General features: G+C 68.2%; 52 protein-coding genes and 1 tRNA gene (1 of these 53 only partly in view). 24 read left to right on the top strand and 29 right to left on the bottom strand.

Features of this window, described 5'->3' with window-relative positions; all coding sequences use genetic code 11:
- Window positions 1–181: the 3' portion of a MerR family transcriptional regulator gene (locus BWR60_RS08040; RefSeq protein WP_088150491.1), read on the top strand. It extends 353 nt beyond the left edge of the window; 181 of the gene's 534 nt are visible here — the last part of the coding sequence; its start codon lies off the left edge, out of view; the stop codon is at window positions 179–181.
- Between the two features lie 3 nt (window positions 182–184).
- Here BWR60_RS08040 and BWR60_RS08035 read toward each other — a convergent pair whose 3' ends face one another.
- The 3 genes from BWR60_RS08035 to betB all read right to left on the bottom strand — a co-directional run bounded on the left by BWR60_RS08035 (window position 185) and on the right by betB (window position 4,552).
- The gene (locus BWR60_RS08035; RefSeq protein ID WP_088150490.1) at window positions 185–1,606 is read right to left on the bottom strand and encodes an MFS transporter; all 1,422 of its coding nucleotides are present in this window, start codon (window positions 1,604–1,606) and stop codon (window positions 185–187) included.
- A 95-nt stretch (window positions 1,607–1,701) separates the two neighbouring features.
- The gene (rodA, locus tag BWR60_RS08030; RefSeq protein ID WP_088150489.1) at window positions 1,702–2,853 is read right to left on the bottom strand and encodes a rod shape-determining protein RodA; all 1,152 of its coding nucleotides are present in this window, start codon (window positions 2,851–2,853) and stop codon (window positions 1,702–1,704) included.
- Between the two features lie 247 nt (window positions 2,854–3,100).
- Window positions 3,101–4,552, bottom strand: a complete 1,452-nt coding sequence (gene betB / locus BWR60_RS08025) for a betaine-aldehyde dehydrogenase (protein ID WP_230982990.1) — start codon at window positions 4,550–4,552, stop codon at window positions 3,101–3,103.
- Window positions 4,553–4,691: 139 nt separating this feature from the next.
- Between betB and BWR60_RS36270 the strand changes: the two genes are divergently transcribed.
- Window positions 4,692–5,228, top strand: coding sequence for a hypothetical protein (locus BWR60_RS36270; RefSeq protein WP_144445559.1), 537 nt, complete (start codon window positions 4,692–4,694; stop codon window positions 5,226–5,228).
- Window positions 5,228–5,587 (top strand): hypothetical protein, encoded by a 360-nt coding sequence (locus BWR60_RS36265; protein WP_144445558.1) that lies wholly within the window; start codon window positions 5,228–5,230, stop codon window positions 5,585–5,587. Before BWR60_RS36270 ends, BWR60_RS36265 begins: the two co-directional genes overlap by 1 nt.
- A gap of 1 nt (window position 5,588) precedes the next feature.
- Here BWR60_RS36265 and betA read toward each other — a convergent pair whose 3' ends face one another.
- Complete coding sequence (betA, locus tag BWR60_RS08020) at window positions 5,589–7,241, bottom strand: choline dehydrogenase (protein ID WP_088150488.1); 1,653 nt, start codon at window positions 7,239–7,241, stop codon at window positions 5,589–5,591.
- A 146-nt stretch (window positions 7,242–7,387) separates the two neighbouring features.
- Between betA and BWR60_RS08015 the strand changes: the two genes are divergently transcribed.
- From BWR60_RS08015 to dacB, 5 genes are all read left to right on the top strand, one after another.
- Window positions 7,388–8,329 (top strand): choline ABC transporter substrate-binding protein, encoded by a 942-nt coding sequence (locus BWR60_RS08015; RefSeq protein ID WP_218823395.1) that lies wholly within the window; start codon window positions 7,388–7,390, stop codon window positions 8,327–8,329.
- Between the two features lie 70 nt (window positions 8,330–8,399).
- Entirely contained in the window at window positions 8,400–9,257 is an 858-nt protein-coding gene (choW, locus tag BWR60_RS08010) for a choline ABC transporter permease subunit (protein ID WP_088150487.1), read from the top strand.
- Entirely contained in the window at window positions 9,257–10,441 is a 1,185-nt protein-coding gene (gene choV / locus BWR60_RS08005; protein WP_088150486.1) for a choline ABC transporter ATP-binding protein, read from the top strand. The genes choW and choV overlap by 1 nt, the downstream gene beginning before the upstream one ends.
- A gap of 318 nt (window positions 10,442–10,759) precedes the next feature.
- Window positions 10,760–11,440, top strand: coding sequence for a sugar transferase (locus tag BWR60_RS08000; RefSeq protein ID WP_088150485.1), 681 nt, complete (start codon window positions 10,760–10,762; stop codon window positions 11,438–11,440).
- A 147-nt stretch (window positions 11,441–11,587) separates the two neighbouring features.
- Window positions 11,588–13,030: a D-alanyl-D-alanine carboxypeptidase/D-alanyl-D-alanine endopeptidase gene (gene dacB / locus BWR60_RS07995; RefSeq protein ID WP_088150484.1), complete on the top strand. Its 1,443-nt coding sequence runs from the start codon at window positions 11,588–11,590 to the stop codon at window positions 13,028–13,030.
- A gap of 6 nt (window positions 13,031–13,036) precedes the next feature.
- On the opposite strand, the gene BWR60_RS07990 is transcribed toward dacB, so the two are convergent.
- A complete protein-coding gene (locus tag BWR60_RS07990; RefSeq protein ID WP_088150483.1) occupies window positions 13,037–14,326 on the bottom strand; it encodes an NAD(P)/FAD-dependent oxidoreductase in 1,290 nt (429 codons plus the stop codon).
- Between the two features lie 207 nt (window positions 14,327–14,533).
- Here BWR60_RS07990 and BWR60_RS07985 point away from each other — a divergent pair, with 207 nt between their 5' ends.
- Complete coding sequence (locus BWR60_RS07985) at window positions 14,534–16,321, top strand: sensor domain-containing diguanylate cyclase (protein ID WP_179221678.1); 1,788 nt, start codon at window positions 14,534–14,536, stop codon at window positions 16,319–16,321.
- A 7-nt stretch (window positions 16,322–16,328) separates the two neighbouring features.
- Here the strand turns inward: BWR60_RS07985 and zigA are convergent, their stop codons facing one another.
- From zigA to BWR60_RS07970, 3 genes are all read right to left on the bottom strand, one after another.
- Window positions 16,329–17,537, bottom strand: coding sequence for a zinc metallochaperone GTPase ZigA (gene zigA, locus BWR60_RS07980; RefSeq protein ID WP_088150481.1), 1,209 nt, complete (start codon window positions 17,535–17,537; stop codon window positions 16,329–16,331).
- 2 nt (window positions 17,538–17,539) lie between these two features.
- On the bottom strand, window positions 17,540–17,824 hold the full coding sequence (locus tag BWR60_RS07975) for a hypothetical protein (protein ID WP_088150480.1): 285 nt from the start codon (window positions 17,822–17,824) through the stop codon (window positions 17,540–17,542).
- Between the two features lie 113 nt (window positions 17,825–17,937).
- Window positions 17,938–18,189, bottom strand: coding sequence for a DUF1272 domain-containing protein (locus tag BWR60_RS07970; protein WP_088150479.1), 252 nt, complete (start codon window positions 18,187–18,189; stop codon window positions 17,938–17,940).
- 257 nt (window positions 18,190–18,446) lie between these two features.
- Here BWR60_RS07970 and BWR60_RS07965 point away from each other — a divergent pair, with 257 nt between their 5' ends.
- Window positions 18,447–18,935, top strand: coding sequence for an AP2/ERF family transcription factor (locus BWR60_RS07965; protein WP_179221677.1), 489 nt, complete (start codon window positions 18,447–18,449; stop codon window positions 18,933–18,935).
- A gap of 150 nt (window positions 18,936–19,085) precedes the next feature.
- Here BWR60_RS07965 and BWR60_RS07960 read toward each other — a convergent pair whose 3' ends face one another.
- The gene (locus tag BWR60_RS07960) at window positions 19,086–20,369 is read right to left on the bottom strand and encodes a glutamine synthetase family protein (protein WP_230982989.1); all 1,284 of its coding nucleotides are present in this window, start codon (window positions 20,367–20,369) and stop codon (window positions 19,086–19,088) included.
- Between the two features lie 292 nt (window positions 20,370–20,661).
- On the opposite strand from BWR60_RS07960, the gene BWR60_RS07955 reads away from it, so the two are divergent.
- Together BWR60_RS07955 and speB are read left to right on the top strand one after the other, a co-directional pair.
- Entirely contained in the window at window positions 20,662–22,002 is a 1,341-nt protein-coding gene (locus tag BWR60_RS07955; protein ID WP_088150476.1) for a glutamine synthetase family protein, read from the top strand.
- 58 nt (window positions 22,003–22,060) lie between these two features.
- Window positions 22,061–23,026 carry an agmatinase gene (gene speB / locus BWR60_RS07950; RefSeq protein ID WP_088150475.1) on the top strand — a complete coding sequence of 322 codons (966 nt, stop codon included), beginning with the start codon at window positions 22,061–22,063 and terminating at the stop codon, window positions 23,024–23,026.
- Between the two features lie 9 nt (window positions 23,027–23,035).
- Here the strand turns inward: speB and BWR60_RS36905 are convergent, their stop codons facing one another.
- Window positions 23,036–23,182: a hypothetical protein gene (locus BWR60_RS36905; RefSeq protein WP_179221676.1), complete on the bottom strand. Its 147-nt coding sequence runs from the start codon at window positions 23,180–23,182 to the stop codon at window positions 23,036–23,038.
- 243 nt (window positions 23,183–23,425) lie between these two features.
- On the opposite strand from BWR60_RS36905, the gene BWR60_RS07945 reads away from it, so the two are divergent.
- Window positions 23,426–24,439, top strand: coding sequence for an LLM class flavin-dependent oxidoreductase (locus tag BWR60_RS07945; protein WP_088150474.1), 1,014 nt, complete (start codon window positions 23,426–23,428; stop codon window positions 24,437–24,439).
- 12 nt (window positions 24,440–24,451) lie between these two features.
- Here the strand turns inward: BWR60_RS07945 and BWR60_RS36900 are convergent, their stop codons facing one another.
- A complete protein-coding gene (locus tag BWR60_RS36900; protein ID WP_088150473.1) occupies window positions 24,452–25,552 on the bottom strand; it encodes a helix-turn-helix transcriptional regulator in 1,101 nt (366 codons plus the stop codon).
- Window positions 25,553–25,815: 263 nt separating this feature from the next.
- Between BWR60_RS36900 and BWR60_RS07935 the strand changes: the two genes are divergently transcribed.
- Window positions 25,816–27,069 carry an Hsp70 family protein gene (locus tag BWR60_RS07935; RefSeq protein WP_088150472.1) on the top strand — a complete coding sequence of 418 codons (1,254 nt, stop codon included), beginning with the start codon at window positions 25,816–25,818 and terminating at the stop codon, window positions 27,067–27,069.
- 7 nt (window positions 27,070–27,076) lie between these two features.
- Here BWR60_RS07935 and BWR60_RS07930 read toward each other — a convergent pair whose 3' ends face one another.
- The 4 genes from BWR60_RS07930 to BWR60_RS07915 form a co-directional block, all read right to left on the bottom strand.
- Window positions 27,077–27,655, bottom strand: a complete 579-nt coding sequence (locus tag BWR60_RS07930) for a cytochrome b (RefSeq protein WP_088150471.1) — start codon at window positions 27,653–27,655, stop codon at window positions 27,077–27,079.
- Complete coding sequence (locus BWR60_RS07925) at window positions 27,652–30,831, bottom strand: efflux RND transporter permease subunit (RefSeq protein ID WP_088150470.1); 3,180 nt, start codon at window positions 30,829–30,831, stop codon at window positions 27,652–27,654. Before BWR60_RS07925 ends, BWR60_RS07930 begins: the two co-directional genes overlap by 4 nt.
- Window positions 30,832–30,833: 2 nt before the next feature.
- Window positions 30,834–32,012, bottom strand: a complete 1,179-nt coding sequence (locus tag BWR60_RS07920) for an efflux RND transporter periplasmic adaptor subunit (RefSeq protein WP_088150469.1) — start codon at window positions 32,010–32,012, stop codon at window positions 30,834–30,836.
- Window positions 32,013–32,182: 170 nt separating this feature from the next.
- A complete protein-coding gene (locus BWR60_RS07915) occupies window positions 32,183–33,040 on the bottom strand; it encodes a hypothetical protein (protein WP_088150468.1) in 858 nt (285 codons plus the stop codon).
- A 114-nt stretch (window positions 33,041–33,154) separates the two neighbouring features.
- On the opposite strand from BWR60_RS07915, the gene BWR60_RS07910 reads away from it, so the two are divergent.
- The 7 genes from BWR60_RS07910 to aguA all read left to right on the top strand — a co-directional run bounded on the left by BWR60_RS07910 (window position 33,155) and on the right by aguA (window position 41,406).
- Window positions 33,155–34,012, top strand: a complete 858-nt coding sequence (locus BWR60_RS07910; RefSeq protein ID WP_218823394.1) for a phosphodiester glycosidase family protein — start codon at window positions 33,155–33,157, stop codon at window positions 34,010–34,012.
- Window positions 34,013–34,232: 220 nt separating this feature from the next.
- Window positions 34,233–35,618: an aspartate aminotransferase family protein gene (locus BWR60_RS07905; RefSeq protein WP_088150467.1), complete on the top strand. Its 1,386-nt coding sequence runs from the start codon at window positions 34,233–34,235 to the stop codon at window positions 35,616–35,618.
- A 237-nt stretch (window positions 35,619–35,855) separates the two neighbouring features.
- Window positions 35,856–36,941 carry a polyamine ABC transporter substrate-binding protein gene (locus tag BWR60_RS07900; RefSeq protein WP_343216386.1) on the top strand — a complete coding sequence of 362 codons (1,086 nt, stop codon included), beginning with the start codon at window positions 35,856–35,858 and terminating at the stop codon, window positions 36,939–36,941.
- Window positions 36,942–37,012: 71 nt separating this feature from the next.
- Window positions 37,013–38,164 carry an ABC transporter ATP-binding protein gene (locus BWR60_RS07895; protein ID WP_088150465.1) on the top strand — a complete coding sequence of 384 codons (1,152 nt, stop codon included), beginning with the start codon at window positions 37,013–37,015 and terminating at the stop codon, window positions 38,162–38,164.
- Window positions 38,161–39,129, top strand: coding sequence for an ABC transporter permease subunit (locus BWR60_RS07890; RefSeq protein WP_088150464.1), 969 nt, complete (start codon window positions 38,161–38,163; stop codon window positions 39,127–39,129). The genes BWR60_RS07895 and BWR60_RS07890 overlap by 4 nt, the downstream gene beginning before the upstream one ends.
- Complete coding sequence (locus tag BWR60_RS07885) at window positions 39,126–39,962, top strand: ABC transporter permease subunit (RefSeq protein ID WP_088150463.1); 837 nt, start codon at window positions 39,126–39,128, stop codon at window positions 39,960–39,962. Before BWR60_RS07890 ends, BWR60_RS07885 begins: the two co-directional genes overlap by 4 nt.
- A gap of 424 nt (window positions 39,963–40,386) precedes the next feature.
- Window positions 40,387–41,406: an agmatine deiminase gene (gene aguA, locus BWR60_RS07880; protein ID WP_088150462.1), complete on the top strand. Its 1,020-nt coding sequence runs from the start codon at window positions 40,387–40,389 to the stop codon at window positions 41,404–41,406.
- A gap of 128 nt (window positions 41,407–41,534) precedes the next feature.
- Here the strand turns inward: aguA and BWR60_RS07875 are convergent, their stop codons facing one another.
- The 14 genes from BWR60_RS07875 to BWR60_RS07815 form a co-directional block, all read right to left on the bottom strand.
- Window positions 41,535–41,954 carry a DoxX family protein gene (locus BWR60_RS07875; RefSeq protein ID WP_088150461.1) on the bottom strand — a complete coding sequence of 140 codons (420 nt, stop codon included), beginning with the start codon at window positions 41,952–41,954 and terminating at the stop codon, window positions 41,535–41,537.
- 184 nt (window positions 41,955–42,138) lie between these two features.
- Window positions 42,139–42,753 carry an NAD(P)-dependent oxidoreductase gene (locus BWR60_RS07870; protein WP_088150460.1) on the bottom strand — a complete coding sequence of 205 codons (615 nt, stop codon included), beginning with the start codon at window positions 42,751–42,753 and terminating at the stop codon, window positions 42,139–42,141.
- 259 nt (window positions 42,754–43,012) lie between these two features.
- On the bottom strand, window positions 43,013–43,573 hold the full coding sequence (locus BWR60_RS07865; protein WP_088150459.1) for a YcbK family protein: 561 nt from the start codon (window positions 43,571–43,573) through the stop codon (window positions 43,013–43,015).
- The gene (locus BWR60_RS07860; RefSeq protein ID WP_088150458.1) at window positions 43,563–44,198 is read right to left on the bottom strand and encodes an ATP-dependent Clp protease proteolytic subunit; all 636 of its coding nucleotides are present in this window, start codon (window positions 44,196–44,198) and stop codon (window positions 43,563–43,565) included. Before BWR60_RS07860 ends, BWR60_RS07865 begins: the two co-directional genes overlap by 11 nt.
- A 101-nt stretch (window positions 44,199–44,299) precedes the next feature.
- Window positions 44,300–44,392, bottom strand: a complete 93-nt coding sequence (locus BWR60_RS38960; RefSeq protein ID WP_429913018.1) for an MFS transporter small subunit — start codon at window positions 44,390–44,392, stop codon at window positions 44,300–44,302.
- A gap of 12 nt (window positions 44,393–44,404) precedes the next feature.
- Window positions 44,405–45,775 (bottom strand): OFA family MFS transporter, encoded by a 1,371-nt coding sequence (locus BWR60_RS07855; protein ID WP_088150457.1) that lies wholly within the window; start codon window positions 45,773–45,775, stop codon window positions 44,405–44,407.
- Window positions 45,776–46,027: 252 nt separating this feature from the next.
- On the bottom strand, window positions 46,028–47,083 hold the full coding sequence (locus BWR60_RS07850) for an extracellular solute-binding protein (RefSeq protein WP_218823393.1): 1,056 nt from the start codon (window positions 47,081–47,083) through the stop codon (window positions 46,028–46,030).
- Window positions 47,084–47,167: 84 nt separating this feature from the next.
- The gene (locus tag BWR60_RS07845; RefSeq protein ID WP_230982988.1) at window positions 47,168–48,163 is read right to left on the bottom strand and encodes an extracellular solute-binding protein; all 996 of its coding nucleotides are present in this window, start codon (window positions 48,161–48,163) and stop codon (window positions 47,168–47,170) included.
- Window positions 48,164–48,229: 66 nt separating this feature from the next.
- A complete protein-coding gene (locus BWR60_RS07840; protein ID WP_088150454.1) occupies window positions 48,230–49,006 on the bottom strand; it encodes an ABC transporter permease in 777 nt (258 codons plus the stop codon).
- Window positions 49,003–49,893, bottom strand: coding sequence for an ABC transporter permease (locus BWR60_RS07835; RefSeq protein ID WP_088150453.1), 891 nt, complete (start codon window positions 49,891–49,893; stop codon window positions 49,003–49,005). Before BWR60_RS07835 ends, BWR60_RS07840 begins: the two co-directional genes overlap by 4 nt.
- Window positions 49,894–49,901: 8 nt before the next feature.
- On the bottom strand, window positions 49,902–50,930 hold the full coding sequence (locus tag BWR60_RS07830) for an ABC transporter ATP-binding protein (RefSeq protein ID WP_088150452.1): 1,029 nt from the start codon (window positions 50,928–50,930) through the stop codon (window positions 49,902–49,904).
- A 388-nt stretch (window positions 50,931–51,318) separates the two neighbouring features.
- On the bottom strand, window positions 51,319–52,731 hold the full coding sequence (gene glnA, locus BWR60_RS07825) for a type I glutamate--ammonia ligase (RefSeq protein WP_088150451.1): 1,413 nt from the start codon (window positions 52,729–52,731) through the stop codon (window positions 51,319–51,321).
- 76 nt (window positions 52,732–52,807) lie between these two features.
- Window positions 52,808–53,146, bottom strand: a complete 339-nt coding sequence (locus BWR60_RS07820; RefSeq protein ID WP_034832554.1) for a P-II family nitrogen regulator — start codon at window positions 53,144–53,146, stop codon at window positions 52,808–52,810.
- 170 nt (window positions 53,147–53,316) lie between these two features.
- Window positions 53,317–54,483 carry a pyridoxal phosphate-dependent aminotransferase gene (locus BWR60_RS07815; protein ID WP_088150450.1) on the bottom strand — a complete coding sequence of 389 codons (1,167 nt, stop codon included), beginning with the start codon at window positions 54,481–54,483 and terminating at the stop codon, window positions 53,317–53,319.
- Between the two features lie 149 nt (window positions 54,484–54,632).
- Here BWR60_RS07815 and BWR60_RS07810 point away from each other — a divergent pair.
- The 3 genes from BWR60_RS07810 to BWR60_RS07800 form a co-directional block, all read left to right on the top strand.
- Window positions 54,633–54,708: transfer RNA gene (locus tag BWR60_RS07810), tRNA-His, on the top strand.
- A gap of 57 nt (window positions 54,709–54,765) precedes the next feature.
- The gene (locus BWR60_RS07805) at window positions 54,766–55,551 is read left to right on the top strand and encodes an HpcH/HpaI aldolase family protein (protein WP_179221675.1); all 786 of its coding nucleotides are present in this window, start codon (window positions 54,766–54,768) and stop codon (window positions 55,549–55,551) included.
- Window positions 55,551–56,364, top strand: an 814-nt coding sequence (locus tag BWR60_RS07800) for an NAD(P)H-hydrate epimerase (protein WP_088150448.1), incomplete at its 3' end; no start/stop codon positions are given. The genes BWR60_RS07805 and BWR60_RS07800, both read left to right, overlap by 1 nt.

Below are 56,364 nucleotides of genomic sequence, written 5' to 3'. Positions count from 1 at the left end.
GGTCCCGGTCACCCGGGCCAAGCCGGCCGCCAAGGCGCGGGAGGAGGTCCAGCTCTCGCTCCTGGCCGGTGCCGCGCGCGATGGCCGCGCCCAGGGCATCTCGGCCGAGCTGCGCGACGAGCTGACCGTGCTGCTGGCCGAGCTGAAGCGCCTGCAGGCCGCCTTGCGCGGCGACGCCTGAGGCTCAGTCGGCCTTCCGTTCCAGGGCATCGCGGCGGATCAGGACCCGCGCCGCGACCGCGCCGACACATTCCCCCAAGCCCCCGACCAGGAGCGCCGGCCCGAGGCCGTCGATCAGACGGTCCGGTGATGCGTTGACGTCGCCGCCATGAGCGGCGAAGACGGCGCCGAGGATCGCGACGCCCAGCGTGGCGCCGACCATCCGGGCGGTGTTCACCAGCCCGGCCGCCGTGCCCGACCGCTTCTGCGGCACGCTCGACACCGTCACCGCCATCACCGGTCCGGTGTTGAGGCCGAGCCCGATGCCGGTGACCAGCAGCGCCGCCTCGATATACAGCAGGCCGGTGCCGGCGCTGATCCAGGCCAGCAGCAGCAGACCGGCGCCGATCAGCGCCATGCCGGTGGTCATCAGCACCCGCGGCCCCAGCCGGGCCGCCAGCCGGCCGGAACCCTGCGAGACCAGGAAGAACACCACCGACATCGGCAGCAGCTCCAGCCCCGCCTGGATCGGCGTGGCGCCGCGTACGGCCTGCAGATAGACCGGGATCAGGAACAGCATGGCATACATGCCGAAGGTCATCGCCAGCGCCACGATCAGCGAGCCGGACAGCGCCGGGCTGCGGAACAGCTCCAGCGGCACCAGCGCGCCCTCGGTGCGGGCCTCGACCGCGAGGAACAGGATAATCGCCACGAGGCCGACACCAAGGCCGGCCAGCGTCGCCGCGGAGCCCCAGCCCCAGCGGTTGCCCTCGATGGCCGCGAGGGTCAGGGCGCCCAGCGCCAGCATCGCCAGCCCCTGGCCGGGCAGGTCCAGGCGCCGCCCCTCCGGATCGGCGGTCTCGGGGACAGACCGGACGGCCAGCAGGAAGGCGAGGGCGGCCACCGGCACCACCACGAAGAACAGGCTGCGCCAGCCTGCGGTTGTGACCAGGACACCGCCGAGGGTCGGCCCGATGGCGAAGGCCAGGCCGTTGCAGCTGGCCCAGACGCCGATGGCGTGAGCGCGCTCCCGCGCGTCGGGATAGGTCGCGGCCAGGATCGACAGCGAGGCCGGCAGCAGCAGCGCGGCGCCCAGCCCGGTGATCGCCCGGGCCGCGATCAGCACCGTGCCGTCCGGCGCCACGCCGCAGGCCAGGGAGCCGAGGGCGAACAGCGCCATGCCGCCGGCGAAGACGCGCCGCCGGCCGAACAGGTCGCCCAGCAGCCCGCCGGTCAGCAGCAGGGTGGCGTAGACCAGGTTGTAGACGTCCAGCACCCATTGCAGCGCGCTGACGCCCAGGCCCAGCGCATCGCCGATGGCATGGGCGCCGAGATTGACCACCGAGGTGTCGATCTGCGCCACCAGCACGCCGAGGCACATGGCGAACAGGACGAGGCCGGGCCGCGTCCGCGAGCGGGGCGTGTCGATGGTGTCGGCGGATGGCATGTCGGCTGCTCCCTTCTCCAAGGGAAACAGCCGCGGGTCGGACGGGGCTCCCGGTGAACGCTTCGGTCCCGGTCGAACCGTGCGGCCTCGGGGCCTCAGTAATCCGTGATGCCGCTGCGGGGGATCCGGACCTCGCGGTGGATCCAGACGCTGAGCAGGATGCCGCAGCCCATCAGCAGGGTCAGCATGGCGGTGCCGCCATAGGACACCAGGGGCAGGGGGATGCCCACCACCGGGATCAGCCCGGTGACCATCGCCACATTGACGAAGACGTAGAGGAAGAAGGTCGTGGTCAGGCCGACGCCGACCAGGCGGCCGAAATGGCTGCGGGCGGAGAGCGCGATCATCAGCCCGTAGACGAACAGCATGGTGTAGAGGAACAGCAGGATCAGCGCGCCGACCATGCCGAACTCCTCGGCCAGCACCACGAAGATGAAGTCGGTGTGCTTCTCGGGCAGGAACATCAGCTGGCTCTGCGTGCCGGCGGTGAAGCCCTTGCCGAACAGGGCGCCGGAGCCGAGCGCGATCTTCGACTGCATGATGTTGTAGCCGGCGCCCAGCGGGTCGCGCTCCGGCTCCAGGAAAGTGTAGACCCGGTTCTTCTGGTAGTCATGCAGGAACTCCCAGCCGATCGGGATCGCCGACAGGCCCAGCGCGATCGCCACCGCGAACTTCCAGAGGCGGACACCGGTGGAGAACAGCACCGCGCCGCCGGTCATGATCAGCAGCAGGGCGGTGCCGAGATTGGGCTGCATCAGCACCATCCCGACCGGGGCCAGGATCAGCAGCAGCGGCACGATCAGCACCAGCGGATTGCGCACCTCGACCAGCGAGAAGCCGTGGAAATAGCGGGCGAGGGCGAGGACCAGCGCGATCTTCATCAGCTCGGACGGCTGGATCACCAGCGGGCCGAGATTGATCCAGCGCTCGGCGCCCATGCCGACATGGCCCATCGCCTGGACCACGATCAGCAGGGCGAAGACGATGGCGTAGACCGGATAGGCGATCTTCATCCAGATCCGGATGTCGATCATCGCGAAGACCAGCATGACGACGAAGCCGCTGCCGAAGCGGCTGAGCTGCCGGCTGGCCCAGGGCTCCCACGACCCGCCGCCGGCGGAGTAGAGCAGCATCACCCCGACCGCGGCGATGGCGCAGACCAGGATGACCAGCCCCCAGCTCATCAGCTGCAGCTTGGTCAGCAGGGTGTAGTGCGGGGCGTCGTCGCGAATCCGGAAGCTGCTCATGAACCGGGACAATCCGCCGTCGCCGTGACGGCGGCCGGACTATGCGCCGGCAGGTTCGGCCGGGCAAGAATGGAGACGGGCGATGGAATCACGCGTTGCCTCTCCGCCAGGCGAGACCTTTTCATGATGCCCACCCCGCCGTCATTGCGAGGAGGCGAAGCCGACGAAGCAATCCAGGGGCCGGTTCACGCTGGCCCCTGGATTGCTTCGCTGCGCTCGCAATGACGGTGTTGGGGAGCCCGCGTCCTCAATACGGGCTGTCGACATCCCCGGTCTCGACATAGACGCTCTTCAGCTGGGTGTAGTGCTCCAGCGCGGCGAGGCCGTTCTCGCGGCCGATGCCGGACTGCTTGTATCCGCCGAACGGGATCTCCACCGGGGTGATGTTGTAGGTGTTGATCCAGCAGGTGCCGGCCTGCAGCCGGGCCACGACGCGATGGCCGCGGGCCAGGTCGCGGGTGAAAACGCCGGCGGCCAGCCCGTATTCGGTGGCATTGGCGCGGCGCACCGCCTCATCCTCGTCGGTGAAGGTCAGCACGGTCATCACCGGGCCGAAGATCTCCTCCCGCACGATCGACATGTCGTCGTGGCAGGCGTCGAAGATCGCCGGCTCGACGAAATAGCCGCCGGCCAGGGCCGGGTCGGCCGGGGCGCGGCCGCCGCAGACCAGGCGCGCGCCGGCCTTCACCCCGGCCTCGACATAGCCCAGCACCTTGGCCCGATGGTCGGCCGAGATCAGGGCGCCGACCTGGGTCTCGGGGTCCATCGGGTCGCCGATCCGCATCTTCTGGGTGCGGGCCACGAGGGCGTCCATGAAGCGGTTGTGCAGCGACGCCTCGACGAACACCCGGGTGCCGTTCGAGCAGATCTCGCCCTGGGTGTAGAAGTTCGCCATCATCGCCGCCTTCACCGCGTTCTCGACATCGGCGTCGGCGAAGACGATCAGCGGCGACTTGCCGCCCAGCTCCATGGTCACGTGCTTCATCGCCCCGGCGGCGGCCGCGGCGACCTTGCGGCCGGTCGGCACCGACCCGGTCAGCGACACCTTGGCGATTTCGGGATGGGTGACCAGGGCATGGCCGACATCGCCCTTGCCCTGCACCACGTTGAACACGCCGGGCGGCAGGCCGGCCTCGGCGAAGATCTCCGCCAGCGCCACGGCCGTCATCGGCGTCAGCTCGGACGGCTTGAACACCATGGTGTTGCCGCAGGCCAGCGCCGGGCCGGACTTCCAGCAGGCGATCTGGATCGGGTAGTTCCAGGCGCCGATCGCGCCGACCACGCCCAGCGGCTCGCGCCTTGTGTAGGCGAAGGCGCGGCCGAAATCGTGATGGGTGCCGTGCAGCGACGGCGCCAGCCCGGCGAAATACTCGATCGCGTCGGCGCCGGAATCGATGTCGACCGACAGCGCCTCGGCGATCGGCTTGCCGGTGTCCTCGACCTCCATCCGCGCCAGCCGGTCGCGGTTGGCGCGCAGCAGGCGCACCGCCTCGCGCAGAATCCGGCCGCGCTGGGTGCCGGTCGTGCCGGCCCAGCCGTCGAAGGCGGCCTTGGCGGCGGCCACGGCGCGGCCGACATCGGCGGGGGAGGCGGCGGCGACCCGGCCGATGACCTGCCCGGTCGCCGGGTTGACCGTGTCGAAGGGCGTGCCGCTTCCGTCGACCGCGCGCCCGCCGATATGAGATTTGATTGCTTCCACAGCTATCTCGTGCGATGGAGTTTCCGATCTGATCCAGAGTTGGAATATCACTTAACGTATTTTCGGCTACCTCAAATGCGACGCCATTCGGCTTTTTCCAAGATACAACGCATATCTAATCGGTTGGGAAAAATCGGATATGGATACTTTGCTAAATTTGATAGATCAGTTGCTTGATTGGTCAACAAAGAATCACATTGGCGACGCCTCGGGTCTGATTGGACTAGTTGTTACTGGAGTTGGCTTCTTTTTTACAATAAAGAGCTCGCGAAAAGCACGAGATGCCGCCATTGATGCCAAAAAGGCGGCGAATAAGGCCACAAAGTCCATAAATCTCCACAATGATATTGTTGATATGTCAACAGCCATCGTGAGTCTGGAGGAAATAGCGAAGAAAATTCATGATGGAGATACGGAGATAATAGATAGAATATTTGATGTAAGAAAAAGACTTATTATGATTAGTCGAGAGAATGGAAATATCGACGAAAATGGGAAATCGACTATAAAGAATACCATTGTGATATTGTCCGATTTTTCGAATTCTTTGACAATGGCAAAATTGACCGGAAACAATGTTAATTTGACAAAAGTTAACAAAAAAATTCTAAATGAAATAGACGCTCTAATTCAGATATTTTCTGAGACCCGGCGACTTCAGATGGAGAACGTGTGATGGTCACTCCTGATCAGGTTAAGATGGTGGATAAGTTGTATGAAAGAGCCGTCGGCGGCGATATTGCTTGGAAAAAGGGATTTGAGGAAGGGGCTTTTCAAGCATCTTTCTCAAGATATGTAGTTCAAATATCAACTACGTCTAGCAAAGATGGGTTGGATGTTGTAATTAAAATATATAATGATGAAGGAGATGTTATCGATTCTTTTACTGATGTCGATATAAGTCAGTCACCTCATGCCTATGAGCTATATTTTCAAAAGATGTTTGGGCTATACGAGATTGCTCGTCGGTCAGCGTTGGGCTCTGATGATGCAATAAGATCTATTCTTTCTGAGTTGGATAGCGAAGGCCTTTAGCTCAGCGCTGCGCCGTGCGCCAGTCCGGCGCTTCGTAGACCGGGGCGTTGGACGGCGGCAAGGGCGTGCGGCCCAGGATGATGTCGGCCGCCTTCTCGCCGATCATGATGGTCGGCGCGTTCAGGTTGCCGCTGACGATCGACGGCATGACCGAGGCGTCGACCACCCGCAGACCCTCCAGCCCGCGCACCCGGGTCTCGGGGTCGACCACCGCCATCTCGTCGACGCCCATCTTGCAGGTGCAGGAGGGGTGGTAGGCGCTGTCGGCCTTGGCCCGGATGAAGGCGTCGATCTCGTCATCGGTGCGCACCGCGACGCCGGGCGCCATCTCGGCGCCGCGATAGGGGTCGAAGCCGGCCTGGGCGAAGATCTCGCGGGTCAGCCTGACGCAGGCCCGCATGTCCGCGCGGTCGTCCTCGGTGGTCAGGTAGTTCGGCTGCAGGATCGGCTTGGCCCGCGGGTCGGCCGAGCGCAGCTCGACCCAGCCGCGCGAGGTGGCGCGCATGGTCCCGGCATGGGCCTGGAAGGCATGGCGGTCGCCCGGCTTGCGGCCGTGGTCGTTCACCACCGACGGCAGGAAATGGTACTGGATGTCCGGGTGCCGGATGCCGGCGCGAGAGCGGATGAAGCCGCCGGCCTCGAGATGGGCGGAGGTGCACAGGCCGCTGCGGAACATGAACCATTCCACCCCGACCTTCGCCTTGAACAGCGGATTCTCGACGCTGTAGAGGGTGATCGGCTGCTTGCACTCGTACTGGATGTACAGCTCCAGATGGTCCTGGAGGTTGCGGCCGACGCCCGGCAGGTCGTGCGTCACGGCGATGCCGTGGCGGCGCAGATGGTCGGCCGGGCCGACGCCCGACAGCATCAGGAGCTGCGGCGAGTTGATGGCGCCGCCGCACAGGATCACCTCGCGCGCCGCCCGGGCAACGCGCACCTGGCCCGCCTGGGCGTATTCGACGCCGACGGCGCGGGTGCCCTCGAACAGGATCCGGGTGCTCAGCGCCCCGGTCTCGACCGTCAGGTTGGGCCGCGACCGGACCGGCTTCAGATAGGCCTTGGCGGCGGACCAGCGCTCGCCCTGATGGATCGTCATGTCCATCTTGCCGAAGCCTTCCTGCTGGAAGCCGTTCATGTCCGCGGTGAACGGGTATCCGGCCTGCTGCCCGGCCTGGACGAAGGCGTCGAACAGCGGGTTCGGCTGGCTGCCGGTCGACACCTTCAGCGGCCCGTCGGAACCGCGGTAGTCGTCGCCGCCCTTGGCCCGGGTCTCGGCCCGGCGGAAATAGGGCAGCACCTCGGCATAGGACCAGCCGGCGGCGCCTTCCGCGGCCCAGCGGTCGTAGTCATAGGCATGGCCGCGGACATAGACCATGGCGTTGAGCGAGGAGGAGCCGCCCAGCACCCGGCCGCGCGGCCAGTACATGCGGCGGTTGTCCATCGCCGCCTGCGGCTCGGTCTCGTAGTACCAGTTGTACGTGTCGTCGCCGAGATTGTAGGTCAGCGCCGCCGGCATGTGGATCTTCCAGGTCCGGTCCTCCGGCCCGGCCTCCAGCACCAGCACCCGGGTGCCGGGCTCGGCCGACAGCCGGTTGGCCAGGACGCAGCCGGCCGAGCCGGCGCCGACGATCACATAGTCGAATTCTGCCGTCATACCTTCCGCTCCTCCGGGCTGCGGCGCATGCTAGCGGGGGCGGGCCGGGCGATGAGTCCGGGCGCCTTGCCGCTGGACCAGCGGCAAGGCGCCTCCGAAACGAAAGAAAATTGTTGGACAGGCGGGCAAAACAGGAGAGTCGCATCATGATGTCGAGGCGTTTGAGCGGGCTGGTGCTGGGCCTGGCGCTGGCGGCCGGGACGGCCCAGGCGGCCGATCCGGCGAGCTGCCAGAAGGTCCGCTTCTCGGATGTCGGCTGGACCGACATCACCGCCACCACGGCGCTGACGTCGGCGGTGCTCAAGGGGCTGGGCTACGAGCCCTCGGCCGAGCTGCTGTCGGTTCCTGTCACCTACGTCTCGATGAAGAACAAGAACATCGACGTGTTCCTCGGCAACTGGATGCCGTCGATGGCCGGCGACTCCAAGCCCTATTTCGACGACAAGTCGGTCGTGAGCCTCCGCGCCAACCTCGAAGGCGCGAAATACACCCTCGCCGTGCCCGACTACGTGTACCAGGCCGGGGTCAAGGACTTCGCCGACCTGGCCAAGAATGCCGACAAGTTCGGCGACAAGATCTACGGCATCGAGCCGGGCAATGACGGCAACCGCCTGGTCCAGAGCATGATCGACAAGGGCGCCTTCGACCTGAAGGGCTGGCAGCTGGTGGAGTCGAGCGAGCAGGGCATGCTGTCCGAGGTCGACCGCGCCATCCGCCGGAAGACCTGGATCGTGTTCCTCGGCTGGGCGCCGCATCCGATGAACAAGCAATACCCGATGCAGTACCTGACCGGCGGCGACGACTATTTCGGGCCGAATTTCGGCGGCGCCACGGTTTACACCAACGTCAGGGCCGGCTATGCCGACGAGTGCCCGAATGTCGGCAAGCTGCTGCAGAACCTGACCTTCAACCTCGACATGGAGGCCACGGTGATGGAGGCCATCACCACCGGCGGCGAGGAGAGCGGCAAGGCGGCGACCGAATATCTCAAGGCCAATCCGGGCGCGCTGACCCCCTGGCTGGCCGGGGTGACCACCTTCGACGGCAAGGACGGTCTCGCCGCGGTCAAGGCGTCGCTCGGCCTCTAAGCCCACCCGACGGGCGCGCCGCCGCACCGGCGGCGCGTCGTCCAAACGGCCAGAACAAGAAGGACGCCGCATGGACGAACTGAGCGCGCTGCTGTCCCAGAAGATTCCGCTCGGGCTGTGGATCAAGCACCTGACGGATTTCCTGACCGACAATTTCGCCAGCGTCTTCGACGCCATCTCGATCGGCCTCGGCACCGCGATCGAATGGCTGATCGACGTCTTCCTGTGGCCGCCGCCGCTGGTCTTCATCGCCATCATCGCCGTCCTCGCCTATGGGCTGCACCGGCGCTGGCAGCTGGTCGTGCTGGTCCTGGTCGGCCTGCTGCTGATCCTCAATCTCGGCTACTGGACCGAGACGATGCAGACCCTGGCGCTGGTGATCAGCGCCACGATCCTGTCTCTGGCGATCGGCATCCCGATCGGCATCCTCTGCGCCCACCGGCCGCTGGTCTATGCCGTGATCCGGCCGATCCTCGACCTGATGCAGACGCTGCCGACCTTCGTCTACCTGATCCCGACGCTGATCCTGTTCGGCCTCGGCGTGGCACCGGGCCTGATCTCGACCGTCGTCTTCGCCGTGGCCGCGCCGATCCGGCTGACCTATCTCGGCATCCATGGCGTGCCCAGCCCGCTGCTCGAGGCGGGCGAGGCCTTCGGCGCCACCAAGCGGCAGCTGCTGTTCAAGGTCGAGCTGCCGCACGCCCTGCCGACGATCATGGCCGGGTTGACCCAGTGCATCATGCTGTCGCTGTCGATGGTCGTCATCGCCGCGCTGGTCGGGGCCGACGGCCTGGGCAAGCCGGTGGTGCGCGCCCTCAACTCGGTGAATGTCCCCATGGGCTTCGAGGCCGGCCTCTGCATCGTCATCCTGGCCGTGATCCTCGACCGTCTGGTGAAAAGCGAACGGCCCGTCGGAGGGGCGCATTGATGTCCGACACCCTTCCCGCCGTCCATTTCAACGCCGTCGACGTGATCTTCGGGCCGACGCCGAAGCGGGCGCTGGGCCTGCTGGACCAGGGCCGAACCCGGGCCGAGATCCTGGCCGAGACCGGCGACACCCTGGCGGTGGCGGGCGCCGAGCTGTCCGTCCCGCATGGCGAGCTGTGCGTGCTGATGGGCCTGTCCGGCTCCGGCAAGTCGTCGCTGCTGCGCTGCGTCAACGGCCTCAACAAGGTCACCCGCGGCCGCATGGTCGTGCGCTGCGACGGGCAGGAGGTCGACGTCGCCAGCTGCGACGAGGCCACGCTGCGGAAGCTGCGGGCCGACTGGGTGTCGATGGTGTTCCAGCAATTCGCGCTGATGCCCTGGCGCACCATCCGCGAGAATGTCGGCCTGGGGCTCGAACTGCGCGGCGTGCCGAAGGCCGAGCGCGACCGGGTGGTGGACGAGAAGCTGGCCCTGGTCCATCTCGACAAATGGGCCGGGAAGTACCCGCGCGAGCTGTCGGGCGGCATGCAGCAGCGCGTCGGCCTGGCCCGCGCCTTCGCCACCGACGCCGACATCCTCTTGATGGACGAGCCGTTCAGCGCGCTGGACCCGCTGATCCGCACCCATCTGCAGGACGAGCTCCTGGAGCTGCAGCGCCGGCTGAAGAAGACCATCATCTTCGTCAGCCACGACCTCGACGAGGCGCTGAAGATCGGCAACCGGATCGTGATCATGGAATCCGGCCGCATCGTCCAGGTCGGCACGCCGGAGGAGATCGTCACCAGGCCGGCCGATGATTACGTTGCCAACTTCGTCGCCCATGTAAACCCCCTCAACGTCCTGCGCGCCGAGGCGCTGATGACGCCGCTGGACCTGCTGCCGCGGGAGGGCGATTCGATCCTGGTCGACAAGGCCCGGACCTGCCGCTGCCGGGTCGACGATCTCGGCCGGCCGGTGGCGGTCACGCAGGACGACCGGCCGCTGGAGATCGCGGACGGCATCATCAACGGCGTCGTGCCCGGCCAGATCGCCACCATGCCGGTGCATGCCTCGATGCGCCGCTTCATCGCCGCGCATGAGGCGACGCGCCAGCCGATCCTGGTGCTCGACGATGACGGCCGGCTGGTGGGCAAGGTCGGGGAGAGCGAGCTGGTGGCCCGCCTTCTTCGTGGGAAAGAGGAATAAAAACAGTGGATTGAGCGATATATCTTCTGTATTGGCTTAGCTTTTCTGTCTCCGCCGTTGATCTTGGCGCGCTCATGGTCTCGGCGGAGAGCAATAAATGGATTGTTTCGACGGGCCTCTTCCGATATACATGAGAGGCACATTCAGTGGTCATCAGACCACGTCAAAAATTGCCACTTTCAGGCAACAGTAATGTGCCAGAACCCTAGCGACTAGGGGGCGGGGAGTCAGACGAAATTCAGGTGTGGAGTGTTCTGTCGGTTGCGGCGGCAGGGCAAGTCTTTCTCCTTTGTTACAGTTTTCTGGGGGTATCGGAATATGCAGTCCGACAGCTTTGTCGACGCTGCCGCCGTTGATCTCTCCGCAGAGACGCCGATCCGGACGGCTCGCGTGGGTATGGCGGCCAAGCGGTCGATGGATATCGCATTGTCGATCTTTTTTTTGATTCTGTTTGCGCCGCTGTTCCTGGTGTGCGCTGCCATGATCCGGCGCTCCGGCCGGGGCATCTTTTACAGCGACCGCCGCGTGGGGCGTGACGGCCGGATCTTCTACTGCCACAAGTTTCGGACCATGGTTCCCAACGCAAACAAGCTGTTGGCGGATCTTCTTCAGAAAAACCCTGAGATGCGGCGCGAGTGGGAATCCGGCTTCAAGCTGAAGAAGGACCCGCGGGTGACCGCGATCGGCCGCTTTCTGCGCAAGACCAGCCTCGACGAGCTGCCGCAACTGTTCAACGTGCTGAAGGGCGACATGAGCCTGGTCGGCCCGCGGCCGATGTATGAAGAGGAGCAGGAGCGCTGGGGCGCTGCCATCCGCTACTATCACAGCACGCGGCCCGGCATGACCGGGATCTGGCAGATCTCCGGCCGCAACGACACCAGCTACGAGACCAAGATCCGGCTGAATGTCGAGTATGTGCGGACCTGGACCCTCTGGCGGGACATCGTGATCCTGTTCAAGACGCCGAAGGTGTTCCTGCCCGGCGGCGGCGCCTACTAGGCGAGCCCGGCCCGACCGGCGGCACCTCAGGACGGTGGACGGCCCCCCTCGCGGGGGCCGTGCCCGTTTCAGGGCATCGCGACCGCTTCCGACTCACTCCGCCCGGGGCTATAGGAGGGCGCGACGTGATGCGGAGGATGCCGGCCCGTGCCCCTGACGAGACTGTTCCGCCTGTTCCTGCTGCTGGCGCTGGCGGCCGCCCTGCCGGGTCAGGAGGCCCTGGCCCAGGCCGGCGCCGCGGCGACCCGCACCGGCCTGCCGGCCGGGAACGTGGCCTATATCGTGTTCGACGCCCAGAGCGGCCAGCTGATCGACAGCGCCCAGGCGGCGCGGCCGATGATCCCGGCCTCGACCATGAAGGTCGCCAGCATGCTGGCGTCGATCGAGATCCTCGGCGCCGACCATCGCTTCACCACCGCCGTGACCGCCAGCGGCTCCATCGCCGGCGGCGTGCTGAACGGCGACCTGGCGCTGATCGGCGGCGGCGACCCCACCCTCGACGTCAACGACCTGGCCGACCTGGTCAGCCAGGTCCGACAGGCCGGGATCACCCGGGTGAACGGGCGGTTCATCGTCGACGACACGGTGCTGCAGGCCCTGCCGTTCCTCGACCGGCTGCAGCCGCTCGCCGCCTCCTACAATCCGGGGCTCACCGGCCTCGCGATCAACTTCAACGCGCTGCGGGTGAGCTGGCAGACCCGGCAGGGGCAGCTCCAGGCCCGGGCCGACGCCGTCGCCGACGGGCGCAACGTCACACTGCCCTGGGTCGACATCAGCGAGGGCGCGGCCACGCCCTATCGCCCGATCGACGGGCGCGAGGGCTGGGTCCTGTCGTCGCGCCTGCCGGACAAGGGCTCCGACCTGCTGCCGATCCGCTACCCGTCGGCGACCGCGGCGGAGATCTTCCGGTCCTTCGCCCGCGACGCCGGGATCGTCCTGCCGGCCCCGGCGATCGGGCTGCGCACGACGGAAGGCACGATCATCGCCCGGCATGACAGCGAGCCGCTGCCGGCGATCGTCACCCGGGTGCTGAAATACAGCAACAACCTGTCGGCCGAGATGATCGGCATGATGGCGGCCCGCCAGCTGCTGGGCCGCGCCACCATCACCCAGGGCGAGGCGGGTCGGGCGCTGGCCGCCTGGTGGGCGCAGAAGCTGCCGCAGATCGACTGGAGCGGGCTGTCGATTCCCGGGGCCTCGGGCCTCAGCACCGCCGCCCGGATCTCCCCGGTGCAGATGGCCGCGGTGCTGATCGAAGGCAACCGCATCGGCCTGCCGGTGCTGATGCCGGAGCGGCCGGATGGCGGGGGCGAGGCCGGGGCCGGCGATCCGCCGCCGCTGCCGCCCGGCCGGCTGCGGGCCAAGACCGGCACCATGGGCTATGTCTGCGGCCTGGCCGGCTATCTCACGGCGAATAGCGGCCGGCAGCTCGGCTTCGCCATCTTCGTGGTCGACGAGCCGCAGCGCGCCGCGGCCGACGCGGCGACCGACCCCTATGTCCTGACCGTGTCGCAGCCGGCCCGGCGCTGGATCGGCCGGGCCCGGGCGGCGGAACGGGAACTCCTGCGGCAGTGGGCGGCTGCCTATTAGCGGCCGCTAGACGAGATCGCGCAGCCGGTACCAGGTCATCGCCAGCACCAGGGCCGGCATGCGCAGCAGGCGCCCGCCGGGGAAGGGCCGGTGCGGGATCCGGGCGAACACGTCGAAGCGGTCGGCCTGGCCGCGGATCGCCTCGGCCATCACCCGCCCGGCCATGCCGGTCAGCAGCACGCCGTGGCCGGAGAAGCCCTGGGCGAAGAAGATGTGCGGCGCCAGCCGGCCGAAATGCGGCGTGCGGTTGATGGTGATGCCGACATGGCCGCCCCAGCAGAACTCGATCGTCTTGCCGGCCAGGCGGGGCAGGGTGCGCACCATGGTCCGGCGCATGGCCTCGGCCAGCCGCCGCGGCTCATAGCCGGAATAGCTGACGCCGCCGCCGAACAGCATCCGGCCGTCATGGCTCAGCCGGTAGTAGTTCAGCACGAAGTTGATGTCGGCCACGGCGAAGCCGGACGGGACGGTCTGCTGCGCCAGCGATTCGCCCAGCGGCTCGGTGGCGATGATGTAGGTGCCGACCGGCATGACCCGCGAGCGGATGGTGCGGTCGACCTCGGCCGACAGCGACGGCAGATAGGCATTGCCGCACAGCGCCACGAAATCGGCGGTGATGCGCCCCTTCGGCGTCGTCGCCACCGCCGGCCTGGCCTGGTCCAGCCGGATCACCGGCGTGTCCTCGAAGATCCGCACGCCCAGCGAGCGGGCCGCGTCCGCCAGGCCGAGCGCGTAGTTCAACGGGTGCAGCTGGCCGCTGCCGCTGTCGAGCAGGCCGCCGACATAGCCCGGCGCGTCGACCAGCGCCCGGATCTCGGCCCGCGACAGCATCCGGCCCTGGTGGTAGCCGAGCCCGTCCCATTCGGCGAGATGGGCCTCCAGCTCCTCCATATGCCGCCGCTTCAGCGCACCCAGCACATAGCCCCAGCACAGGTCGCAATCGATGCCGTACTGCTCGACGCGCTGGCGCAGCAGCGTCTTGGCCTCCTCCGACATGTCCCATAGCTTGCGGGCGTCGTCGCGGCCGACCCAGCCGGCAATGGTGCCGATGTCCTTGTTGAAGCCGGTCACCGCCTGGCCGCCGTTGCGGCCCGAGGCGCCCCAGCCGACCCGCTGCGCCTCGACCAGCACGACGTCGAGGCCGCGCTCCCTCAGCTCGATCGCGGTGCTGAGACCGGTGTAGCCACCGCCGACGACCAGCACGTCGCAGCGCAGATCCCCGTCCAGCGCGGGGAAGCGGAGATCGCGGTTGGCGGTGGCGGCGTACCAGGAGCGGACATGGCCGGCTGCTTGCATGACACGGTGGATGTGGTCTCGGATGGCGCTCTCAATAGCTTGGTCGGGGTGAGGCCGGCCAGCCGGGCCGACGCCCGGTCCGTCATGTCCTGTCCGCATGACGGCCGCCAGAGCTGGGCGGATGGCTGTTCGCTTGTCCCGGCGGAAGCTACGGGCGAGAATAGGACCATATGCCGTGACCCTGGGGTGTGGCCTTTGCCGGTGCGCATGCAGCTTCGCGATGTGTTGGAGGCGACGGTCCTGACCTTCGTCCTGGCGGTGCTCGGCATCGCCACGAAGGGGCTGGAGCCGCTCGCCCTGTTCTGGCCGGCGAATGGCGCGCTGATCGGGTGGTTCCTGCGCAGCCCGACGCGGCGGCATCCGCTGTGCTGGGCCGGAGTGATCGTGGCCTTCGTCGGCGCCGATCTGAGCTATGGGCGCGGCATCGAGCTCGCCCTGGTGCTGCTGCTGTCCAACCTGGCCGAGATCGCCGCGGGCCTGCTGGTGCTGCTGCCCATGTGGCCGGAGGGACGGAATCTCGACCACCCCGCCGCCGTGCTGCGCGTCGGAATCGCATGCATCGTCTCGGCCCTGGCCGGCGGCATTGCCTCCGCGCTCGGCTTCGGCCTGCTCGGCGACACGGCGATCCTGCTGAACACCGCGACCTGGTGGATGTCGGAGATCGCCAGCCTCGCGGCGGTGCTGCCGGTCGCCCTGACCCTGCCGTCGCGGCCGTGGCCGTCGGGCTGGGTCTCGCGCCTGACCCGGCAGGAGCTGCCGGAGCTGGCGGGCCCCGTGATGCTGCTGGTGCTGATGGCGGCGCTCGGGGTCGCCACCGGCGGCATCGGCACCACCGGTTACCTGTTGCTGCCCCTGATCTGGTCGGCGATGCGGTCCGGCATCTTCGCCACCACGGTGATGGCGGCGCTGGTGGGGCTCTGGATCTTCGCGGCCCTCGGGCTCGGCCTCGACCGGCTGCCGTCGCAGACCGTGGCCGAGGATCCGCTGCGCATCCTGCTGTCGACCCGGCTGTCGGTCGCCCTGATCTCCCTGGCCGCCGTCCTGGTCGCCAGCATCATGTCGACGCGCCGTCGGGTCGAGCAGCGCCTGGCCGAAAGCGAGCGCCGGCTGGCCCTGGCCTTCGAGGGCACCACCGACGGCATCTGGGACCTCGAAGTGCCGTCCCGCGTGATGTCCGCCCTCGACTCCGTCTCGCTGGCCGAGCGTGCCGAGGCGACGCAGCGCCGGCCGCTGGAAGATTATCTGCGCCGGATCCATCCCGACGACCGTGAGCGGGCGACGGCGGTGCTGGAGGATCACCTGGCCGGCCGGTCCCCGGATTGCGTCGTCGAGTATCGCTGGCCAGCGCCGGATGGCGGCTGGCTCTGGCAGCTGGCGCGGGGCCGGACGGTCGAGCGCGACGAGGCCGGACGGCCGCTGCGCGTGGTCGGCTCGTTCATGGACGTCTCGGCGCGGAAGGCGCTGGAGCAGAAGATCGAGTACATGGCCAACCACGACGCCCTGACCGGCCTGGCCAACCGGCATGCGCTCGACGCTGCGCTGAAGGACCGGATCGGGGCCTATCGCCGGCGGTCGGCCGGGGCCGTGCTGATGGTGATCGACCTCGATGGCTTCAAGGCAGTCAATGACGGCCACGGTCACCTGGCGGGCGATACCGTGCTGCGCGCCCTGGCGCAGCGCTTGGCCGCGGCCCTGCCGGACGGCATGACGCCGGTGCGGACCGGCGGCGATGAATTCGCCGTGATCGGGGATGAACTCGGCGCCGGCGAGGTGGAGGTCCTGGCCGACCGGATCGGGGCCGCCCTGGCCGCCCCGATCCCGGTCGGCGCCGGGACGGTGTCGGTCGGCGCCAGCATCGGCTGGGCCTTCCTGCCGCGGGACGCCGAGGATGAGCACGGGCTGGCCGCGGTGGCCGATGCCCGGCTGTACGCCGCGAAGCAGCAGCTCCAGCGGCGGAGGGCCGAGCCGGAGCCGCCGTCGCGCGCCTCGGCCTGAGTCGCGGCTAGGCCGCGCGGCGCCAGGCGGGGAAGGGGTCGGGCAGGTCGGCCCAGCCGGCCGGGTCGAAGCCGGCCGTGGGGTCGACCAGACAGGCATCGAGGTCGCGCCGGATCGCCGCCTGGTCCATGCCGATGCCGATGAACACCAGCTCCTGCCGCCGGTCGCCGAACACCGGGTCCCACCGCGCCTCGATCATCCGGCGCATCTCCGGGTCCCCAGGCCAGCGGTCCTGCGGCACCGCCGCCCACCAGAAGCCGATCGCCTCGTGCCGCAGCATGGCGCCGGCCTGGCTCATCTCACCGACCCAGCTCGGCCGGGTCGCCAGCCAGAAATGGCCCTTGGAGCGGATCACGCCGGGCCAGGGCTGGTTGAAGGCGGCATGCAGCCGGGCCGGATGGAAGGGGCGGCGGGCGCGGTAGACGAAGCTCTCGACGCCGTATTCCAGCGTCTCGGGCCTGTGCTCCGCGAACTGGTAGAGCTCCTTGTACCAGAGCGGGTGCTCGCGGGCCCGGTCGAAGTCGAAGCGGCCGGTGCCGAGGATCGAGTCCAGGGCGACGGCACCGAAATTCGCCTCGACGATCGCCGCCTCCGGGTTCAGCCCGGCGATGACGCGGCGGACCATCCGGCGCTGCTCCGGCGTCGCCGCGTCGATCTTGTTGAGCACCACCACGTCGGCGAATTCGATCTGGTCGACCAGCAGGTCGACCAGGGTGCGGCCGTCCCCGTCGCCAGCGGTCTCGCCGCGGTCGCGCAGGAAGTCGGTCGAGCTGAAATCGGCCAGCAGGTTGGCGGCGTCGACCACCGTCACCATGGTGTCGATGCGGGCGACGTCGCCGAGCGAGGCGCCGTCCTCGTCGCGGAAATCGAAGGTCGCGGCCACCGGCAGCGGCTCGGAGATGCCGGTCGATTCGATCACCAGGCAGTCGAACCGGCCCTGCTCGGCCAGCAGCCGGACCTCGCGCAGCAGGTCGTCGCGCAGGGTGCAGCAGATGCAGCCATTGGTCATCTCGACCAGGGTTTCGCTGGTGCGGCTGAGATCGGCGCCGCCGTTGCGGACCAGCTCGGCGTCGATGTTGACCTCGCTCATGTCGTTGACGATGACGGCGACCCGGCGGCCCTCGCGATTGCGCAGGATGTGGTTCAGCAGCGTCGTCTTGCCGGCGCCCAGGAAGCCGGAGAGGACGGTGACGGGAAGGCGGGACTCCGGCCGCATGGTCACGACACCCACCGGGGCGACGCGGGCTCGGCCGCCATGTCGTCCAGCCGGAGGCCCAGCGCCAGCGACCCCAGCAGCTCGGCGCAGCGCGACGGGCCATGCGCGGCCACCAGGCGCGGCATGGCCTCGGTCAGCAGCGCCGAGGACAGGGCCGCCGGTGAGAGGCCGACGACCTCGAGCTCGGTCATCAGGCGGCGGATCTCGCGGGTCGCGCGGGTGAAGCCGGCGGGGGTGTGGAGGCCGGGGGCGATCTGTTCGAGGGTGTGGTGCGGCTGGTCTGGCATGGCTTTCATCCAATGAATTTAATGTTATATCATAACAGTTAAATTCCGGACGCAAGCCCTCTGTCGATCGCAGGGTGATCGACGTTGCCACAGCCCGGGGATCAATCCCCGATTCAGCCGGCCGGCGGCCGGCATCCCTCCGGCTTGAGCACCCGGACGGTCGAGGCTGGATGGCGCGCCAGCGCCGCCGCCGGCCGGATCGGGCGCGGGGCGAAGCCGCCGCCGCAATTCGGGCAGCGGCCGCCCAGCACCGTCTCGGCGCAGCGGGTGCAGAAGGTGCATTCGAAGCTGCAGATCACGGCCTCCCGGGACTCGGGCGGCAGGTCCTTGTCGCAGCATTCGCAGTTCGGGCGCAGCTCAAGCATCGAATCCTCCAGATCCGGGTCTCCGGCATCGCCCGGGCCGCCGTCGTGGGCCGGGCCGCCGGTTTTCCTGTCCTCTGCGGCGGCACGTCGCGTCGCCGGCTGAGGAGATTCATACAAATGCTTCATGTGCCTCACAATGACTGCCAAGGAGCATCACGCTGTGCCAGTATCCGCCCAGCAACCTGGAGATCTCGATGCGCGTCAGCCGAATTGACAACCCCGCGAAGCGAATGCTCGGTTGGCTTGTGCGATATTCGGTGGCCGGGAAACACACGCGCAAATTCTTCTCGGACCTGGCCCATGGCGGATCGTCGGCCAAGGCGAAGGCCGCCGCCGACGCCTTCGCGCTGGCGCATCTGCTGGAGCATCAGGAGATCCGGTCGCTGCGGACCCGGCTGCTGCCGCGCCGGAACACGCCGCACGGGGTCCCCGGCGTCGCGCGCTATGTCCGTCCCGGCGGGACCTCGGCATTCTGGACCGCCTACTGGACCCAGGAGGGCGTGCGCCGCCAGAAGAAATACTCCGTGGCCCAGCTGGGCGAGAACGAGGCGCGGGAGCTGGCCTTCGCCACCCGGGCGGAGATGACCGCCGGCAATGAGGAGCGACTCGAGGAGCTGCTGGATATCCACGTGCCGGAGCGGAAGGGCGCCACCAAGCGCCAGCGCGGCGCGGCGGACCTGCGGGAGGAGGCGCCGAAGCGGCGCTCCCGGCCGGCTGAAACCATCCAGGAGCGCCGCAGGGCCTGATCCCTCAGAGACCGTTTGGAAATGCTACTGGCGCGGCCGTCTGGCGGCGGTTTCTCCGCTTCCGGTGCTCACGGACCCAAACGTCCGCTGCGCGCCGGTTCTCGAAACCACCGCCAGCCGACTCACGCCAGCGCATTTCCAAACGGTCTTTCAGACCTTGCTCAGGTACCAGTCGTATTCGAGCTGGCTGATCTGGGAGAAGAACTTGTCCCGCTCGGCCCATTTCAGGGCCAGGTAGATGTCGAGGAAGCGGCGGCCGAAATACTCGTTGAAGAAGGCCGAGCCGTCGAGCTGCTCCAGCGCCACGATCCAGGACGAGGTCAGCGTCGGCTCGATCTTGTCATAGGCGTTGCCCGAGATCGGCGGGCCCGGATCGATCTGCCGCTTGATGCCGTGATGCGCCCCGGCCAGCACCGCCGCGACCACCAGATAGGGGTTGCTGTCGGCGCCGGCGACGCGGTGCTCGACCCGGCGGTCCTTCGGCTTGCCCGGCGGGATGCGCAGCGACACGCTGCGGTTGTTGGCGGCCCAGGTCGGCGCGTGCGGCACGTAGGAGTTCGGCTGGAAGCGGCGGAAGGCGTTCTGGTTCTGGGCGAACACCGCCATGCCCTCCGCCATGGTGGCGCCGAGGCCGCCGATGGCGTGGCGCAGCATCGGGGTGCCGTGCGGGTCGTCCGCGGCGAACAGGCTGGTGCCGGCCGCGTCCAGCAGGCTCATATGGATGTGGAAGCCGCTGCCGGCCTGGTCGGGATAGGGCTTCGCCATGAAGGTCGCCTCGACCCCGTGCTTGGCAGCGACCGACTTGACCACCCGCTTGAACAGGATGGCGTCGTCGCAGGCCTCGAGCGGGTCGGCGACATGGCGCAGATTGATCTCGTACTGCCCCGGCGCGTATTCCGAGACCAGGCTGTCGACCGGGATGCCCTGCGCCACGCAGGTGTCGTAGATCTCGTGCAGCAGGTCGTTGAAATCGTACAGCTCGTCGATGCCGTAGACCTGGGTGGTGTCCTGGCGCTTGCCGCTGATCGGCGACATCGGCGGCCGCGGCCGGCCGTCCTCGCCACGCTTGCGGTCGACCAGGTAGAACTCCAGCTCCACTGCCACCACCGGGTGCAGCCCGTCGTCGCGCAGGCGCTGGACGATATTGGCCAGGACGGTGCGCGGATCGGCGAAGAAGGGGGAGCCGTCGAGGTCCCGCATCGCCAGCAGCACCTGGCCGGTCGGGCGCGACAGCCACGGCACCGGGTCGAGGGTGTGCGGGACGGGGAAGCAGTCGCGGTCCGCGTCGCCGTCGGCGAAGCCGAGGCCGGTCGCTTCGACCGTTTCGCCGGTGATGTCGGTGGCGAAGAGGGAGCCGGGGAAGGTCAGGCCGTCGCGGAAGATCTTGTCGAGCGCGGCGACGGGGACCTTCTTGCCGCGCAGGACGCCGCACATGTCGCAGACCAGGGCGTCGATGTGCGTGATATCAGGAAATTGCGCGCGGAAATTCCTTACGATGTCGTTCGATGTGCGTTCATGCATTTGGTCACGCAATTGTTGCCACGAAGCCCTCATCCTCGCAGCCGACCCGAAACTGTCAAGCCGGGCCGAGTCGGAGCGGCCATGCCTGCGAACCACCGCGGCTTCCGTCCGTCCCCCCTTCCCAGCCCCCCGGGGGGCTCGGGTATGGTGGGGACGCAGATGAAACGAGAAGCGGGGTCCGCCTAAAGGGGCTGACCATGATTTTATGCAAAAACTCGTGGACTTCATTCACGACCATGGCGTGACCGAAGTCGAGTGCCTGGTCCCGGACATCAACGGGATCGCCCGGGGCAAGATCCTCCCCGACGACAAGTTCATCAAGGGTTTGAAGACCCGCGGGATGCGGATCCCGGAATCGATCTTCATGCAGACGGTGACCGGGGACTACCCCGACGACGACGTCACCAACGCCGCCGACATCGACATCTACATGGTGCCGGACCGCGAGACGATCCGCATCGTCCCCTGGTACGAGGAGCCGACGGCGCAGGTGATCTGCGACGCGGAATATGTCGACGGCAGCCCGTGCGAGCTGTCCTGCCGCCACGTGCTGCGACGGGTGCTGAAGCTGTACGAGGAGAAGGGCTGGAAGCCGCTGGTGGCGCCCGAGCTCGAATTCTACCTGGTCAAGAAGAACATCGACCCCGACTATCCGCTGGAGCCGCCGATCGGCCGGTCGGGCCGGCCGGAGACCGGGCGCCAGTCCTACGGCATCGACGCGGTCAACGAGTTCGACCCGATCTTCGAGGAGATCTACGACCATTGCGAGGCGATGGGCCTCGACGTCGACACCCTGGCGCATGAGGCGGGTGCCGCCCAGATCGAGATCAATTTCAACCACGGCGACCCGCTCGAGCTCGCCGACCAGGTGCTGATCTTCAAGCGCACGGTGCGCGAGACGGCGATGCGCCACGACGTCTACGCCACCTTCATGGCCAAGCCGCTGCAGAACGAGCCCGGCAGCGCGATGCATCTGCATCAGAGCGTGAACGACGCCAAGACCGGCCGGAACCTGTTCGCCACCAAGGAAGGCGGGAACAGCGACCTGTTCCTGGCCTATATCGCGGGCCTGCAGAAATTCGTGCCGGCGGCGATGCCGCTGTTCGCGCCCAACGTGAACTCCTACCGCCGCCTCGACCCCGAGAGCGACGCGCCGATCAACGTCCATTGGGGCATGGACAACCGCACCGTCGGATTCCGCGTGCCGATCGACGAGCCGCAGGCCAAGCGGGTCGAGAACCGCGTGGCGGGCGCCGACTGCAACCCCTACCTGATGTTCGCGGCCTCGCTGGCCTGCGGCTATCTCGGCATCGTCAACGAGATGCAGCCGTCGAACCCGGTCGAGGGCTCGGCCAAGCGCCTGGCCTTCACCCTGCCGCGCCACCTCTATGACAGCCTCAACAAGTTCTCCGCCTCCCGCCCGCTGCGTGAGGTGCTGGGCGAGAAGCTGGTCGACGCAGTGTGGTGGGTGAAGAACAAGGAGTACGACGCCTATCACCGCGTCATCAGCTCCTGGGAGCGCGAGAACCTGCTGCTGAACGTCTGAGCCTGGCCGCCCGCTCCGGACTTGCGCCGGGGCGGGCAGGCACGATCGGGAGGGAGCCTTGGCGGGCAAGTTCGAGCCATTGGATTCCAGCCAGGTGCCGCGCTTCGCCGGCATCCCGACCTTCATGCGGCTGCCGCTGGCGACCCCGGCGGAGGTCGACATCGCCCTGGTCGGCGTGCCCTTCGACGGCGGGGTGACCAACCGCCCCGGGACGCGGCACGGCCCGCGCGAACTGCGCAACCAGTCCAGCCTGATGCGCCGGGTGCATCACGTCACCGGCGTCTCGCCCTATGACCTGGTGCGGGTCGCGGATTGCGGCGACGCGCCGGTCGACCCGATCAGCCTGGAAAAGTCGCTGGAGTCGATCACCGGCTTCTACGCTGACCTGCACCGGGCCGGCGCGGTGCCGCTCTCGGCCGGCGGGGACCATCTGGTATCGCTGCCGATCCTGCGCGGCCTGGCGACGGGCCGGCCGGTCGGGCTGATCCAGTTCGACGCCCATTCCGACACGTATGAGGGCTTCTTCGGCAACCGCTACAACCACGGCACGCCGTTCCGCCGGGCGATCGAGGAGGGGCTGCTCGACCCGAGGCGGATGGTCCAGATCGGGCTGCGCGGTTCGATCTCCGATGCCGGCAACTATGATTTCGCCAAGGCCTCCGGCATCCGCATGATCTTCATCGAGGAGTTCGACCGCCGCGGGCCGGACGATGTGATGGACGAGGCGCTGGAGATTCTCGGCGACCAGCCCGCCTATGTCACCTTCGACATCGACGCCCTCGACCCGTCGATGGCGCCGGGCACCGGCACGCCGGAGATCGGCGGCATCACCACGCGCGAGGCCCAGCGCATGGTGCGCCGCCTGGCCGGGCTGGACCTGGTCGGCGCCGACCTGGTCGAGGTGTCGCCGCCCTTCGACCCCTCCGGCCTCACCGCCGTGACCGGGGCGACGCTGATGTTCGAGCTGCTCTGCGTCCTCGCGCCCGGCGTGGCGGCGCGCCGCGGGGCAGGGGCCTCGGCCTGAGACATCGGGTCAGGGCCGGCCGATGCGGGGCCGCAGCCAGGCCAGGATCCGGGCCGATCGGTCGCCGGCGCAGCGGAAATCATGCGATCGGACTGCCCGCACGGCGAAGGCGCTGGCCTGCTCCACCGAATGCCGCTGCTCACGGGGCAGGGCCATCCAGTCGCGGATGATGGCGCGGCGGGGGCGTGTTCGGGCTTCCTCTCTGTTGCTCCGGTTCCGGGGCGGCTGTCCTAGGCCCGCGGCCCGTAAAGAAGGAATCCGGAAATCGCCGCCGGCCCGAGTCTCGCGCCTGTCCAGACCCGTCCGGCATCCGCGGCGGATGACCGCCATGCGGCCGGCGCAGCGATATGCGATCGGGCCTGGGCTTGAACCGAAGCGGCGGCCGCCAAAGTTGAAGGAATGACTCTGCCCCTCTCGGTCCTCGACCTCGCGCCGATCGCCTCAGGCTCCCCGACGGGGCAGGCGGTCCGCAACTCGCTCGACCTCGCCCGGCTGACGGATCGGCTGGGCTTCATCCGCTACTGGGTGGCCGAGCACCATTCGATCCCCGGCGTGGCCTCGACCGCGCCCGAGATCCTGATCGGCCATGTCGCCCAGGTGACGGATCGGATCCGCGTCGGCTCCGGCGGGGTGATGCTGCCGAACCACGCACCGCTGCGGGTGGTCGAGGCCTTCAAGATGCTGGAGGCGCTGCATCCGGGCCGGATCGACCTCGGCCTCGGCCGCGCCCCGGGCTCGGACCAGCTGACGGCGCTGGCGATGCGGCGCTCGCAGGAAGCGGTCATCGCCAACGATTTCCCCGAGCAATATGCCGAGCTGCGCGCCTTCGCCGACGGCACCTTCCCGTCGGACCATGCCTTCCGCAATGTCCACGCGGTGCCGGAGGATGTGCCGCTGCCGCCGGTCTGGATGCTCGGCTCCAGCGAGTTCGGCGCCCGCTTCGCCGCCCGGATCGGCTGTGGCTTCGCCTTCGCCCATCATTTCAGCCCGCAATACACGATGCCGGCGATGCATCTGTACCGCACCAACTTCCAGCCCTCGGCGGCGATGCGGGCGCCGCATTCGATCCTGACCGTCTCGGTCTACTGCGCCGAGGATCCGGCGGAGGCGGAGCGGCTGGCGGCGCCGCACCAGCTGTCCTGGGTGCGGCTGCGCACCAACCGGCCGGGCCTGCTGCCGAGCCCGGAGGAGGCGCTGGCCTACCCCTACACGGCGGAGGAGAAGCGCGTCGCCGAGAACGCCCGCCGCAACCAGATCGTCGGCACGCCGGAGACGGTGAAGGCCGAGATCGAGCGGCTGGCCGGCGAGACCCTGGCCAGCGAGGTGATGATCACCAGCATGATCCACGACCACGCCGCCCGGCTGCGCTCCTACGAGCTGGTGGCGGAGGCGTTCGGGCTGCAGGCGGGCTGAGCCGCACCGGCATCAGCTCAAGCGGGCGAACAGGGCGACCAGATCGGCCTGCCGATGGGTGTCCGTCTTGACGAAGATCGATTTCAGCTGGGTCCGGGCCGTCTCGTAGCGGATCGACAGCCTCTCCGCGGCCTGGGCCAGCGGCACGCCGCCGCCGAGCAGCGCGGCGAGCCGGGCTTCCGCGCGGGACAGGCCGAACATGGTCGCCAGCCGTCGTTCCGCGGACATCGAGCGCGCGGCAGGGTCCCGGATCAGGACGATCGCCCGGGCGCCGTTGAAGACCAGCGCCCGATCGCGGGGCAGGGGAGAAATGTCGACCACCAGCGGCGGCCGCCCGCTCGGCCGCCGGATCGGGATCGGGCCGCCCGCGACGGCGCCAGCCGGGCGGATGCTGCCTTCGATGCCGGCCTGCAGCCGCCGGTTGTCGTCGGTGGCCATCGCGGCCAGCCGGCCGCCCGGCAGCGCCAGCCCGTCGCCGAGCAGCGCCGTCAGTGCGCCGGTGCTGCGCAGCACGGTGCCCTCGGCGCCGAGAATTGCGCCGGCGACGTCCGCCACCTCCCACCCCTCGATCATGCCGTCGAGTTTTTGGAAGCCGAGGCTCTCGGCCAGCCGCACCGCCCGGGCGAAGGAGGGCCGGAGCGAGTCGAGGGCAGTGAGCTCCGCCGGCGTGAACGGATCGGTGTCCAGCGCCCGCTCCAGCGTCAGGACGACGGGGCCGAGGGTGGGGCTCGAGAGCAGGATCGACCCGGCCGCCCATTTCAGGCCAAAGGGCCGCAGCAGCTCGTTGTAGAACGGGTCGCGGGCGATCTCGTCGGCGGACAGCAGCTCGGTATCGCAGACGAAGTTGGTCCAGGTCCGGGCGTTGATGCGCGGGAAGCGCGGGTTCCGCTGCGGCCAGCCATCGGCCGTGGCCGCCTCGATGATCTCCTCGAACCCGGCGGAGGGCGCCCCGAGCTGGGTGGCCGAGCGCGCCGTCATGAACAGCGAGGCTTCGCTTCCGCCGGCCTCTGCGAAGGCGCCGAGGGCGGCGGGCCACAGGTCGGGGTCGAGCGAGGCATCAAGGAACAAGGCCTCGACGCTGCGGAACAATTCCGGCTGGGTTGCCCCGATCATCGGGACCCCGGGCCGGCGTCAATCGATCCCAGGGATCGACGGCTTCGCATGATCCATCCCCCCGATGGGCTGCGTCTCTGCCGCCATGATATATCGGAAGCGCGGCAATTTTGACGGACATTTCATCGTGAGCTTCCGGCCGCCGCGGCGTATCCGCGCGGATGTCGCCTCTTCCCTAAGATCCGCGCCCGCGCTAAAACCCGCCCCCTTTCAGCCCCGTCCGACCGGACCCGGGGCTTTTCGCCGTTGGAGCGGAGGCGGAGATGGCGGTCTGCGGCCTGGATTTCGGCACCTCGAATTCGACCCTCGGCATCGTCGACGCCGCGGGCGCAAGGCTGCTGCCGCTGGAGGGGGCGGCCACCACGCTGCCCAGCGCGATCTGGTTCGACCTGGTCGGCGGCGCGCCGCGTTTCGGCCGCTCCGCCGTCGATTCCTATGTCGAGAGCCTGGACGGCCGGCTGATGCGCTCGATCAAGTCGGTGCTGGGCACCTCGCTGATCGAGGAGGACACCTGGGTCGGGCGCGAGCGCATCGGCTTCAAGCAGGTGATCGGCATCTTCCTGGCCGAGATGAAGGCGCGGGCCGAGGCCGCCTGCGGCCACGCGCTGGAGCGGGTGGTGCATGGCCGGCCGGTTCATTTCGTCGACGACGACCCGGCCGGCGACAGCAAAGCCCAGGACACGCTGGAGGCGATCGCGCGCGAGGCCGGCTTCGCCGAGGTGTCCTTCGAATACGAGCCGATCGCCGCCGCCCGCACCTACGAGGCCGGGCTGGACCGGGAGGAGGTGGCGCTGATCGTCGATATCGGCGGCGGCACCTCCGACATCTCGGTCGTCCGGCTGGGGCCGCGGCGCAAGGCTCTGCCCGACCGGGCGGGCGACATCCTGGCCAATGACGGCATCCGGCTGGGCGGCACCGATGTCGACCGGCTGTTCAGCCTGGCCACGGTGATGCCGGCGCTGGGCATGGGCACCAAGATGAAGCGCCAGGGCGCGGTGGCGCCCAGCCGCTACTTCCACATGCTGGCGACCTGGAGCCGGATCAACGCGCTCTACGCCCCCAAGGTGGTGGCGGAGGTGCGCGACGTGCGCCGCGAATCGCGCGCGCCGGAGAAGTTCGACCGGCTGCTGCGGGTGCTGGAGGGCAATCTCGGCCACAGCCTGGCGCTGCGGGTCGAGGCGGCGAAGATCGCGCTCGGCGACAAGGATCCGACCGTGATCGACCTGCGGCTGGTCGAGCCCAAGCTGGGGCTGCGCGCCGGCCGGGCGGTGCTGGACGCCGCGATCGGCGACGCCGTCGCCCGGCTGTCGGCACTGATCCGTCGGTGCATCCAGGCGGCGGGCCTGACGCCGGACCGACTGGACGCCGTGTTCCTGACCGGCGGCTCGGCCCTGCTGCCGGCCTTCCGCGCCGCGGCACTGGCCGAGGCGCCGTCCGCCCGGGTGGTGGAGGGAGACAGCTTCGGCGCCGTCGGCGTCGGCTTGGCGATCGAGGCGCAGCGCCGCTATGGCTCTTAAGGCCGGATCACGGCCCGGTCTGCTCCGGCAGCATCCGGTCCAGCGTGCCGTCGCGGCGGATGGCGACGTGCCAGACCGCCGCGGCGATGTGCAGGGCCACGAGGGCATAGAGCGCCCAGTGCCCGACCGCATGCACGGTGGCGCCGATCCGCCAGATCGCGTCGGTCGCCGGGGTCAGCAGCGGCACCTCGAACAGGCCGAAATACGGGATGGCCCGGCCGCGGCCGGCGGACATCAGGTAGCCGCTGAGCGGCATGGCCAGCAGGAGGAGGTAGAGCAGCCAGTGGCTCGCCTTGGCGGCCACCGCCTCCCAGGCCGCCCACCGCGCCACGGCCGGCGGCGGGTGGATCGCCCGCCAGATCAGCCGAACCGCGGTCAGGCCCAGGATCGTCAGCCCGACCGATTTGTGCAGCATCACCATGGTGGGGCGAGAGGCGTCGCCGTTCGGCAGGCTTTCCATCACCCAGGCGAGGACCAGCACGGCCAGCATCAGCGCCGCCGAGACCCAGTGCAGCCATTGGGCCATGGCGGTGTAACGCCCGGAGGCGCCCCGGGGGGCGGCGACGATCATCACTTCAGTGCTCATTCGGCAGCCTCCGGCAGCGAAGGGGCGGCGCGCCGGCGGAGGCGCCCGGCCGCCTGCTCCAGCCCGCGGCAGGCGACGTAGAAGGCGGGGGTGAAGATCAGGCCGAAGGCGGTGACGCCGATCATGCCGAAGAACACCACCACCCCCAGCGACTGGCGCATCTCCGCCCCGGCCCCGGTGGCCAGCACCAGCGGCAGCACGCCGAGGATGAAGGCCAGCGAGGTCATCACGATCGGCCGCAGCCGCACCCGGGCCGCCTCGATCGCCGCAGCGGCCCGGTCGGCGCCCGTCGCCTCGGCCTGGCGCGCGAATTCGACGATCAGGATCGCGTTCTTGGCGGCCAGGCCGATCAGCACCACGAAGCCGATCTGCGCCAGAATGTTGACGTCCATGGCGGCGGCCAGCAGGCCGGTCAGCGCCGCCAGCAGGCACATCGGCACGATCAGGACCACCGACAGCGGCAGGGTCCAGCTCTCATACAGCGCCGCCAGCAGCAGGAAGACGAACACCGCCGAGGCGGCGAAGATCAGGAGCGCGCTGGTGCCGGCCAGCCGCTCCTGCAGCGCCACCTCGGTCCATTCGAAGCCGTAGCCGTCGGGCAGGGTCTCGGTGGCGATCTGCTCCATCCGGTCCAGCGCGGTGCCGGTGGAGATGCCCGCCGCCGCGGCGCCCTGCACCTCGGCCGCGGGGTACAGGTTGTAGCGCGGGATGCGGTAGGCGCCGGCCCGCTCCTCGAAGGTCGCGACCGAGCCCAGCGGCACCATGGCGCCGGAGTCGCTGCGGGTCTTCAGCCCCTCCAGCTCCGCCGGGTCCTGGCGGAAGCGGGCATCGGCCTGGGCGCGGACCTGGAAGGCGCGGCCCAGCAGGTTGAAGTCGTTGACATAGGCCGAGCCGAGATAGATCTCGAGCGTCTCGAACACGCGGGACGCCGGCACGCCCAGCATCTCCGCCTTCACCCGGTCGATATCGGCGTACAGCTTCGGCGTCGCCGTGTTGAACGGGCTGAAGACATTGGCGAAGTCGGGCGACTGGCCGGCCGCGGCCACGACCTGGCGCACCGCCGCCTCCAGCTCCTCCGGCGTGCCGCCGGCCAGGTCCTGGATCATCATCCTGAAGCCGCCGGTGTTGCCCATGCCGCGGACCGAGGGCGGCTTGATCGGGATCACCCGCGCCTCCGGCACGTCGCCCAGCCGGGCGGTCAGGTCGGCGATGATGCGGTCGACGGTCTGGCCGCGCGCTGCTCGCACCTCATAGGGGTCGAGGATGGCGAAGACGACGCCGCTGTTCGACGCGTTGGTGAAGGTGGCGCCGTCCAGCCCGGCGATGGTGACCGTGTGGGCCACGCCCGGGGTCGCGTCCAGCCGGTCGGAGACCGCCTTCATCGCCACGTCGGTGCGGGCCATGGCGGCGCCGGGCGGCAGCTGCACCGCGGTCAGGAAATAGCCCTGGTCCATCACCGGGATGAAGCCGGTCGGCGCCCGGCTGAACTGCCAGCCGGTCAGGCCCAGCAGCCCGCCATAGGCGACCAGCACCAAGAGGCCGACGCGCAACAGCCGGCGGGTCAGCCCGCCATAGCCCAGCGACACCCGGTCGAAGCCGGCGTTGAAGCCGCGGGCGCCGGCGGCCAGGCCGCGCAGCAGGATGTTGCGGGGCCGGGGCGCGTGGTCGCCATGCAGCCGCAGCAGCAGGGCGCACAGGGCCGGGCTCAGCGTCAGCGACACGAAGGCGGAGATCACGGTGGCCGCGGCGATGGTCACGGCGAACTGGCGGAAGAACCGGCCGGAGATGCCGGACATCATCGCCGCCGGGACGAACACCGCGCACAGCACCAAAGCGATGGCGATCAGCGCGCCGCTGATCTCCTCCATCGATCTGTGTGCCGCCTCCTTGGGCGACAGGCCGGCGCGCAGGTGCCGCTCGACATTCTCGACCACCACGATGGCGTCGTCGACGACGATGCCGATCGCCAGCACTAGGCCGAGCAGCGACAGGTTGTTCAGCGAATAGCCGAGGCCGGCCATCACGGCGAAGGTTCCGATCAGCGAGATCGGGATCGCCAGGATCGGGATGATCGCCGCCCGCCAGCTGTGCAGGAACAGGATCACCACCAGCACGACCAGCGCCACGGCCTCGAGGATGGCGGTGTAGACCTCGCCGACCGATTCGGCGATGAAGCGGGTCGGGTTGAACGGGATGGCGTATTCGACCCCGGCAGGCAGGGTGCGGCCCAGCTGCGCCATCGCCGCGACCACGCGGTCGGCCGTCTCCAGCGCGTTCGAGCCGGGCTGCTGGAACACCTGGATCGGCTGCGAGACACGGCCGTCGAACAGGGCGCCGCCGCGGAAGCTCTGCGCCGTCAGCTCGACCCGGGCGACGTCGCGGATCCGGGTGACGCGACCGTCGGCGTCGGTCTTGATGATGATGTTCTCGAACTCGGCGGGATCTGACAGGCGCCCCAGCGTCTCGACATTCAGCTCGAAGGCGCCGTCGGGCGGCGCCGGCGGCTGGTTCACCACGCCGGCCGCCACCTGGACGTTCTGGGCCTGCAGCGCCGCCACCACCTCGCCGGCCGTCAGGTTGCGGGCGGCCACCGAATCCGGGTCCAGCCAGACCTGGATGGCGTAGTCGCGGGCCGCGGGCAGGCGAACGTCGCCGACGCCGTTGACCCGCAGCAGCGCGTCGCGGATCCGCAGCGTGGCGTAGTTGGAGAGGTAGAGCGGCGAGCGCGAGCCGTCCGGCGAGAACAGCTGCACCACCATCAGGATGTCGGGTGACGACTTCCGCACCGTGACGCCGAGGCGGCGCACCTCCTCCGGCAGCCGCGGCTCGGCCACCGCCACCCGGTTCTGCACAAGCACCTGCGCCTCGTCCAGGTCGGTGCCGAGGGCGAAGGTGACGGTGATGCTGAGCTGGCCGTCGCCGGTCGACTGCGAGGACATGTAGAGCATGTTCTCGACGCCGTTGATCTCCTGCTCGATCGGCACGGCGACGGTGCTGCTCATCACCTCCGCCGAGGCGCCGGGATACTGGGCGCGGACGACGACCGTGGGCGGGCTGATCTCCGGGTACTGGGCCAGCGGCAGGGTGAAATAGCCGGCGATGCCGACCAGGACGACCAGGACCGACAGGACGGTCGCCAGGATCGGCCGCTCGATGCAGAGATGGGGCAGGCGCATGGTCAGTTGACCATCGCCGTGGCGGCAGGGGCGATCTCGCCCGGCTGCGGCACCACCGTCTGGCCGGCGCGGGCGCGCAGCAGGCCGTTGATCACCACCCGGTCCTCGGCCTTGAGCCCGCTCTCGACCACGCGGAGCCCACCCAGCAGACGGGCGCCGAGGCGCACGGGCGTGGCGCGCAGCGTGTCGTCGTCATTCACCGTCAGCACGATGCGGCTGGCCTGGTCGGTCAGCAGCGCCGTCTCCGGCACCAGCAGGGCGTCGCGCTCGCCGGAGGAGGCGAGGCGCAGCCGGCCGAACTGACCCGGGGTGATGAACAGGTCGGCATTGGCCAGCACCGCACGGGCGCGAATGGTGCCGGCGCCACTCTCCAGCCGGTTGTCGACGAAGCTCATCATGCCCTGGTAGGGCCAGCCCTCGTCGTCCTGCAGCCGGGCCTCGATCGGCACGTCGCGGTCGCGGATCGGCCGCAGCGCGCCCGACTTCACCGCCCGCTCATAGGCGACGAAGTCGCGCTCGCTGATGTCGAAGATGAAGTAGATCGGGTCGAGCGCCACCACGGTGGTCAGCAGCGTGCCGGCGTCCGAGACCAGGCTGCCGGCATCGACCCGCCGGTTCGACACGCGGCCGCTGATCGGTGCCTTGATCTCGGTGAAGTCCAGGTCCAGCTGCGCCCGGGTCAGCCCGGCCTGGGCGAGCTCGAAGGCGGCGTCGGCCGCCTGTTTCTGCTGCCGGCGCTGGTCGAGGGTGGAGCGGGAGACAGCGGAGGTGCCGGCCAGCTGCTCGGCCCGGCGCAGCTCCAGATCGGCCAGGTCGCGCTGCGCCCGGGCGCTGGCCAGCTGTGCCTGCGCCTCGGCCACCGCGGCCTGGTAGGGGCGGGGGTCGATGGTGAACAGGGTCTGGCCGGCCTGGACGATCTGGCCGTCCTCGAAGCCGATCGCCTGCAGGTAGCCGGAGACGCGGGCGCGGATCTCGACGCTCGCGGTCGGCTCGAACCGCCCGGCATATTCCCGCTGGTCGACCACCCGTCGGACCAGCGGCGGCGCGACGATCACGCTGGGGGCCGGCCGCGCCGCCTGGGCCGGCGTCGCAGCGGTGCCCCGCGATGCCTGCCATGCCAGCCCGCCGGCCAGGGCCAGCGCCACGACTCCCGCCACCGTCCGAATCACCGGGCGTCCCATGCCTGCACTCCCTATGGCCTGGGCGCAGGGTGCGGGGCGCTTGTCTCAGAACTGTGTCGCGGCGAGACCGGGATTGTCGCGAATTGTCTCAGCGTTGCTGCGTTGCACAATTCGATACGGAACGGGCCGGGTGAGGGTTCATCCGGCCCATTCGAACGCTCAGCCGGGGCTCAGTTGCAGAAGTTCGGCTGGTACTGATAGACCCATTGGGTCTTGGTGGTCGGGTTGGTCGACACCCACGAGCTCATGCCGCGGATGGTGTCGAACATCAGCTTGGAGCGCTGGTCGACCTTGTCGGTGAAGTCGCCGTCCTTGTCCTCGACCTTGAACGACACCTCGGCGCTGGCGACGGTGGACGACCCGTTAGCATACCACAGGGTCAGGTCGAACTCGGCATCCTGCTGGCCCAGGTCGCTCTCCGGCCCGTCATAGGTGCGCTCGGTGATCGACAGGTTGCCGACGAGGCTCAGCGCCTCCTGCTTCGGCAGGTTCAGCGACTTGGTCGGCGGGAACAGGTCGACCACGTCGTCGAGGATGTTCAGGTTCTTCGTGGCCGACAGCGGCTCGGTGGTCGAGTGGGAATAGACCCATTTGAACGGCGGGGTGATGTCCGCCTCCAGCTTGGTCTCGGCATCGTCATCGCTGCCGCTGACATCGGTGTTGACGGCGGTCGATTGGCTGTCGGACCGGAACTTCAGGTTGATCTCGCGATCGGTGCCCTCGACCCGCTCGCGGAAGCTGTAGCCGAGAGTGTTCAGCCGACAGGTGCCCGGCGAATCGTAGTAGCGGACGGTGCGGACCTTGTTGACCGCGAAGCTGCCGTCGACAGTGCGGTCGAAGCCGGCGGCGGTCAGCCTGGTCCGCAGCTCGGACAGGAAGCTGTTGGCGGTGGCGACCGGCTGCGCCTGGAACTTTGCCGGATCGAGCAGGACCTTGTATTCCTTGCCCGTCAGCGGGTCGGCGGCCTGCGCGGTCCCCGCGGCGGCCACCACGAAGCCGATCAGCCCGAGGCGAAGCCATGTCATCATTTGGTGCGAATCCCCCTGCATGAATGATGCGAATGCGCGGCAGGCTAGGCGGTCTGTATGAAGCTGATGTGTCAACGGCCCCATGATCGACGTCATAGGACGAGACTTTTCTCCTTGCTGGCTTTGCTGCTGACCGCCGCCTGCGGCGCGTCCGTGAGCACGCCGCGGCCGGCGGAGGAGGCCGCCCGGCCGGCCGCGCCGGCCCTGCTGCCGTCCGCCGCGGCGCCGCTGACGCCGGGGCCGGGATCCTCGTCCTTCACCGGGCCGGACAGCCGGGCGGCCGCCGAGCCATGCCGGGCGGTGTCCTTCGAGGCGTCCGACTACACGGTCTGCGAGTTCGACCTGCGCCGCTACCGGGTCGGGCTGTTCTGGCAGGACCGCGACGGCCGGCCCTACGGCTCGCTCTACGCCTTCAAGCGGGCGATGGCCGCGGCGGGGGACCCGCCGGTGGTGTCGATGAACGCCGGCATGTATCACGAGGACCTGTCGCCGGTCGGGCTCTTCGTCTCCGGCGGCCGGCAGCTCAACCCGGCCAATGAAGGGGACGGCGACGGCAACTTCTTCATGAAGCCGAACGGCGTCTTCTATGTCGATGGCGAGAGCGCCGGGATCCTGGAGACCGAAACCTATCTGCGCCGGGCCCCGGCCGCCGGGATTGCCACCCAGTCCGGTCCATTGCTGGTGATCGACGGCGCGCTGCACCCGCTGTTCAGCGACGACGGCCCGTCGCGCAAGATCCGCAACGGTGTCGGCATCAAGGACGACCACACCGTGGTCTTCGCCATCTCGCGGGACGGGGTCAGCTTCGGCAGCTTCGCCCGGCTGTTCCGCGACGCGCTGGGCTGCCGCAACGCGCTGTATCTCGACGGCTCGATCTCGGCCTTGTCGGCGCCGGGCGGGCTGTCCGTCGGCTGGGGCATCCGGGTCGGCCCGATCCTCGCCGCCTTCGACCGTGCGGCGCCGGTCAGCTAGGTGGCCCCGAGTCGTTCGGCTAGTGACGGCGCGCGCGGGCGGCGATATGCTGGTCGGATCATGACACGGCCACGGCCCTATCGCAGTCGTCGATCGCGCAAGCAGGAGCTGATGCTGCTGTGCGCCCGGATCGGCTACAACCCGCCGCGCGCCTGACCGAGGGGCCGCCGCAGCCGCGGCCCGGTTTCCGTTTTTTTCCGGATTCACGCGAGGTCGCGTCATGAACAGCTTTGCCGCCAGCCGCACCACCGCCGAGTGGAAGGCGCTGGACACCGCCCATCACCTGCACCCCTTCACCGATTACAAGTCGCTGGCCAGCGAAGGGGGCAGCCGCATCATCACCCGCGCCGAGGGCGTCTGGCTGTGGGATTCCGAAGGCCGCCAGCTGATCGACGGCATGGCCGGCCTGTGGTGCGTCAATGTCGGCTATGGCCGGAAGGAACTGGCCGACGTCGCCCATGAGCAGATGCTCGAGCTGCCCTTCTACAACACCTTCTTCAAGACCACGACGCCGGCCGCGGCCGAGCTGTCGGCCAAGCTGGCGGAGATCACGCCCGACGGGCTGAACCACGTCTTCTACGCCAACAGCGGGTCGGAGGCGAACGACACCATCGTCCGCATGGTCCGGCACTACTGGGACCTGAAGGGCAAGCACCGCAAGAAGGTGATCATCGGCCGCAACTACGGCTATCACGGCTCGACCATGGTCGCGGTCTCGCTGTGCGGCATGGGGGCGATGCACCGCCAGGCCGACCTGCCGTTCCCCGGCTTCCACCACGTCATGGCGCCCTACTGGTACGATTACGGCGGCGACCTGGACCCGGAGGCCTTCGGCAAGCTCGCCGCCAAGGCGATCGAGGACCGGATCAAGGAGCTGGGCGCCGACAGCGTCGCGGCGGTGATCGCCGAGCCGATCCAGGGCGCCGGCGGCGTCATCATCCCGCCCGCCAGCTACTTCCCGGAGGTGCAGCGGATCTGCCGCCAGTACGACGTGCTGCTGATCGCCGACGAGGTGATCTGCGGCTTCGGCCGCACCGGCGAATGGTTCGGCTCCGACCTGTTCGGCATCCAGCCGGACCTGATGACCCTGGCCAAGGGCATCACCTCGGGCTACCTGCCCCTGTCCGCCGTCATGGTCGGCGACCGGGTGGCCAGGACGCTGATCGACGAGGGCGGCGAGTTCTATCACGGCTTCACCTACTCGGGCCACCCGGTGGCCTGCGCCGTGGCGCTGGCCAACATCCGGATCATGGAGCGGGAAGGGCTGGTCGATCGCACCCGGACCGATATCGGCCCGTATTTCCAGGATCGGCTGCGCGAGGCCTTCGCCGACCATCCGATCGTCGGCGAGGTCCGCGGCGTCGGCCTGATCGCGGCGATCGAGCTGGTGCAGGACAAGGCCACGCGCCAGCGCTTCCCCAATTACGGGGCGGTCGGCACCCAGTGCCGCAACCACTGCTTCGCCAACGACCTGGTGATGCGCGGGGTGCGCGACGCCATGGTGCTGTCGCCGCCGCTAGTGATCTCGCGCGACGAGGTCGACGAACTGGTGCGACGGGCCAAGGTCGCGATCGACGCCACGGCGCGGGACGTCGGCAAGATGTGAGGGCAGGGGCGGCCGCGATGGGGCCGCCCTTTTCCGTTCAGGGGGACGGGCAGGACGGGGTTGCAAATGTCATGAACGCAGGGCACAGGGAGGACGGTTCGAGCCCGTTTTGTGCACTGCGCTGTCGCCGCGATTGACAGTTTTCCCAGCGGCGCGTTGCAATGAATCAGAAGGGGAACCGGCTCGACGGGTCTCGAACAGATCACAGACAGGGAACGGGTTAACATGAAGCGTCTCGTGCAAAGCCTTCTCGCGACCGCCGCGCTGTGTGCCGTGGCGGCGCCGGCCCTGGCCCAGGAGAAGGTCGTCAACATCTACAACTGGTCGGACTATATCGGCGAGACCACCCTGGCCGACTTCACCAAGGCCACCGGCATCAAGACCGTCTACGACACCTACGACAACAACGAGGTGCTGGAGGCCAAGCTGCTGGCCGGCAACTCCGGCTACGACATCGTGGTGCCGACGGCACAGCCCTTCCTGTCGCGCCAGATCAAGGCCGGGGTCTATCTCGAGCTCGACAAGTCGAAGATCCCGAACTGGAAGAATCTCGACCCGGCCCTGCTGAAGCAGGCCGAGGGCGCCGATCCCGGCAACAAATACGCCGCCATCTACCAGTGGGGCACGGTCGGCATCGGCTACAATGTCGACCAGGTGAAGAAGCGCCTCGGCGACGTGCCGCTCGACAGCTTCGACCTGGTGTTCAACCCCGAGAACGCCAAGAAGCTGGCCGATTGCGGCATCACCACGCTGGACAGCCCGACCGACATCATCCCGGTGGTGCTGAACTACCTGAAGCTCGACCCGAACAGCCAGAAGCCCGAAGACCTCAAGGCCGCCGAAGAGGCGATCATGAAGTTCCGGCCGTATCTGAAGTATCTGAGCTCCTCGCAGTACATCAACGACCTAGCCGGCGGCAACATCTGCGTCGCGATCGGCTGGTCGGGCGACGTCAGCATCGCCAAGGCCCGGGCCGAGGAGGCCAAGAACGGCGTCAACATCGACTATATCATCCCCAAGGAATCGACCCTGGTGTGGTTCGACATGATCGGCATTCCCAAGGACGCGCCGCATCCCGAGGAGGCCTATGCCTATATCAACTTCCTCCTTCAGCCGAAGGTGATGGCCGGCATCGACGATTTCGTCGGCTACGGCAATGCGGTGACGGGCGCGCGCGAGTTGATGAACCCCGACATCGCCAACGACCCGCGCGTCTTCCCGCCCGAGGACGTGATGAAGAAGCTGTTCGCGATCACCGAAGCGTCGCCCAGCTATGAACGGCTGCGGACGCGGACCTGGACGCGGATCCGCACCGGCCAGTAAACAGCGCGGCCGCCGCATCCCAACCGGATGCGGCGGCCGTTCCACTTGGGGGACAGGGGCCGGAGACGGGGATGGGCCAAGCCAAGCCGAAGCAGCAGACCGCGCCGCAGCTGTGGCGCGACCCGGACGCGAAGCCATACGTCCGGATCGAGAAGGTGACCAAGAAGTTCGGCGACTTCACCGCCGTCGACGATGTCAGCCTGTCGATCTATCGCGGTGAGTTCTTCGCCCTGCTGGGCGGGTCGGGTTGCGGCAAGACCACGCTGCTGCGGATGATGGCGGGGTTCGAGCGGCCGACCGAAGGCAAGATCTTCATCGACGGCGTCGACATGACCGCCGTGCCGCCCTATGAGCGGCCGGTCAACATGATGTTCCAGAGCTACGCGCTATTCCCGCATATGACGGTGGAGCAGAACGTGGCCTTCGGCCTGCGCCAGGACCGGGTGCCGTCGGCCGAGATCAAGACCCGCGTCGCCGAGGTGCTGGAACTGGTCCAGCTCGGCCGCTTCTCCAAGCGCAAGCCGCACCAGCTGTCGGGCGGCCAGCGCCAGCGCGTCGCCCTGGCCCGCAGCCTGGTCAAGCGTCCGAAGATCCTGCTGCTGGACGAGCCGCTGGGCGCGCTGGACAAGAAGCTGCGCGAGCAGACCCAGTTCGAGCTGGTCAACATCCAGGAGAAGGTCGGCATCACCTTCGTGGTCGTGACCCACGACCAGGAGGAGGCGATGACGATGTCCAGCCGGATCGCGGTGATGAACTCCGGCTACATCTCGCAGCTCGGCACGCCGGCCGAGATCTACGAATACCCGCAATCGAAGTTCGTGGCCGACTTCATCGGCTCGGTGAACCTGTTCGAGGGCCGCGTGGCCGAGGACCATCCGGAGCATGTCATCATCGACAGCCCCGAGGCCGGCTGCCAGCTCCACATCAGCCACGGCCTGCCGGTGCCGGTCGGGACCCAGGTCTGGGTCGCGGTGCGGCCGGAGAAGATCGTGATCTCGAAGGCGGACGGCGATGCCGGCGGCGCCACCAACAGCACGGTCGGCGTGGTCAAGGAGATCGCCTATCTCGGCAACCTGTCGATCTATCTGATCGCGTTGCCGAACGGGAAGACGGTGCGGGTGACGGCGCCGAACGTGTCGCGCCTGACCGAGATGCCGATCACCTGGGAGGACGAGGTGCGGCTGTCCTGGCAGCCCTTCGCCGGCGTGGTGCTGACGCAATGACCGCGGTGACGGCGAGCGACGCGGCGGAGGGCGCAGGCGCGCGGGTCGCGGCGGGGCCGTCGATCCTGCGGCGGCTGGGCGGAAGGCTCGGCCGCAGCCTGGTGATCGCGCTGCCCTATGTCTGGCTGTTCCTGTTCTTCCTGATCCCCTTCGTCATCGTCCTGAAGATCGCCTTCGCCGACAAGATCATCGGCCAGCCGCCCTATACGCCGCTGCTCAGCTGGATCGACGACGCCCATCTCGGCATCTCGCTCGCCATCGGCAATTTCCAGTTCCTGCTCGACGATCCGCTCTACGTCAGCGCCTATCTCAGCTCGATCAAGATCGCGGCGATCTCGACGGTGCTGAGCCTGCTGATCGGCTATCCGATGGCCTACGCCATCGCCCGGTCCAGCCAGCAATGGCGGGTGCCGCTGCTGATGCTGGTGATCCTGCCGTTCTGGACCTCGTTCCTGATCCGGGTCTATGCCTGGATCGGCATCCTCCAGCAGCAGGGGCTGCTCAACAACCTGCTGCTCTGGCTCGGCATCATCGACCAGCCGCTGGAGATCCTGCACACCGACATCGCCGTCTATATCGGCATCGTCTACTCCTATCTGCCGTTCATGATCCTGCCGCTCTACGCGACGCTGGAGAAGCTCGACGGATCGCTGCTCGAGGCGGCGGAGGATCTGGGCTGCCGGCCGTGGAAGGCGTTCCTGCTGATCACCCTGCCGCTGTCCATGCCGGGCATCATCGCCGGGTCGCTGCTGGTGTTCATCCCGGCGGTCGGCGAATACGTGATCCCGGAGCTGCTGGGCGGCATCGACACGCTGATGATCGGCAAGGTGCTGTCGAATGAGTTCTTCCAGAACACCGACTGGCCGGTGGCCTCGGCGGTGGCGATCGTGCTGCTGCTGGTGCTGGTGATCCCGATCATGGTCTTCCAGTACGTCCAGGCGAAGCAGCAGGAGGCGGAGCGATGAGGCGGCCCTGGTTCCTGTTCACCTGCCTGGTGTTCGGCTACGCCTTCCTCTACGTGCCGATCATCCTGCTGATGTTCTATTCCTTCAACGAGAGCCGGCTGGTCACGATCTGGGGCGGCTTCTCGACCAAATGGTACGGCACGCTGCTGGAGAACCAGCAGATGCTGGACGCGGCGCGGCGGTCGCTGGAGATCGCGGCGATCTCCGCCACCGTCGCCTGCGTGCTGGGCACCGTGGCCGGGCTGGTGCTGGCCCGGTTCGGCCGGTTCCGCGGCCGCACCCTGTTCTCCGGCATGGTGACGGCGCCGCTGGTGATGCCGGAGGTGATCACCGGCCTGTCGATGCTGCTGCTGTTCGTGGCGATGGAGCAGCTGTTTGGCTTCCCGCAGGGCCGCGGCATGCTGACCATCACCATCGCCCACATCACCTTCTGCCTGGCCTATGTCGCGGTGATCGTGCAGTCGCGGCTGGTCAGCCTCGACGAGTCGATCGAGGAGGCGGCGATGGATCTCGGCGCCCGGCCGCTGACCGTGTTCTTCTGGATCACCTTGCCGATCATCTCGCCGGCGGTGGTCGCCGGCTGGCTGCTGGCCTTCACCCTGTCGCTGGACACGCTGGTGATCACCAGCTTCGTCTCCGGCCCCGGGTCGACCACCCTGCCGGTCTACATCTTCTCCAAGGTGAAGCTGGGGGTGACGCCGGAGATCAATGCGCTGGCCACCATCATCGTCGTCATCGTCACCACCGGCGTGGTGATCGCCGGCGGGCTCCTGGTGCGGCACGAGAAGAAGCGGCGGCGGGACGAGCAGCTGGCCTTCGCCGCAGGAAGCTGAGGCCGGACCGCAGCGGAACGGCGTTTTCTTGCCCGATCATGGTGTCGCCGCGCAGGACTCTGAGTCATGCGTGGCGCGCAGGTGACCCTCGGCGTTTGCCCCTGGAGCAAAAATCGGGCCTGTCGACTATATCTACGGCGTTCGAGAACAATTCATGAGCTTCTCATGTCGTTTCTGTCGATCTTTGGAACCATTCGTCTGGCGCCGTTCGGCCGCCGTTTGACGAAGGGGGAAAAGACGATCTCTCAGCGCCGCATTTGATTGCCGCACTGTCATCAATGTCCTTCGGGACGATCGGTTTCACGGGCCCGGCCGCAAGGTCGGGCCCGTTCCATTTCCGGGGGACGCACACAGCGCTCTTTCATCCGGACGCGGCGGAGGCTAGCCTCTGGCTCTTGAGCGAGAACTGCTTCGGAACGCCATTGTGACCGTCCCCGCCTCCCTCGGCTACGTCATGCCCGCGGAATGGGAGCCCCACAGCCGCTGCTGGATGGCCTGGCCGTGCCGGGATGAGGTCTGGGGCGAGCATATGGACGCCGCCCGCACCGCCTATGCCGACGTCGCCCGCGCCATCGCCGATTTCGAGCCGGTGACCCTGGTCTGCAACCCGGCCGATGTGGCCGAGGCGTCGCTGACCCTGGGCAACGGCACCGCGATCGACGTGGTGTCGATGGAGATCGACGACAGCTGGCTGCGCGATTCCGGGCCGACCTTCCTGCTCGACCGCAACGGCCATCTGGCCGGCGCGCATTGGCGCTTCAACGCCTGGGGCCAGAAGTACCAGCCCTACAGCCGCGATGCGGTGGTGGCGAAGCAGATCCTGAAGCATGTCGGCGCCCGGCGCTTCCGCGCGCCCTTCGTGCTGGAGGGCGGTGCCGTCCATGTCGATGGCGAGGGCACGGTGCTGACCACCGAGCAGTGCCTGCTGAACCCGAACCGCAACCCGGACCTCACCAAGGCCCAGGTCGAGCAGAATCTGCGCGACTGGTTGGGCGTCTCCACCGTGATCTGGCTGCCGGAGGGGATCGAGGACGACGAGACCGACGGCCATGTCGACGAGATCGCCTGCTTCGTCCGGCCGGGCGTGGTGCTGGCGTTGTCGACCGACGACAAGAGCGACGGCAATTTCGACGTGCTGCAGACCAATCTCGACATCCTGCGTTCGGCCAAGGACGCCAAGGGCCGGCCGCTGCAGGTGATCGAGGTGCCGCAGCCGGCGCGGCAGGAGCACAACGGCAAGCGGCTGAGCCTGTCCTACGTCAATTTCTACATCGCCAATGGCGGCATCGTGATGCCGGCCTTCGACGTGGCGGAGGACGAGCGCGCCTTCCGCATCATCCGCGACGCCTTCCCGAACCGCCGCGTCGTGCAGGTCCATGCCCGCGACATCTTCCTGGGCGGCGGCGGCATCCACTGCATCACGCAGCAGCAGCCGTCTCCCTGACCGCGGGTCGCGTAGAGGCCGTCATTGCGAGGAGGCGAAAGCCGACGAAGCAATCCAGGGGCCACGCCAAGCGGCCCCGGATTGCTTCCCCCGGCTCAAGGCCGGGGTCGCAATGACGGTGTAGGAGATCAGGCCGTTGCCAGGCGCGGGTTGCGTACGGCGTCCAGGCTCCAGGCCCCGCCGCCGGCCGCGGCGAAGTACAGGAAGACGAAGCTGTACAGCGCAGCCAGCTCGCCCTGGTTCAGGATCGGGAAGAAGCCCTGCGGCGCGTGCGCCATGAAATAGGCCACGGCCATCTCGCCGGACAGCAGGAAGGCCACCGGGCGGGTGAACAGGCCGATCAGCAGCAGCACGCTGCCGACGATCTCCATCACCCCGGCCAGGCCGACCAGCGAGAACAGCTGCAGCCCGTCGAAATAGGCGACATGCGGGAAGCCGAACAGCTTGGCCAGGCCGTGCTGCAGGAAGAACAGGGCGGTGGCGATGCGCAGGATGCTGAGCACCCGGGGCGCCCAGGTGTGGTCGAGCTGGTCGCTCAGGTCGGCCATGATCGTCTCCGGATCAAGTGGGAGGAGGGGTTGCCGCGGGACTTGCGCCCGCTGCGCCGGGCCCGGTTGGGCGTCTTCCCGGGCCCGGTGGTGGCGTTGCGATTGAGTTGCTTTTGCGATTTGCGGTCAAGCCGCTGATCGCACAACAATTCGTCGCGCCGCGGACAACAATGGGCCAGCGGCCTCAGTAGCCGACAGTGAAGCGCTTGCGGTTGTGCGCCGGCTTTTCCAGCTCGTCGATCAGGGCGACGGCGTAGTCCTCCTGGCTGATCCGGCTCTGCCCGTCCGCGCCGATCAGCAACTGGTCGCCGCCGAGGCGGAACTTGCCGGTGCGCTCGCCCGGCGCGATCACCGCGGAGGGCGACAGGAAGGTCCAGTCCAGGCCGGCCTCGCCGCGCAGCAGGTTCAGGTAGTCGCGGCCCCTCGACGCCTCCTCCTTGTACAGCGCCGGGAAGTCCGGCGTGTCGACCAGTTGCACGCTCGGCGCCACCTCCAGGCTGCCGGCGCCGCCGACGACCAGGTAGCGCTTGACGCCCGACGCCTTGACCGCCCGCAGCAGCAAGGCAGGGTCGGAGGCGGTGTAGTGCACCGAGCTGATCACCGCGTCATGCCCGGCCAGCAGCCTGGCCAGGCCGTCGGCGTCGAACACGTCGCCGCGCACCGCGGTCAGGGCCGGGTGCCGCGGCAGCTTCTCCGGGTTGCGGACGATGCCGGTGACCTGGTGGCCGCGGCTCAGCGCCTCGGCCAGGATCTTCGAGCCGACATTGCCGCTGGCGCCGATCAGGGCGAGCTTCGCCATAGGAATTCTCCGAACTTGGTTACGAAAAGATACCGACCGCAAGTTCGGGAGTCCGGCCCCGTCCCGCAAGAAGGGTTCTGAAAGTAACCGAGGGAGCGCGGGATGACTGGCAGCGAACCGAGGCCGCTTCGAAATGCGCTGGCGTGAGCCGGCTGGCGGTGGTTTCGAGAACCGGAGCGCAGCGCACGTTTGTGCGTGAGCACCGGAAGCGGAGAAACCGCCGTCAGACGGCTCACGCCAGTAGCATTTCCAAGCGGCCTCAGAACCGCTTGTACCAGACGCGCTTGGGCCCGGTGTCGAGATGCACGAAGTCGGAGCGCCAATAGAGGCCGAGGCCGCCGCTGGCGACCGCCTGGGCGTGGTTCGCCAGGAACACCATGCCGTAGCCCTGCACCGACAGGTCCACCGCCTTGCCCTGCATGTGCAGGCTGTTGCGGGCGGCGCCCTCGGGGCGCAGCTTTTCGTTGGTCTCGGGGGTGCGATAGCCGGAATGCAGGTTGATCGTCACCCGCCGGCCCTTGGCCACCTGATAGCGCCGGGCCATCAGCCACAGCAGGTCGAACACGCCCGGGTCCATCGTCGTCGCCACGTCGACATGATGGTCGCGCAGCAGCCAGTTCAGCCGCTTCGTGGCGTCGTCAGCGAGCACGCCGTCGACGGCATAGACGTCGTCGAAGCGCTCATCGGTGTGCGGGTTGTAGAGCTTGAGGCGCCGCTCGCCCGGCTGGTCGACAGCGGGGGCGGCCGCGGCGCAGAAAGGAAGGGCGGCGAGCCCCAGCAGGGCCCGCCSCCGCGACAGCTGACTTGCGTCAGCCGGCATCCTTGATGGTTTCGATGATCTTGCCGACGAGGCCGTAATCCTTCGCCTCTTCGGCCGACATCCAGTAGTTGCGGTCGGTGTCGCGCTCGACCTTCTCGATCGGCTGGCCGGTCTCGCGGGCGATGATCTCGTTCAGCCGGCGGCGCATCTTGATGATCTCGCGCGCCTCGATGTCGATATCGACCGCCCGGCCGCCGGCGCCGCCGGACGGCTGGTGCAGCAGGAACCGGGTGTTCGGCAGCGAGAGGCGGTTTTCCTTCTTCGCCGCCAGGTAGATATGGGCGCCGGCGCTGGCCACCCAGCCGGTGCCGATCACCTTCACCGGCGCGCCGATGAAGCGGATCATGTCGTGGATGGTGTCGCCGGCCTCGACATGGCCGCCCGGCGAGTTGATCACCAGCCGGATCGGCTTCTTCTCGTCGTCGGCGGCGAGCGCCAGCAGCTGCGCGCTGATCCCCTGCGCCAGCTTCATGGAGATTTCACCGAACAGCAGCACCGTCCGGTTCTTGAAGAGGATGTTGCCGATCTGCGGGCCGAGCTCCTCCTTCTTCTCCTTTTCGGGGCGCTCTTCCTCTTCTTCCTCTTCCTCGTCGTCGAGACGCGGCGGGAACGGGCGGTCGACCATGGGGGATCCTGTTCACTCGAGAAATCTGTCTGACCTGCAACAGGTAGCGTGCCGGACCCCGGTTCGCAACCGGGGCCTTGCCCGAAGCCCGGCGAAGCGGGTCAGTGGAACAGCTTGGCCGCGTTGTTCAGGGTCATGGTGACGCCATAGGCCAGCGGGATGCCGACCACCAGCCAGTAGACGAGAACGCGCATCCTCGGGCCTCCTTATTCCGCCGGGGCCGGCGCCGGGCCGGTCTCGGGGCGATGGTGGTGGCGGGCGTCGACCGGCCGCACCAGGGCGTTGCAGATGAAGCCGATCACCAGCAGGCCGGCCATGATGTACATCGTCTCGGAATAGGCGGCCGAGGGCGGGATGCCGCGGCTCTTCTGATAGGCACTGATGTAGTTGACCAGCACCGGGCCGAGGATGCCGGCGGCGGACCAGGCGGTCAGCAGCCGCCCGTGGATGGCGCCGACATGCATGGTGCCGAACATGTCGCGCAGATAGGCCGGGATGGTGGCGAAGCCGCCGCCATACATGCTGAGGATCACGGCATAGCAGGCGACGAACAGCCCGACGCTGCCGATCTGCCCGGCCCAGGGCACCGTGGCGTAGAGCGCGATGCCGAGGACGAAGTAGATCGCATAGGTGCCCTTGCGGCCGATCACGTCGGAGGCTGAGGACCACAGGAAGCGGCCGGCCATGTTGAACAGGCTGAGCAGCCCGACGAAGCCGGCGGCGGCGATCGGCGTGATCACGCCCGGGAACATCTCCTGGCTCATCACCGAGGCCTGGCCCAGCACGCCGATGCCGGCCGTGACGTTGAGGCACAGCACGGCCCAGAGCAGCCAGAACTGCGACGTGCGGAAGGCGACGTCGACATGCACGTCGGCGCGGCTGACCATCTTCTTGGTCTGGGCGGGCGGGACGTAGCCGGCCGGCTTCCAATCGGCGGACGGCACGCGGACGATCAGCATGCCGAACATCATCACGACGAAGTAGATCAGCCCCATCGCCACGAAGGTCTGGGCGACGCCGTTCGAGGTCGGGGAGGAGAAGGCGGCCATCAGCTCGACCGCCAGCGGCGATCCGATCAGCGCGCCGCCGCCGAAGCCCATGATGGCCAGGCCCGTGGCCATGCCCGGCCGGTCCGGGAACCATTTGATCAGGGTCGAGACCGGCGAGATGTAGCCGATGCCGAGGCCGATGCCGCCGATCACGCCGTAGCCGAGATAGACCAGCCACAGCATGTGGGTCTGGATGCCCAGCGCCGCGACCAGGAAGCCGCCGCCGAAGCAGCAGGCCGACAGGAACATGGCGCGCCGCGGCCCGCCGGCCTCGACCCAGCGGCCGCCGAAGGCGGCGGACAGGCCGAGGAAGACGATGGCGAGCGAGAAGATCCAGCCCAGCTCGGGCAGGGTCCAGTCGCCCGGGGCCGGGGCGGTGATGCCGATCGCCTTGGTCAGCGGTCCGTTGAAGACGCTGAACGCATAGGCCTGGCCGATGCACAGATGGATGGAAAGGGCCGCGGGCGGCACCAGCCAGCGATTGTAGCCGGCCGGGGCGATGGTCCGCTCCCGGGCAAAGAAACCCATGGTCCGCTCCTGCAACTCCGTGTCGTTTCCTTCGGGGATGTGTTCCGCATCTGCAGGCCCGCCCGGCCTCTCCCCGATTCGCAGCGCGGTTGGGTGGACGATAGGATGTTATGTGACAGGCGTCATCCGGAACGGCGTTACAGACCTAACGTCATTCGCAGCAGTTCGACCAAAGGATGAGGATCCGGCCTTCGAAACCAAACCGCCCCGCGCAGGGCGGGGCGGTCGTGGTGTGAAACCGGGACGTCCGGATCAGGATTTCAGCCGGGTCCACACCCGGTCGCGCAGGTCGACCGCGGCGGGCGAGCAATTCTGGTTCGGGTTCAGCCGGCTCAGCATCTCCTGCGGCGTGTTGACCGCCGGATCGTCGCGCAGCTTCGGGTCCATGAACTCCGGCGACCCCTTGATGGCGTTGTTGTAGCCGGTGAAGTTGGTGGCGATGGCGATGTTCTCGGGCTTCATCATCCAGTCGATGAAGATCTTGGCGTTCTCGACGTTCTTCGCCCCGACCGGCACGGCGAAATTGTCGTTCCAGAAGTTGATGCCTTCCTTCGGATAGACATAGGTCACCGTCGGCCGCCCCTCCTTGGTCCGGTGCGCGGCGCCGTTCCACTGCATGTGGGCCGCGACCTCACCGGCGATCATGCGCTCGATCGTGCCGTCGGAGTTGTAGAGGGAGACGCCCGGCTTCTGCGCCTCCAGCAGCTTGAAGATCTTGCCGGCGTCCTCGCTGCTCTCGGTGCAGTAGTTGATGCCGAGATACATCGCCGCGGCCTTATAGACCTCGACCGGGTCGTTCATCATGCCGAGCTTGCCCTTGAACGGGCCGTCGGGGTTGAAGATCGACCACCAGCTGTCGTCGACCTTGCCGCCTTCGACCTTGGCGGTGTCGTAGCTGAAGCCGGTGGTGCCCCACATGTACGGCGCGGAGTATTTCCGCTCCGGGTCGTACCAGGGCTTGTCGTGCGGCGCGCCGACATTCTTGAAGTCGGCCATCTGGCCGGCGTCGATCTCCTGCAGCAGGTTCTGCTTGATCATCATGGCGAGCATGTAGTCGGACGGCACCACCACGTCGTATCCGGCGGCGCCGGCCTGCAGCTTGGCCAGCAGGGTCTCGTTCGAATCATAGACGTCGAGCGTGACCTTGATCCCGGTCTCGGCCTCGAACTTCTTCAAGAGCTCCGGCGGGTAGTAGTTCGACCAGTTGTAGAAATAGAGCTCGCCGCCGGCCGCCTGCGCGGCCGACGCCGCCGTCAGCGCCCCGATGGCGGCCATGGCGGCGAGCAGAAGCTGTCTTGCGGATCCCATCTCAAACCTCTCCTGGTGTCGTCGGGTTGTGGTGTCGCGCCCGGCCTCCACCGACGTTCGGGGCCCAGGCATGGCCCGGCCGCCTCAGGATTTCAGGCGGGTCCAGACCCGGTCGCGCAGCTCGACCGAAGCGGGGGAGCAGTTCTTGGCCGGCCGCAGCCGGCTGGCGTAGTCCGGCGGCATGTTGATCGCCGGATCCTCGCTCAGCGCCTTGTCCATGAACGCCTCGGAGCCCTTGATGGCGTTCATGTAGGTGGTGAAGTTGCTGGCTGCGGCGATGTTCTCCGGCTTCAGCATCCAGGCGATGAAGGTCTTGGCGTTCTCCGGGTTCTTGGCGGCCTTCGGCACCACCAAATTGTCGGCCCAGAGGCTCATGCCCTCCTTCGGATAGACGAAGACCACGCTCGGCCGCTGCTTCTTGGTGCGATGGGCGGCGCCGTTCCACTGCATGTGGGCCACGACCTCGCCCGCGCCCATGCGCTCGACCGACCCGTCGGAGTTGTAGAGCGAGACGGCCGGCTTCTGCGCCGCCAGCAGCTTGTAGATCTTGCCGGCGTCCTCGCTGCTCTCGGTGCAGCGGTCGATGCCCAGATAGTAGGCGGCGGCGTTGAAGACCTCGACCGAGTCGTTCATCATCGCCAGGCTGCCCTTGAACGGGCCGTCCGGGTTGAAGATCGACCACCAGCTGTCATCCACCGGGCCCTGCACCTTGGCGCTGTCGTAGCTGAAGCCGGTGGTGCCCCACATATAGGGCGCGGAATACTTCCGCTCCGGGTCGTACCAGGGCTTGTCGTGCGGGGCCATGACGGCGCCGAAGCCGGGCATGGAAGCCGCGTCGATCTCCTGCAGCAGGCCCTGCTTGACCATGATGTCGACCATGTAGTCGGACGGCACCACCACGTCGTAGCTGGCGCCGCCGGCCTGCAGCTTGGCCAGCAGGGTCTCGTTCGAATCATAGACGTCGAGCGTGACCTTGATCCCGGTCTCGGCCTCGAACTTCTTCAGGAGGTCGGGCGGGGTGTAGTTGGTCCAGTTGAACAGGAACAGGTCGCCGGCCGCCCAGGCGGCGGGGGCGGCCAACAGGGCCGCGGCGGCGAGCGCGGCGGCCAGACAGGTGCGTCGGTTCCGAATTTCAAGCCTCCCTGGTTAGCTCCGCGCCCGTCCCACCACCCAGGACAGGGCGACGAAGACGATCGAGATCAGCAGCATCAGCGCGGAGATGGCGTTGACCTCCGGCGTCACCCCGATGCGGATCATGCCGTAGATGTAGATCGGCAGGGTCGTCGCCCCGGCGCCGGAGACGAAGAAGGTGATGACGAAGTCGTCGAGCGAGATGATGAAGGCCAGCATCAGCCCGGACAGGATGCCGGGCCACAGCAAGGGCAGCGTCACTCGGCGGAAGGCCCGCCACGGGGTGGCGTAGAGGTCGGACGCGGCCTCGCCCAGGCTGGCATCCATCCCCTCCAGCCGCGCCCGGATCGGCAGATAGGCGAAGGGGATGCAGAACACGATATGGGCCAGGATGATGGTGAACAGGCCCAGCGGCAGGCTGACGGCGGTGAAGAACAGCAGCGTCGCCACCGCCGTCACCACCTCCGGCACCACCAAAGGCAGGGCGATCAGGGCGCTGACCGCGGTCTGGCCGCGGAAGCGCCGCCGCGCCATGCCGATCGCGGCCGGGATCGCCATGACCGTGGCGGCCACCGACGAGACCAGGGCGACGATCAGCGAGTTCTTGGCCGAGCGCAGGATGTCCGGATTGCCCAGGACGACGCCGAACCAGCGGGTGCTGAACCCCTCCCAGATCGTGGCCGAGCTGCCGGCGTTGAAGGCCAGCACCAGCAGCACCACGATCGGGATGTAGAGATAGGCGAAGAACGCCCAGGACACGGCGCGGACGCCGGGGAAGCTGCGCAGGCTCATTTCGCCACCTGCGGCGCGCGGCGGAAGCGCAGCAGGTACAGCATCATCGCCAGCAGCACCACCGCCAGCAGGGCGAAGGACAGCGCCGCCCCGAACGGCCAGTTGCGCGACGAGCCGAACTGGTTCTGGATCAGGTTGCCGATCATCATCGACTTCGACCCGCCCAAGAGGTCCGGCGTCACATAGGCGCCGAGGCAGGGAATGAAGACCAGGATGGCGCCGGCGGCGATGCCCGGCATGGCCAGCGGGATGACGACCCGGCGCAGCGCCCGCCATTTGTCGGCGCCCAGGTCGTAGGCGGCCTCGACCAGCCGGAAATCCAGCTTCTCCAGGCTCGAATAGATCGGCAGCACCATGAAGGGCAGGAAGGAGTAGGTGAGGCCGATGGCGATCGCCGTCTCGGTGTACATCAGGTTCAGCGACCCGGTGGTCAGCCCCAGGCTGTGCAACGCCGAATCGATCAGCCCGCCGGAGCGCAGCATCAAGATCCAGGCGTAGTTGCGCACCAAGAGGTTGGTCCAGAACGGGATGGTGACCAGGAAGATCAGCAGGTTGCGCCGCGGCGGCGGCTGCATCGCCATGTGCAGCGCGGTCGGGAAGCCGATCAGCACGCACAGCACGGTGGTCAGCAGCGACAGCCAGACCGAGCGCAGCAGGATCTGGGCATAGGCCGGGTTCCAGATCAGGCTGTCGTCGAAGTCGCGCTCATAGAGGAAGCGGAGATAGGCCTCGGTCGAGAAGGTGTTCCATTGCACCCCGCCGAACTGGCCGCGCTCGGCGACCGAGACCACCGCCATGATCGCCAGCGGGACGATGAAGAAGATCAGGATGAAGCCGACCGGGACGCCGATCAGGCCCAGGGTCTTGAGCGAGTTGCCGCGCGCCATCGCCGCCCTCAATCGGCCAAAGCGTGGCCGGCGCCGGCCGGCACGCCGACGCCCACCATCTCGCCGGGCTGGAAGCTCTGCTGCGCCCCGGTGCGGTTCTGCAGCCGGGCGGTGACCAGCGGCCCGCCATCGGCCAGGCGGATGTGATAGGTCGTGTCGGTGCCGACATAGACCACCGTCTCCACCGTCCCGGCCAGGCTGCCGGGTCCGGGCTCGGCGGTCAGCAGGATCCGCTCCGGCCGCACCGCCAGCGTGGCCCCGTCGGCGCCGCCGAGGCGGGCGGCGAGGGGGCCATCGAAGAAGTTGGTCTCGCCGATGAAATGGGCGACGAAGCGCCGGGTCGGGCGGTCATAGATGTCGCGCGGGCCGCCGATCTGCAGGATCTCGCCCTGGCTCATCACCGCGATCCGGTCCGACATCGTCAGCGCCTCCTCCTGGTCGTGGGTGACGAAGATGAAGGTGATGCCGGTCTCGGTCTGCAGCCGCTTCAGCTCGATCTGCATCTCCTTGCGCAGCTTGAGGTCCAGGGCCGACAGCGGCTCGTCCAGCAGCAGCACTTGCGGCTCGCTGGCCAAAGCGCGGGCCAGGGCGACGCGCTGCTGCTGGCCGCCGGACAGCTGCGCCGGCTTGCGGGTCTCCATCCCGCCCAGCTTGACCAGGGCGATCATCTCGGCGACGCGGGCATCGGCCCGGGCGCGCTCGACGCCCTTCATCTCCAGGCCGAAGCGGATGTTCTCGCGCACCGTCATGTGCGGGAACAGGGCATAGCTCTGGAACACCGTATTCACCGGCCGCTTGTGCGGCGGCAGCCCCTCGATCGGCTTGCCGTGCAGCAGGATGTGGCCGCTGGTCGGCTCCTCGAATCCGGCGATCATGCGCAAGAGCGTGGTCTTGCCGCAGCCAGACGGGCCGAGCAGGGTGAAGAACTCATTGTCCCGGATCTGGACCGATACGCCGTTCAGGGCCCGGACCGCGCCGCTCTGGTCGCTGCCGAACACCTTGGTGACATCGACAACGTCGATTGCCGTCCCTGTCAATTTGGCCTCGTTTCTTGTTTCGGCAGGACGCGAGGCCTCGGGGCGGACCGTCGGGGACCCCTGGCGGCACCGCGCCTGGCCGGCCGGGATCCTGAGGATCACCCGCTTCCGGCCGCTGCGCTGCTGGTAACGATATCAGCAGGTGGCGCGGGCAACCGCAAGCCTCTCCCGCCTGCCATCCGCGCAAGAAAAAACCCCGCCGTGGGCAGGCGGGGTTTTCATGGGTCGGGATCGCCCTAGTCAGGCCCAGCCTTCCGGCCCCAACTGTCATTGCCGGGCTTGACCCGGCAATCCAGGGGCCACAGAGAGCGGCTCTTGCCGCCCTGGATGCCCGGGTCAAGCCCGGGCATGACAAGGAAGGGAAGCGGGGTGTCCGGACGAAGTTCGATCAGACCGAGTAGTACATCTGGAACTCGATCGGGTGCGGGGTGTGCTCGAAGGCGTACACCTCTTCCCACTTCAGCTCGAGATAGGCCTCGATCATGTCCTTGGTGAACACGTCGCCCTTCAGCAGGAAGGCGTGGTCGGCCTCGAGCGCCAGCAGCGCCTCGCGTAGCGAGCCGCAGACGGTCGGGACGTTTTTCAGCTCCTCCGGCGGCAGGTCGTACAGGTTCTTGTCCATCGCCTCGCCCGGATGGATCTTGTTCTGGATGCCGTCCAGGCCGGCCATCAGCATGGCCGAGAAGGCGAGGTAGGGGTTGGCGGTCGGGTCCGGGAACCGCACCTCGACGCGCTTGCCCTTCGGCGAGGAGACGTAGGGGATGCGGCAGGAGGCCGAGCGGTTGCGGGCCGAATAGGCCAGCAGCACCGGCGCCTCGAAGCCCGGGATCAGCCGCTTGTAGCTGTTGGTCGACGGGTTGGTCAGGGCGTTCAGCGCCTTGGCGTGCTTGATGATGCCGCCGATGTAGTACAGCGCGGTGTCCGACAGGTCGGCATAGCCCGAGCCGGCGAAGGTCGGCTTGCCTTCCTTCCAGATCGACTGGTGGACATGCATGCCCGAGCCGTTGTCACCCTTGACCGGCTTCGGCATGAAGGTCGCGCTCTTGCCGTAGGCGTCGGCGACGTTGTGCACGACGTACTTGAACGCCTGCAGCGCGTCGGCGCTCTTGATCAGGGTCTCGAACTTGATGCCCAGCTCATGCTGCGAGGCGGCCACCTCGTGGTGGTGCTTCTCGACCGTCACGCCCATCTCGGCGAGGGTGGTCAGCATCTCGGCGCGCAGGTCGTGCGCGGCGTCCAGCGGCGGCACCGGGAAGTAGCCGCCCTTCGGCTGCACGCGGTGGCCGCGGTTGCCGTCCGGATAGACCTTGCCGCTGTTCTCCGACGCGTCCTCGCTGTCCAGGTAGTAGAAGGCCGAAGTGGTGTTCTGCTGGTAGCGGACGTCGTCGAAGATGAAGAACTCGGCCTCGGGGCCGAAATAGGCGGTGTCGCCGATGCCGAGCGACGCCATGTAGCGCTCCGCCGACTTGGCGATCGAGCGCGGGTCGCGGCTGTAGGGCTGGCCGGTGGCCGGCTCCAGGATGTCGCAGGTGATGTTCAGCTGCGCCTGGGCGGCGAAGGGGTCCATGACCGCGGTGTCGACATCCGGCATCAGGATCATGTCGGACTCGTTGATCGCCTTCCAGCCGGCGATCGACGACCCGTCGAACATGACGCCGTCGGTCAGCATGTCCTCGTCCACCGTCGAGACGTGCTGGCTGACGTGATGCACCTTCCCGCGGAAGTCGGTGAAGCGGAAATCGACGTATTTGACGTCGTTCTCTTTGATCAGATCGAGGACCTTGGTCACACCGTCGGCCATGATTCTTTCTTCCTGTGTTCGGACTGTGTTTGCGTTTCTTGAGAGGCGTTCTTGGGCGGCTGGTACGGGCCGGCGCTCAGATGGCGTCGGCGCCCTTCTCACCGGTGCGGATGCGGATGACCTCCTCCACCGGGGTGACGAAGATCTTGCCGTCGCCGATCCGGCCGGTCTGGGCGGCCTGCTGGATCGCCTCGATCGCACGCTCGACCAGGGCGTCCTCCATGACCACCTCGACCTTCACCTTGGGCAGGAAGTCGACCACGTACTCCGCGCCGCGATACAGCTCGGTGTGGCCCTTCTGGCGGCCGAAGCCCTTGGCCTCGGTGACGGTGATGCCCTTGATCCCGACCTCGTGAAGGGCCTCCTTCACCTCGTCGAGCTTGAACGGCTTGATGATGGCTTCGACTTTCTTCATGGGTTCGGAACCGTTCCCTTGGATCGTTTGCGCGCCACCGCCGGGTGCGGAACGCTCTCGCCGACACTGTGAAGCAAGCCCCGTGCCAGTCGCCGACTCCTGGCCGGCGACCGGGGTTGAACAGGGGCGTGCTTAGAATTTAGGCATAGTGCTGCTTCTTTGGGCTTCGATCAAGCCAGGGCGCCTGCCATGCGGTCGATCGCCTGGCGGATGGCGTCGACGCTGTTGGCATAGGACAGGCGCAGGAAGCCCTCGCCCATGGCGCCGAAGCTGGTGCCGGCGATGGTGGCGACGCCGCATTCCTCCAGCAGCCTGGTCTGCAGCGCCTTGGCCGTCATCCCGGTGCCGGTGATGTTGGGGAAGGCGTAGAAGGCGCCGCCCGGCTCGACGCAGCGCACGCCGGGCAGCCGGTTCAGCGCGTCGACCACGACGCGGCGGCGCTCGGCGAAGGCGGCGCACATGGTGTCGACCGCGTCCTGCGGCCCCTGCAGCGCGGCGATGCCGGCATATTGGGCGGAGGCATTGACGCAGGAATGGGCGTTGACGGCCAGCCGGGTCGCGCCCTCGCGCAGCGCCTTCGGCCAGACGCTCCAGCCCAGCCGCCAGCCGGTCATGGCATAGGTCTTCGACCAGCCGTCCAGCAGGATCACCCGGTCGCGCAAGGCGGGGTAGGAGAGGAAGCAGCTGTGCTCGGCCCCATCATAGAGGATGCGGCTGTAGATCTCGTCGCTCAGCACCGCCACATGCGGGTGCCGCTCCAGCCCGGCGGCCAGGCGGTCCAGCTCGGCCTTCGGCACCAGGCCGCCGGTCGGGTTGGCCGGGCTGTTGATGATCAAGAGGCGGGTGCGCGGCGTGATCTGGGCCAGCACCTCCTCGGCCGAGAAGGCGAAGCCGTTCTCCTCGCGCAGCCGCACCGGCACCGGCGTGGCCCCGGTGAAGCGGATCGCGGATTCGTAGATCGGGAAGCCGGGATTGGGGTACAGGATCTCGGCCCCCGGCTCGCCGAACATCAGGATGGCGAACCACATGGTGACCTTGCCGCCGGGCATGATCACCACGTCGTCCGGGTCGACCGTGACGCCGCGCCGCGCCTCCAAATCGTCGGCCACGGCCCGGCGCAGCGCCGGGATGCCGCCGGCCGGGGTGTAGCCGTGATGGCCGTCGCGCAGCGCCTTGGCCCCGGCCTCGACGATGTGGTCGGGAGTGCGGAAATCGGGCTGGCCGATGCCGAGATTGATGATGTCGCGGCCCTGCGCCGCCAGCGCCTGGGCCCGTGCCAGTACGTCGAACGCGGTCTCGGTGCCGAGATTGGCCATGGCGGCCGACTGGATGAGCATCTGCCTAACCCTGCTGAGTTGTGTCGCAGCGGACTATGGCGCCCCAAAGGAGCCCGGTCATGCCTTGAAGCGCCTTCGACAGGCGGGATTGCGTCTAGCGCTTGACGCCGCCACGGCGATGCCTCATATCACCCGCCGCAAATGCTGTGGCGGCCGTAGCTCAGTTGGTAGAGCCCTCGGTTGTGGTCCGAGTTGTCGTGGGTTCGAGTCCCATCGGTCGCCCCATTTCCCCTTCCGCCATCATCTGATACGCCTGTCTCCACCGCATCGGAGGAGGCTGCCTTGTATCGACCGAACGCCGCGAAACGGAAGCTGCGGGCGGGTGAGCCCGTCTATGGCTGCTGGCAGGGCATCGGCCATTCGCTGATCTCCGAGCTGCTGGGCCTCGCCGGCTACGACATCGTGCTGCTGGATCATGAGCACGGGCCGGCCTCGGTCGCCGACGCGGTGCCGTGCCTGCAGGCCCTGGCCGGCACCCCGGCCACCGGCATCGTCCGCATGCCCTGGAACGACCCGGTCTATGTCAAGCGCATCCTCGACATCGGGGCCGAGGGCGTGATGGTGCCGCAGGTCGGCTCGAAGGCCGAGGCGGAGGCCGCGGTGGCCGCCTGCCGCTACCCGCCGGCCGGCATCCGGGGCGTCGCCTACGGCATCGCCCGCGGCGCCGATTTCGGCCTGGCGCCGGACTATCAGCAGACCATCTCCGACAATCTGCTGATCCTGTGCCAGATCGAGACCCGGCAGGGGGTGGAAGCGATTCCCGACATCGCCGCGGTCGACGGCGTCGACGGGCTGTTCATCGGCCCCTGGGACCTGTCCGGCAGCCTCGGCAAGCTCGGCCGCTTCGACGACCCGGAGGTGCGCGACACGATTCGCCGGGCCGAGCGCGCCATCATCGACAGCGGCAAATGGCTCGGCTCGCTGCCCTCGCTCGGCCGGTCGTCCGCCGAGATGGTGAAGGATGGCTGCCGCATCGTCATCGGCCCGGCCGAGATCACGCTGCTGCGCGACGCCGCCCGCGCCGATCTCGCCGCCTTCAAGGAGGTGGTCGGGAAGCCCGGGCGGTGATGCTCTCGGACCTCGCTTTGCTGACCGCGGCGGAGATGGGCGAGGCCGACCGCCGCACCATCGCCGGCGGCACGCCCGGCATCGTGCTGATGGAGCGGGCGGGGGCGGCGGTGGCGCGGGCGATCCGCGCCCGCTGGTCGCCGCGCCCGGTCGCGGTGCTGTGCGGCCCCGGCAACAATGGCGGCGACGGCTGGGTGATCGCCCGGCTGCTGGCGGGGCAGGGCTGGCCGGTGCGGCTGGCCTCGCTGGTCCCGGCCAAGGTGCTGAAGGGCGATGCCGCCGAGGCGGCGGCACTGTGGAAGGGCAAGGTGGAGGGCGCCGATCCCGCGGTGCTGGACGGCGCCGGGCTGGTGGTCGACGCGCTGTTCGGCGCCGGGCTGAACCGGGCGCCGGAGGGCAGGGCCGCGGCGCTGATCGAGGCGGTCGCGCGCTCCGGCCTGCCGGTCGTGGCCGTCGACGTGCCCAGCGGCCTGTTCGGCGATGACGGCTCGGCCCCCGGCCGGGTGGCGCCGGCGGCCCTGACCGTCACCTTCTTCCGGCGCAAGCCGGGTCATCTCCTGCTGCCCGGCCGCACCCTCTGCGGCGAGACCCGCGTCGCCGACATCGGCATCGAGGCCGCCGCGCTGGAGGCGATCGGGCCGCGGCTGCACGAGAACGGACCGGCACTGTGGCGCGCCGCCCTGCCGCATGCGGCGGCGACCCAGCACAAATACGACCGCGGCCATCCGCTGATCCTGGCCGGCGGCAGCCTGACCGGCGCGGCCCGGCTGGCGGCGCGGGCGGCCCGGCGGACCGGGGCCGGGCTGCTGACCG

This window comes from Inquilinus limosus, assembly GCF_002195995.1.
Classification (GTDB): domain Bacteria; phylum Pseudomonadota; class Alphaproteobacteria; order DSM-16000; family Inquilinaceae; genus Inquilinus; species Inquilinus limosus_C.
This window is presented reverse-complemented; position numbering and strand designations above follow the sequence as displayed.

What these genes read in the sequence shown, in the direction of transcription:
- BWR60_RS07840 (WP_088150454.1), bottom strand. Translation starts at nt 49,006, where the DNA reads ATGAGCCTGCGCAGCTTCCCCGGCGTCCGCGCCGTGTCCTGGGCGTTC.
- BWR60_RS07855 (WP_088150457.1), bottom strand. Translation starts at nt 45,775, where the DNA reads ATGGGTTTCTTTGCCCGGGAGCGGACCATCGCCCCGGCCGGCTACAAT.
- BWR60_RS07935 (WP_088150472.1), top strand. Translation starts at nt 25,816, where the DNA reads ATGGCGGTCTGCGGCCTGGATTTCGGCACCTCGAATTCGACCCTCGGC.
- BWR60_RS07815 (WP_088150450.1), bottom strand. Translation starts at nt 54,483, where the DNA reads ATGCTCATCCAGTCGGCCGCCATGGCCAATCTCGGCACCGAGACCGCG.
- BWR60_RS07925 (WP_088150470.1), bottom strand. Translation starts at nt 30,831, where the DNA reads ATGCGCCTGCCCCATCTCTGCATCGAGCGGCCGATCCTGGCGACCGTC.
- BWR60_RS38960 (WP_429913018.1), bottom strand. Translation starts at nt 44,392, where the DNA reads ATGCGCGTTCTCGTCTACTGGCTGGTGGTCGGCATCCCGCTGGCCTAT.
- BWR60_RS07850 (WP_218823393.1), bottom strand. Translation starts at nt 47,083, where the DNA reads ATGGGATCCGCAAGACAGCTTCTGCTCGCCGCCATGGCCGCCATCGGG.
- BWR60_RS07945 (WP_088150474.1), top strand. Translation starts at nt 23,426, where the DNA reads ATGACTCTGCCCCTCTCGGTCCTCGACCTCGCGCCGATCGCCTCAGGC.
- zigA (WP_088150481.1), bottom strand. Translation starts at nt 17,537, where the DNA reads ATGCGGCCGGAGTCCCGCCTTCCCGTCACCGTCCTCTCCGGCTTCCTG.
- BWR60_RS07930 (WP_088150471.1), bottom strand. Translation starts at nt 27,655, where the DNA reads ATGAGCACTGAAGTGATGATCGTCGCCGCCCCCCGGGGCGCCTCCGGG.
- BWR60_RS08015 (WP_218823395.1), top strand. Translation starts at nt 7,388, where the DNA reads ATGATGTCGAGGCGTTTGAGCGGGCTGGTGCTGGGCCTGGCGCTGGCG.
- BWR60_RS07895 (WP_088150465.1), top strand. Translation starts at nt 37,013, where the DNA reads ATGGGCCAAGCCAAGCCGAAGCAGCAGACCGCGCCGCAGCTGTGGCGC.
- glnA (WP_088150451.1), bottom strand. Translation starts at nt 52,731, where the DNA reads ATGGCCGACGGTGTGACCAAGGTCCTCGATCTGATCAAAGAGAACGAC.
- BWR60_RS36900 (WP_088150473.1), bottom strand. Translation starts at nt 25,552, where the DNA reads ATGATCGGGGCAACCCAGCCGGAATTGTTCCGCAGCGTCGAGGCCTTG.
- BWR60_RS36265 (WP_144445558.1), top strand. Translation starts at nt 5,228, where the DNA reads ATGGTCACTCCTGATCAGGTTAAGATGGTGGATAAGTTGTATGAAAGA.
- choV (WP_088150486.1), top strand. Translation starts at nt 9,257, where the DNA reads ATGTCCGACACCCTTCCCGCCGTCCATTTCAACGCCGTCGACGTGATC.
- BWR60_RS07985 (WP_179221678.1), top strand. Translation starts at nt 14,534, where the DNA reads ATGCAGCTTCGCGATGTGTTGGAGGCGACGGTCCTGACCTTCGTCCTG.
- BWR60_RS36905 (WP_179221676.1), bottom strand. Translation starts at nt 23,182, where the DNA reads ATGGCCCTGCCCCGTGAGCAGCGGCATTCGGTGGAGCAGGCCAGCGCC.
- BWR60_RS07960 (WP_230982989.1), bottom strand. Translation starts at nt 20,369, where the DNA reads ATGTGCGGCGTCCTGCGCGGCAAGAAGGTCCCCGTCGCCGCGCTCGAC.
- BWR60_RS07885 (WP_088150463.1), top strand. Translation starts at nt 39,126, where the DNA reads ATGAGGCGGCCCTGGTTCCTGTTCACCTGCCTGGTGTTCGGCTACGCC.
- BWR60_RS07915 (WP_088150468.1), bottom strand. Translation starts at nt 33,040, where the DNA reads ATGATGACATGGCTTCGCCTCGGGCTGATCGGCTTCGTGGTGGCCGCC.
- BWR60_RS07990 (WP_088150483.1), bottom strand. Translation starts at nt 14,326, where the DNA reads ATGCAAGCAGCCGGCCATGTCCGCTCCTGGTACGCCGCCACCGCCAAC.
- BWR60_RS07920 (WP_088150469.1), bottom strand. Translation starts at nt 32,012, where the DNA reads ATGGGACGCCCGGTGATTCGGACGGTGGCGGGAGTCGTGGCGCTGGCC.
- BWR60_RS07975 (WP_088150480.1), bottom strand. Translation starts at nt 17,824, where the DNA reads ATGCCAGACCAGCCGCACCACACCCTCGAACAGATCGCCCCCGGCCTC.
- BWR60_RS07875 (WP_088150461.1), bottom strand. Translation starts at nt 41,954, where the DNA reads ATGGCCGACCTGAGCGACCAGCTCGACCACACCTGGGCGCCCCGGGTG.
- BWR60_RS07970 (WP_088150479.1), bottom strand. Translation starts at nt 18,189, where the DNA reads ATGCTTGAGCTGCGCCCGAACTGCGAATGCTGCGACAAGGACCTGCCG.
- BWR60_RS07835 (WP_088150453.1), bottom strand. Translation starts at nt 49,893, where the DNA reads ATGGCGCGCGGCAACTCGCTCAAGACCCTGGGCCTGATCGGCGTCCCG.
- choW (WP_088150487.1), top strand. Translation starts at nt 8,400, where the DNA reads ATGGACGAACTGAGCGCGCTGCTGTCCCAGAAGATTCCGCTCGGGCTG.
- BWR60_RS07890 (WP_088150464.1), top strand. Translation starts at nt 38,161, where the DNA reads ATGACCGCGGTGACGGCGAGCGACGCGGCGGAGGGCGCAGGCGCGCGG.
- BWR60_RS08000 (WP_088150485.1), top strand. Translation starts at nt 10,760, where the DNA reads ATGCAGTCCGACAGCTTTGTCGACGCTGCCGCCGTTGATCTCTCCGCA.
- BWR60_RS07860 (WP_088150458.1), bottom strand. Translation starts at nt 44,198, where the DNA reads ATGGTCGACCGCCCGTTCCCGCCGCGTCTCGACGACGAGGAAGAGGAA.
- BWR60_RS08035 (WP_088150490.1), bottom strand. Translation starts at nt 1,606, where the DNA reads ATGCCATCCGCCGACACCATCGACACGCCCCGCTCGCGGACGCGGCCC.
- BWR60_RS07870 (WP_088150460.1), bottom strand. Translation starts at nt 42,753, where the DNA reads ATGGCGAAGCTCGCCCTGATCGGCGCCAGCGGCAATGTCGGCTCGAAG.
- BWR60_RS07905 (WP_088150467.1), top strand. Translation starts at nt 34,233, where the DNA reads ATGAACAGCTTTGCCGCCAGCCGCACCACCGCCGAGTGGAAGGCGCTG.
- BWR60_RS36270 (WP_144445559.1), top strand. Translation starts at nt 4,692, where the DNA reads ATGGATACTTTGCTAAATTTGATAGATCAGTTGCTTGATTGGTCAACA.
- betA (WP_088150488.1), bottom strand. Translation starts at nt 7,241, where the DNA reads ATGACGGCAGAATTCGACTATGTGATCGTCGGCGCCGGCTCGGCCGGC.
- rodA (WP_088150489.1), bottom strand. Translation starts at nt 2,853, where the DNA reads ATGAGCAGCTTCCGGATTCGCGACGACGCCCCGCACTACACCCTGCTG.
- BWR60_RS07820 (WP_034832554.1), bottom strand. Translation starts at nt 53,146, where the DNA reads ATGAAGAAAGTCGAAGCCATCATCAAGCCGTTCAAGCTCGACGAGGTG.
- BWR60_RS07955 (WP_088150476.1), top strand. Translation starts at nt 20,662, where the DNA reads ATGCAAAAACTCGTGGACTTCATTCACGACCATGGCGTGACCGAAGTC.